Raw genomic sequence first — 46,142 nt, forward strand, 5'->3', positions numbered from 1 at the left:
GGTGTTGATGTCGGGCTGCGCGGCGATCCTGCTGTTGGGGGCTGTCGAGTCGATATGGCTCAGCCTGCCTTCGATTTTCCCCGAGGCAACCTTTGGCGCGCTCCTCACCGCCGTGCTGTGCCAGGGAGTGTATGCCGCAGGCTTGTTTGCCACCTGGCGGCGGCAGTGGCAAAGGAGGCGCCATGACCGCTGAATATCAACCCAACGATTTTGACGGCAAAAAAGCCATTCGCGTGATGGTGCTGCTGGCGGTGGCGGTAACTCTGAGCCTGGGCGGCGTGGGCTGGCTGTTGAGCGTCTATCGCCAACAGGTGCAACAACCGCCGATGAGCCCATTGGAACGCCACCGGCTGCTGCCCCCGGAGCCGCGCCTGCAAGCCGATCCCAGGCAAGCCGGTGAGCAGCAACTGGCCCGCCAGCGCCTGCATCTGGAAAGCTATGGGTGGGTCGACCGTAAGCATCAGATCGTGCACCTGCCACTGGCACAGGCGCGGCAATTGCTGCTGGAGCGGGGGTGGCCGGATGAGCATTGAGCGCTTGATGCTGGTCGTCGCGCTGTTGTGGTCTTGGCTGCCGCAAACGGGCGCCGCACAGCCATTCGACCCCTTTGCCGCCGCCGGAATTGACACGGCCCAAGTGGGCCGACCCTTGGCATTGAACAGTCGCTTTATCGACCAACGGGGCCGTCCCGTACGCCTGGGCGATCTACTCCAGGGCCAGCCCACGTTGGTGGTGCCGTTGTACTACCGCTGCCCCAACGTCTGTGGTGCTGCGCTCTCGACCCTGTTCAGTCAACTGGCCAACCAGCCTTATCGCCTGGGGCGTGACTTCCAAGTGATCGCCTTCAGTTTCGACCCCCGCGAAGACGTGGGCGCGGCCCAGGAAGAGTTGGCCAAGCTCACGCAGCACTGGCCAGCGCTGGCTGAGGAAGCTGGCGTGTACCTGCTGACTGGCGATGCGGTTGCCAGCCAGGCGCTGGCGGACTCGATCGGCTTCGGCTATCGCTTCGACCCGCAACAACAGCAATACGCCCACAGCTCGGCAGTCGCGGTGGTGACGGGCGACGGGCGCCTGTCGCGCTGGCTCTACGGCTTGGGCTACCAGGCCAGTGACCTGCGCCTGGCGCTGACCGAGGCCGGGCAGGGCAAGTTGGGGGAAATCAAGGAACAACTGTTGTTGCTGTGCTACCACTATGACCCGCAGAGTGGCACCTACAGCAGCCGGATCATTATTTTGCTGCAAGTGGCAGGCGTGGCGACGGTGCTGGTGCTTGGCCTGTTTATCGCCCGGGCCGTACGCCGTGAACACAAGGAGGCGCGATGAACGAACACTTCCTGCGCCTGTGGCCGGCACAAGCCTCGGACTACGCGGTGTCGGTCGATTGGCTGGTGATCGGCTTCACCGCCATGATGGCGCTGTTTGTGGTGCCGGTGTTCGTCGCGCTGTGGGTGTTTATCTGGCGCTATCGGCGGGGCCGTCCGGCCGACCGCGACCATCGCCCGCAAAGCAACCTGCCCATCGAGTTGGCCTGGATCATCCTGCCGTTCATCGGCTCGCTGGTGGTCTTCCTGTTTTCGGCGCGGCTGTTTTTCATCGCCCGCACGCCGCCGGATGATGCGCTGGAAGTGCAGGTCACTGCGCGCCAATGGATGTGGAAATTCCAGCACCAGGGCGGCCAGCGGGAGATCAATACCTTGCATGTACCGGCCCGGCGCCCGGTGAAGCTGACGATGATTTCCGAGGATGTGATCCACAGCCTGTTTTTCCCCAGCCTGAGGATCAAGCAAGACGTATTGCCGGGGCGCTACAGCATGTTGTGGTTCCAGGCCGAGGACAGCGGCACCTATGAGGTGTATTGCGCCGAATACTGCGGCACCGACCACGCGGCCATGCTGGCGCGGCTGGTGGTGCTCAACCCCGCTGACTACGAGCACTGGCTGGCAGAAAACGGCAGCAGCGCCGACCTCGCCCGCCAGGGCGAGATCCTGTATCGCCAATACGGTTGCGCCAGTTGTCACGACTCAGGCAATGCGCCGCCGCTGGCCGGTGTGTTCAACCGTTCGGTACAGCTGGCCGACGGCAGCCAAGTAAAGGCCGATGAAGCCTACCTGCGCGACAGCATCCTCTTGCCGCAAAAGCAGTTGGTAGCCGGCTACCTGCCGATCATGCCGACCTACAGCAATCTGTTGGATGAAGAGGCCGTGCAGCGCCTGGTTGCCTACCTGCGCGAACTTCCGGGGGAAAACAAATGAGCGAACCCAGCTATTTGCAAGCACAGGGCCTGCGGTCATGGTTCGTGACCAGCGATCACAAACGCATTGCGGTGCTGTATATGCTCACCGTGACCTTCTTTTTCTTCGCCGGCGGGCTGGCGGCGAGCCTGATCCGCATCGAACTGGTCACGCCGGAAGGGGATTTGCTCACCGCCGATGGCTACAACCGCGCGTTTACCTTGCACGGGGTGATCATGGTGTGGTTTTTCCTGATTCCGTCGATTCCGAGCGTGTTCGGCAACTTTCTGGTACCGATTATGATCGGCGCCAAAGACATGGCTTTTCCGCGCCTGAACCTGTTCAGCTGGTACCTATTGCTGGGCGGTGGCCTGTTCACTTTGTTTGCGCTGCTGCTCGGTGGAGTCGACACCGGCTGGACCTTCTACACACCTTTGTCGACGATGTTCAGCAATGGCCATGTGGTGGCAGTGATCTGCGGGGTATTCATTGCCGGGTTCTCGTCGATCTTCACCGGCGTCAATATCATCGCCACCGTGCATACCCTGCGCGCGCCGGGCATGACGTGGATGCGCTTGCCGCTGTTTATCTGGTCGATGTACGCCACCTCGGTCATCCTGGTGCTGGCCACGCCGGTGCTGGCGATTACCCTGATACTGGTGGCCGCCGAGCATCTGTTCAATATCGGCGTGTTCGACCCGAAACTGGGGGGCGACCCGCTGTTGTTCCAGCATCTGTTCTGGTTCTACAGCCACCCGGCGGTGTACATCATGATTCTGCCGGCCATGGGAGTGGTCAGCGAGTTGATCACGGCGGCAGGGCACAAACGGATTTTCGGCTACCGCTTTGTCGCTTGGTCCAGTGTAGCCATTGCGGTGATCGGCTTTCTGGTGTGGGGCCACCATATGTTCGTCGCCGGGCAGTCGATGTATGCGAGCCTGGTGTTCTCGTTGTTGAGCTTCCTGGTGGCGATTCCGTCCGCGATCAAAGCCTACAACTGGAGCGCGACGCTGTACAAAAGCGACCTGACGCTGCACGCGCCCTTTCTGTTTGCGTTGACGTTTATTGGGCTGTTCATCGTAGGCGGCGTCACCGGGCTGTTCCTCGCGCTGCTGGCCGCCGACCTGCATGCCCATGACACCTATTTTGTGGTCGCGCACTTCCACTACATCATGGTCGGCGCCGCCGTGGCCGGATATTTCGGTGCGTTGCATTTCTGGTGGCCGAAGATCACCGGCCGGCTCTACTCGCAACTGTGGGGCAAGATCACCGCGATCCTGATTTTCTGCGGCTTCAACCTGACATTTTTCCCGCAGTTCCTGCTCGGTTACCTGGGGATGCCACGCCGTTATCACAGTTATGATCCGGACTTTCAGTTCCTCAACGTGATGTCTTCGGCGGGCGCTTCGATCCTTGCACTGGCCTACGTGCTACCGTTTTTCTACCTGCTCGGCTCCCTGCGCTGGGGCGAGCGGGCGCCGAGCAATCCCTGGGAGGCTGCCGGGATGGAGTGGCGCGTGGCTTCTCCGCCGCCGCTGCATAACTTCGAAGCGCCGGTGACGGTGGATTTTGAAGCTTACGATTACTCCCCTGGTGCCCGCCGTGATCCGCTCTGACGAGACGCCAGCCGAGCCCTTTGTTGCCTGGGCCCAGCAACGCGAGGCTGCACGTCTGGGCATGTGGCTGTTCCTGGCCAGCGAAGCGATGATGTTCGGCAGCCTGATCATGGTGGCCTGGTTCTTTCGGCTGCGACATCCCGATGGCGTGGCGGAGGCAGTGGCGGGCCTGCATTACCTGTTGGCAACGGGCAATACCGTCCTGCTGTTGACCAGCAGCCTGTTGATGACGCTGGCCGCCAGCGAGCCGCACCGGGTGCGCCAGTACCTGCTCGGTGCGGCCGTGTTGGGCGTGTTGTTCCTGGGGTGCAAGGGCGTTGAATATGGCTTGGAGATCCACGAAGGCGTGCTTCCCGGCTTTGCCAACCAGGCGCCCTGGCAGGCGGCGTCGGCACAGTTGTTCATGAACCTCTACTTCATCGCCACGGCACTGCACGGGGTGCATGTGCTCATCGCCATCGGCTTGGCCCTGTGGCTGTATCGCGTGTTAAAACTCAATCGGTTGGCGCCGCACCAGGCGGCGACGCGCCTGGAAATGATCAGCCTGTATTGGCACCTGGTGGACGGGATCTGGATCCTGTTGTTTCCAACTCTCTACCTGGTTGGGCGTTGAGATGAGCAAGGCGGGTGCGTTGAAGGTCTATGGGGGGCTGCTGCTGTTACTGACCGTGCAGCTGCTCTGCGCCCTGAACCGACCAGGTCTCGACGGCGTGATCATGTTTGCCGCCGCCGGCCAGTTCCTGCTGCTGTTGCTGTTCTACCTGGGGCTTTACCGGCATCGCGGCTGGGTACGCCTGTTTGGCTGGGCGTACCTGTTGTGGTTGCTGGTGATGGTGGTGTTCATCCTGGGTGAATCGGCGACGCGCTGAGCCGCACTGGCACCGATTTGGCGGCAGGTACTTTGCTGCGTTCGGCGTGGCGCCAGAGCGGCACCAGGGGGTTGCATTCGGGGTAATACGCGGCCGCGCAGCCTTCGGGAATGTCGTATGCGATGATTTCGAATGGTCCGATCTGGCGCTTGACCTCCGATTCGATGGCGAGGGTCAACGTCACCTGCTCGCCGGCCGCGAAGCCCAGGCGCACGATGTCGTTGCAGTGCATGAGAATCACCTCGCGCCAGCCGGGCTCTTGCCGAAAGCAGACAGGATCGATACGCCTCCGGGTTGCGACGACCCATAGCTGAGGGTCGCTCCAAGTAAAACTCCGGACAGCTGCTCTCTTGGATGCCTCGTGGACTCCACTCGTCGCAATGCTTGAACACACACGCTTAACGACGTCTCTATTATTCGAACTTTGTGGAGATTGTCGTCGTGTATGAAGATAGGAACGTGCATGCAATCACAACTTGGCGCCGCCTTCTTGAGCATCCAGCGAGCGGAATGAGCGCTCCTGAGCAGTACGATGAATTGCTGCGCCTTGCTGAGGAGTACTTCGAAGAGGGGTTTATAACTCGGGAAGATCGCAAAGGGATGATAGAGAAAGCCACAGCGAACTACAGGCAAGCGGTAGAGGACCTTGGACAACGTACATAACGTCATACGCTTACCCAAGATCCTGATCTTTTCACGGGCAAAAATTTTGCAAATCGACGCTTACGGAACTAGGCCTGGTCACATACCTTCAGGTCAAGTTCGACGACTGGCGAGACATAACCATCTCCTCCAAAATCTCGCGCACTAGCCGGTTAGTCCCGGATTCACCGTGGTATTGGGTTCGGTCGATGTTAGCAATCATGAATTGTTGCTCGTCCGGACCGGTCACTTCGACAGATAAGCTACTATCAGCGTTTATCGAGCAAACGATAGAGCACTGAGGTAGGCGGCTCGAAAGTACTGCTTCGAGTTCACTTTTACTCATCGTATCCATGGCCCATTGCTCCTTCTCCTCGCTGAACGGTGATAAGCCTAGAACAATCTTGTGCGGTGCCAATGGTGGCAGATTAATGTTAGGGGTATCAGGCCGCGCGGATACAAGAAGGCCGCTGCTCGCTCAGGGAGAATCTCCTCCGGCCGGGGACAAGGTTCGTATCTGACATTGGGTCGTAGGGGGCCTTCGTACCGAATAGATACGGGGGCTTGGTACCAAGAAAGATCCAAAGCATTTCACGAGTGGTTAGATGGTCGCTGAACGCATAGTTCCCAGGCTTCGGTTGAGTTTGACCATTTGTCCGGCGTGACAGTTTTCGATGAAACCTTGGGCCGCACTCACTTTTCAACTCTGTTAGAGCCCTTGACTCAATGCGCAGAGGTGAACCATGAAAGCAGTCGTATTTCACGGCGTTGGCGATATCCGCTTGGACGAAGTGCCGGACCCGATCTTGCAGGCACCGACCGATGCAATCGTGCGGGTTACCGCGTCGGCAATTTGTGGAACAGACCTGCACTTCATCCGTGGCAGCGCGCCTGACATGCTGCCTGGGACGATTTTAGGCCATGAGGCCGTCGGCATTGTCGAAGCGCTTGGCGAGGACGTGCGCAATTTGCAGATTGGTGACCGCGTGCTGATACCATCGACCATCGCCTGCGGCAATTGCTCATACTGCCGTGCCGGTTATTTCGCTCAGTGCGACGTTGCCAATCCCAACGGTAAAACCGCTGGCACTTCTTTTTTTGGCGGGCCGAAATCCACCGGCCCGTTCGATGGGTTTGCAGGCTGAGAAAGCGCGCATCCCTTTTGCTCACATCGGCCTGATCAAACTGCCGCAGGAAATCACCGACGACCAGGCCATCGCCATGTCGGATATTTTCCCGACCGCGTGGTTCGGCGCCGAAATGGCGCAGATCAAAGATGGCGACACGGTGGCGGTATTCGGTTGCGGCCCGGTCGGGCTGTTCGCAATTTACAGCGCTCGATTGATGGGTGCCGGCAGAGTCTTTGCCATCGACAGCCTCGAAGACCGGCTCGCCCGGGCGCGAGAGCTGGGCGCCGAATGTATAAACTTCGAGAAGGAAGACCCGGTCGAAACGATCGCCCGGTTGACGTCAGACATCGGCACCGACTGCGCAATCGATGCCGTCGGTATCGATGCCGACCATGCGCATCACGGTGGGCACGAGCGCGGGCAATGGCAACCCGGTGATGAGCCTTCGCAAGCTTTGCGATGGGCGGTCGAGTGCGTCGCCAAGGCCGGCACGATTTCCATTATCGGCGTTTATCCGGCCGGCTTTGACAGCTTCCCGATTGGCGCCGCGATGAACAAGAACATTCGTCTCAACATGGGCAACTGTCACCATCGCAAATACATACCCAAGCTGATCGAAATGACGCTCGCCGGGCGAGTCGATCCGTCGCGAGTCCTGACTCAGCAAGAACCGCTGATCGATGCCATTTCGGCGTTCAAGGCGTTCGACAAACATCAGGCTGGCTGGATCAAGGTTAAGCTTGAACCGGGCACCAGCGGCTCGGCCACTGCGCGCTCGGGAAATTGAACAATGGCCAGAACGATCACCGCGCGAAACCTGCGAATCGAGCTTGGCCTCGGCGACGAGGCGGCGTTGTTCAATTGCTGCAAATGCCTATCGGGTAATCGTCGATAAAAATGAGCGAGGCTCTGCTGGTGACGTGAAAGATCCATTCATGAATGAATGATCGAGCTCACTGACTGCGCATCGATTCGCGGCGGTTCGATGGCCTGTATCAGCCCGCACTCAAGTGCTTGTTGGGGGTTGAGAATGCGCGACGCGGCGGTCAGATATTTTTCCGTTTCCAGTATTTCCCTGGCATCCACCGTGCGTTCGGCGACGATACGCGCGTATAGAACGAGATCGTAATCCAGGCTCATGGCGTATTCCGACATGCGCGAATGATCGACCGAACCTTGTACGTGCCAGTGAAACGGATGGAAAAGGAACTTGCTATGAGTGCAGGCCGAGCGATGCTCGCCGGCTAGGAACACGATATTGCCCATCGATTCGACAGTCCCTAGATTATGGGTGCACACGGGAATTGGCAGGGACAGTAGAAAGTTGTACATGGTAAAACCGTAACTGCATTCACCGCCCATGGTCGCGATATTGACGATCAATCTGCTGGCGCCTTGTTGCACTGCAGTCGACGCTTTTTCGATCAGTTGAGCGCAGGTTGCCGACGTGATCGGGGCAGTGAAATTGATGACGTGGATAGGCATGGGTCACCTCGTAAGTTGGATGGGGCCTCGCTTAGGATGGAATGGAGTTGCGGTTTGGTAAGGCTAGCTAAATGTAAGAGGTGCGCGAATTCGTCATCCGCCACGCTCGCAGACCGGGCGAGTATGCGACACTCCTGAACTGCGCTCCGTCTGAGCGACGCCTTGTCGGTGTTCGTAGCAGCGGCTGGCAGCGCCGTCGGCCTCGTGGCGGTCTCGCTCGGGGGCACGAATGCTGTGCTCGACGGGGCTGTCGCTGAGTGCAGTGCCCGGGAGGGACGTCGACTCGGTTTCGTGGGTCGGTTCTTCAGCTTTTTCCGGGTGCATTGCGCAGGATTGGTGTTCGACAATGTTTTTCATGTTCGACCTCTATCGCCTGGAAAAGGGCAGCGATGCCGTCCCCTCGAGATCTCGTCCTAAGATTTGCGTCCACCGCTATGGCCTGACTGCCCGCCTTTGCGACCGGCTTCCGAGGCTTTCTCGCGGTCATTGGCGAAGTGGCCGCCATTGCTGCGGTCCGTTTTACCGCTAGACGTACCCTTATCAGTGCCATGATTTTTATTACCGGCAGTCATGAGAATTCTCCAACATTTAATGAAGGTTCACTGGCGCCCATAAACGCAGCAGACACTTATTCGGATAATCGATACGCTTACATCGTTTTGATTGTTTTACAGTCGCCCGATAGGCGGTCAGATCGGGCGCCTCAGGAGGCGGGAGCCGTCATGTGCTCCCGCTGAAAGTTTGAGTTTCGCCTGTAGCGACTCGGCTTTTACCGCCTGTCTTTCAAGGTCCCCAAGCTTCAATGGGACAGGACGGTCACGGCTGCTGGTAGTGTCCCGGAATGTTGTCTTCCTCCTCGGGTTTGGTGCGTTTTTGCACTTGGATATCGCTGAGCTCGGCATCTTTGAATTCAGGAAATGTTGTCTTGACAAGGGTCGCCGCAAGCGCCGGTTCCAGCGTCTCCCGGTCATGCAGGAGCGTACGGCTCTGCGGCTGATTGTTGACGATGAAGCTGACGATGTAGCGGTGTTCAGTGGACATGGGGGAACTCCTTTTGTGAAACGGCTGCTGCCATTGGGCAAACGGCTGGTGACCTGTGGCAGACGGCTTAATGCATCATTGCCCATGAGTCCGAGCGCCACCGGATTTTCAGCTGAAACCGCGACAGGCGTGGTGATCATCAAACAGCTTGATGTCGACCAGCATGGGTGCCTCCAAGGTTGTAGGAAAGATCAGTTATGCGGTTCAGCGATGGGCTTCCCGTCAGCGTCGTCACAGGCCGAAGGGGAAGGTGTCTTCCTCGTGGCTGGTCGACGGCACCGTGCTCAGCGCCGTGATGGCATTGGTATTGGCGAACCAAAGCCACGCGTCAAATTGTTCGCCCAGGGTAGCGTCGAAGTAATGGCTTTGACGCTCGGTCTGCGGTCGGTAGATGACGCCGATGGCGCGCTCCAGCAAGCGCTGGAACAGCGCCTCACGCAGCACGGCGCGCTTGGCATCACGCCAGTCATAAAAGGCGCACGGCGTACCTGCTTCGATAAAGGCGCGCTCCCAACTGCGTGGCAGCGCCGGGTTGACGTCTTTGATGCGCATTGGTTGATCCCAGTCGTCGGCCGCCGCGACCGTGCCATGGTCGGTCCCCATGCCGATCAGTACCGCGTCTGCGCCGAACGCCTCGCGGCACAACTGGCCCAGCGTCAATTGACCGCTGTCACCCATCTCGGTCGCGCGGGCATCGCCGACGTGCGAGTTATGCGCCCAGACGATCACTTTCGCGTCGCGCTCCTGTCGCGAGCGCAGCGCTTGCAGCGTTTCGAACATGTGCTGGTCGCGCAGGTTCCAGGATTCGCGATTGCCGCGATACATCGCTCGATAATACTGCTCGGCGGCATGCACCACCCGTGCATTCTGGGTAGCGTTGAACAATGCCTCACCGTCATTTTCTATGAGGCCCAGGCGTCGGTTGAGCATGGCCTGCAGTTGCTCAAGCACAGCACTTTCACAGGTGGTCATGCCGCCGACTTCGGTGAAATGTCCGTACAGCGCCGGCTCGTCGTGCCAGGGCATCAGGCAGGCATACCGTTCACGCGCTTCTCGGGCCATCGCCGGATCGGTGTCTTGTAGATAGCCGAGCACCTCGCGGATCGAACTACGCAGGCTGTACACGTCGAGGCCGCGAAACTCCACACGCTGATTGGCTGCCCGGGTTTGGTTGAAGTCCAACAGCCAGCGCGCGAACGCCTGTACGTCGGTGTTGCGCCACATCCAAGTCGGAAACCGGGAGAACGCAGCATCATGCCAATGACCTTTGTCGCGCCCGCGGACGCAACGGTCGATCTGGTCGGCGTCCGGCCAGTCCGCCTCGACCGCAATAACGGTAAAACCGTGATGGGCGATCAGTTGCCGCGTGATCGCCGCACGCGCCTGATAGAACTCGTGAGTTCCATGGCTGGCCTCGCCGATCAACACGACCTGCGCATCGCCGTAGCGGTCAAACAGAGTGGCAAACCCGGTGCTGTCGAGGTCAGAAAATGCCTCGGCATGTTCCTTCAAAATCTCGATCAACCTGTCCATTGTTGTTTCTCCTGGCGAACTCCGGGTTGCCGATCAGTGGCTTCCCCGCGAGCGATTGACGGCTAGCAAGCAACCACCCACCAGCAACGCAGCGCCGGCCACTAGCAATGCGGAGGATTTCGGCGCAGGTTTGCGCCAGCCACCTTCAACCAGGCGCTCGCCATCGGGTGGCGCGAACAGATTGCCGCTGGATGTTGGCGCGGTGGGGCTGCGCTTGAGTGCCAAACGCGTCAACCAGCCAGACAATTGCGGGAAACCGGGTATGAGAAAATGCGCCACACGTGCGACAGTAGCGGCACTCCCCACGCTCGTGGTCGGTTTGGGATTGATGGCGCACGCGACCATGGCCTTGGCAACACGGCGCGGATCATACGTGGGGGCCGGTGGCTTAAGCGCGTGCCCGGTGAAATTGGCTCCGTCGCGAAACCCGGGGGTGTCGATGACGGCCGGGTAAATATCGCAGACATGAATATTCGGCGACCCTGCGAGTTCGCCGCGCAGTGCTTCGGTCAAACCGCGTAAACCATATTTGCTCGCCGAATAAGCGGCGGCATAGGGTTGTGCCACCCAACTGCCGAGGGACAGGGTATTAATCAAAATACCACTGCGTTGCGCCTTAAAGTATGGCCATACGACATAGGCGCCGCGCAGGTAACCGAGCAAATCCGTTTGCAGCACTTGCTCATGGATCTCGAGCGGTGTGTCTTCAAAACTGCCTACTGCGCCGACGCCGGCATTATTGATCCAGACGTCGATGCGTCCGTTACCGAAGCTGGCGGCCTGCTCGGCCAGCGCCTGCATCTGCTCACTGTCGGTGACATCGGTGCGCACCGCCATGGCAGCCGCACCGCGATCAGTGCATTCGTCGACGACCTCGGCCAGCGCAACGTCATCGCGCGCAGCCAGCACTAGCCGGGCACCCTCACTGGCGAACGCTTGTGCTGTCGCCCGACCGATACCGCTGGAGGCACCGGTAATCACAACGAGTTTGCCGGCTATCGATGACCGCGTCTGACGCTGCGCGAATGAAGAAGCGGATGAGGAGGACGTTGAGTTCGCCTCGCTGGCCATTGACTTGGGCGTGGCGTTATCAGGCGGGAAGGGCACCTCGGTCAGTTCGAGGCGCAAGCCGTCGGCGAGGATCAATTTCAGGTTTTCAATTTTGCCGACACGTCGATTGGGATAAGTCGGTTCGCCAGTCGGGTCGAGCTGGTCGTAAATGAAATCTTGCTCCTCGAGCCAGCCCACAGCAGTCTGCAATTCGGGGCCCAGGTAATATTTACCATCCAGAAAAAAGCCAAGGAACTGCGGGGCTCGCTCGACACTTTCAATGACGTAGCGCTCACCCGGTTTCATGCCGGTTGCTGGGGCGATCATGGTGAAGTCCTCCGCAATTGGTTCTGGGTAGAAAACAGCGCGCATACTGGGGTTCCATTTGAAGAAGAACGTCAGCATGCCCCTATCGAAGCGGCGATCAGGGCGATATCGGATCGCTGGCGGGGAACGTCTCTTCGACTGCTTCGTCCAGTTTCGAATCACTGACGCTGCGGTCTCCCAGCGTCATGCTGCGTTCGCAGTCACAATCGGAGGACGGGCAGGGTGTTCCGTTCGGGTGAAGGTCTGCGCAGGCGTGGCTACAATACTGTTTGCCGTCGCGCTCGACCGCCTTGTCGGCGGCGAAACTGCAGGTGCAATCCGGGCATGCGCAAGGGAAGTTCGGTTTGGCGTTCGTCATGGGTGTCTCCGGGAAAGACGTCGTCCGTTCGGAAGCGTCGTTTCGAAGGGGTGTTGAGATCGCGTTAAACAAACGTGAGGTTAAAAAAAGTTTGTCGCCGCGGGTGCGCAAACGGCAGGGGAGCAAGGCTCCCCTGCCTCTGGCGCGTCAGCTGTTGCTATCGCGCCCACCACCGTGGCTGCTTTCGCCACCCTTGCGACCAGCCTCAGAGGCCTTTTCCCGATCATTGGCGAAGTTACCGCCGCTGTTCTGGCCACCTTTGCTACCGGCGTCAGCGGCTCTTTGCGGATCGTTTTTGAAGTTACCGCCGCTGTTCTGACCGCCCTTGCTTCCGGCCTCTGCTGCACGTTCGGGATCATTTTTAAAGTTGCCACTACTGTTTTGGCCACCTTTGCTGCCAATGTCCTGATAGAACTCTTTATCATGGGAAGCCGAAGTGGCTTCACCACCTTTTTTACCCGCCTCGTTTACAGACATGCCACCTTGTTTGTCTTGTGCCATTTCAACTTACCTCGTGTTCACACAGGCGATCACGCAGGCAAACATATTTGTGTATTGAATATGCTTAAACCTCGCAATAGCCTTGGATTCATCTAGTATCGATTTACTTCTTCCATCGGTTGCTCACTTGTCAGCCAAGTAACACTCGCCGTTTGCAACTGCGAGACGCTTTCATGGATCGTCGGTGTCGGCCTTCAATGATCGCGTCCCGCCTGTTGCCTCTGGCGAATACATAGGGCCACGGGGCTGCCTTTGTGATCATTAGGATTTACGACCGCCACCGTGGCTGTTCTGGCCTCCTTTGCGTCCTGCTTCCGAGGCTTTTTCACGGTCGTTGGCGAAGTTCCCCCCTGATGCCTGCCCACCTTTTCTTCCGGCCTCGGCTGCTTTCTCACGATCGTTGGAAAAATTACCTGGGTTTTTACTACCTGCAGTCATGATAGCTCTCCAATATTCATTATTAAGGTTTCGTTAGTTGCCCATTTTCACAACGGACACTTACTCCGATATCGCGCTGCTGGAAAATGCTTGGAGAATTTTTTGCGTATCCGATGAACGGCGTCGAACCCAAAAAAAGTTATACAGATGGGCGCAGTGAGCGCCGCTTCGTATAAGTTTTTGATGTCGAGTTTGATTGCCATAACCGCGCGAATCGCTTCGCTTAGTTGTCCTTTCGTCGCCCTAGGAAGTGCGGGTAAAACTTTAGCTGTTAATGTTGATTCAGGAGTGTCTGCAGCTTATTAGGCATCTCTATTAAGATAAACATCACAATAGTGGAGAGCAGAACTATGACGGAGAAACATCGAAGCGACCATTCCTTTGCCGACGATCCACAGAAAATCAAGGACGCGGGTAAGAAGGGCAGTAACGCGGTCGACGTCAAACTCGATCGAGCGGAAAAGGCGCGGGTAGGAGGCCAGCACAGTCATGGCGGAACCCGCACCGGCAAGGAGGGCTGAAGCGGGTTTGCAACCTCGGCCGGTCTGCCGGTCGAGGTTGGCTGCAGCGACATATCCGCCACCAGAGACGAAGCCCGAACAGGCGCGCTGGTTTTGGTTCAGCGCTTGGTTATAAGCTGGCCGGTCGGCGCGGATACCGCTGTAATTATTGTCGGGCGCGTTCAAGCATCTATGGCATGTGCAGCTTGTGAGCCGTTTCGCCAGCGCTGCTCGGTGCGCGTCAGTCATTGTTATTTGGCGTATGCACCGCAGCCGGCCCCCCGCCAGCCTCGGCAGGGTGGCTGTTCGCGCCGATGCGCATAAGCAAAGCGACGTGTTCGTCCTAACGAGCCGGTCAACGAACAACGACGGCATGCCTATTGATGGTTCGTCGCACGCCGCCTGGCTATAATCCATGGATCCGCTGTTTGCGCCACCCCACATAGAGGATGGATCATAAGTGGACTCGCGAAGCAGGCAGACGGAATTAGGTCTATGCAACTTCGGGAGGCTTGGTCGGGCGCTGCAAGCTACTGATGCGCTGTGCGTGCTCGAATAGATTTGGCTCACTCTGAAGCGCCTCTTCAAGGGCCTCTAGATGCCTCTCCAAGATTTTTATTGAGCCGCTTATGTTCGCAGGATCGAAAGGGATTTTTCCGCTGGCGACAAGAACCATCGCCAGTTCCCAGGCTCGCTGTGAATTAGTCATCACGCCACCTCCTTATCAACGGTTGTGCTATTCGATACCCCGGTTGCGGAACGCGAGGAGGGTGGGGGAAAGTGTTCATTGAGGGCGCTGAGATGCTCAATTGCGTCACGAAACAGCGACTCGGCCTTGTGACGTATGTGCAGGTACTCTTCGAACATTTCGCAGTCGAAGTCGGGATGCTCCAAGAGATCGAACGCGCGTCGGCTGTATGCGTTCGCCTCATCAAAAAGCCTTTCATTCTGCTCAAGCGCCAAGCGACGGCAGGCCATCATTTTTTCAGGTGCGTTATTGAATTGCATCACGGCCATCCTTATCGAGTAGCTCCTTTGGATAAACAAGGGCTGCAGGGGAGCTGAACCTGATACCAGCAACGGGACCGAGCCCAATAAAGGTGGGACCCTTACTCTCGGCATGGGTATCAAACTTGTTATCTTTGAAATATCGATAATTTTCGAAGCGCGAGGGCTGCAAATTATCTCTTTCTTAGATGGGCGCTCGGACATGAAGTGGTGAGTCGTTTCAGCTTTCAAAATCTACTGGTGGTTTTTTGCTGTTTGCCAGTCTGGCGATATGTAGATGTCGGCGGTCCGCACACCGCTCCACAAACGGATGCGTCTGTGATAGAAAACGGACGCCGTTTGAGGGCCACTGCATTCAGAAGTAGGGACAGAAGGTCTGTATGAAATCTGTCGGCGGCAGCTGCCGGCAGGGAAGCGGACTATTCGGCGTTGCGGCCCTGGCGACAGTCCCGTATTGAAGTCACCCTCGAAACCAGAATCATCTTCTGCTCCGGCAGCGTCTCCCTTTGCCGCTGAGCCGATTCATCACCTGAATTAATAGGGTAGATGGGTGGACGCCTGCTCAAGCTGATTTGCGGCGTCTCATTTTTTGCACAAATGCGCTATTCGCTCGAGCGGCAAAGCCGCTTAATCAGTTCAATCAGGGCATCATGAGACACGGGCTTGCTTACATGGTGATTGAAGCCTGATTCGGCCGTTTCATTACGGTGACTTTCGGCCCCATAACCCGTCAGCGCAATGGCCGGGGTCTGTTGTAAATGCTCCATCTCACGAATTTTTTTAATCAGTTGGTGGCCATTCATTACTGGCATGCCGATGTCCGAGATGATCAGGTTATAGGCATTAGTGTGGGCGGCATCGAGCGCTTCTTGTGGATCGCCGAAGGCGTTAACTTCGGCGCCCTCCATCTCCAGCAGCATGTGCAACAGTTCAAGCACATCCCTGGAGTCATCCACCAGTAATACCTTCAGTCCGTTCAGGCGCTCATCTGCGACTATCGTCGAGTTGTCGGCCTCATTTTGTTTTTGGGGTTCACAAAGCGGCAGCAACACCGAAAACGTACATCCGTAACCCAAGCCCTTGGAGCGGACACTGACCGAACCACCGTGCGCCTCCACCAACTGGCGAACTAGGGACAATCCGATACCCAATCCTTCACGCTGATGGGGCTGGTGGTGGTTTTCCGCCTGCCCGAACAGATCGAAAATTTTCTCCATGTTTTCTTCGGTCAGTCCCGTGCCGCTGTCGATTACGTCAAATCGGGCATACCCGTCCACACGGCTGACAACCAACTGCACACACCCTCCGTCAGGGGTGAACTTCAGCGCGTTGTTAACGAGGTTCCAGATCACCTGTTCCAAGCGTGTGGGGTCGGCATCCACCATGACAGGCACGCGCTTTGGAATATCCAGTGTCACCTGGCAGTGGTGGCCGCCGGTAAGCACAACGTTGAAAATATCCTGCAGTGCATTGGACAGGTCGACTGGCTGTTTTTTCAGCTTAAGCTTGCCGGTACGCATACGCGCCACATCAAGCAGGTCGTCAATGATACGCGCCTGACTGGACACCGCGTCGCAGATGGTATTGACGGCCTTGATCGCCGGGGCTGTAGCCTTGGTTGCTGGCAAGCGACGCAGCAACTCGGCGTTCAGCTGGATCAGGTTCAACGGGTGTTTGAGTTCGTGCGACATCACCGCGAAAAACTCATCCTTGAGATTGCTGTTGGTTTGGGTTTCCATCAGACGCTGGTTTTGCTCATCCTGGGTGCGTTTGTGGCCAGTGAGGTCGCGGGCAATCTTGACGTAGCCTTGCAAACTGTTGCTCTTGAGTTGGGTGACTTCACCACTGCAGTAAAACTGGCTTCCATCCTTGCGTACGTGCCAGCGTTCATCCTCGCCACGACCATGCTCGCGGGCTGCGCGCAACTCGTTTTCAGGTACCCCACCGGCGCGGTCTTCCAGAGAGAAAATCAAATCGTAGTAAGCGCCGAGCACTTCTTGCTTGGTGTAGCCAAATATCAGTTCGGCCCCGGTGTTCCAGTCGGTGATTACACCATGCTCATCCAGAATAATAATCGCAAAGTCATGGGTGCTCTCGGCGACCAGACGCATGCGCTCTTCACCCAGGCGCAACTCTTCTTCGGCGTGGCGCCGCTTGGTGATGTCGATAAAGGTCAGCACGGTGCCATCAATGTGGTCTTCGCTAGAGCGATAGGGCAGCAAGCGCGCGATGTACCAGCGACCATCCTTACTGCTGATTTCACGTTCGATCATGTTGAGCGATTCAAATACCGTCGTGGCGTCTTCGGCCATTTCCGAGTAATTGAGGCGGTGTGTGATATCCATCAGCGAGCGCCCGGTATCAACCGGCAACATGCTGAAGATGTCCGTGGCGCGCGGGGTAAACCAGCGAATGCGCATATTGCGATCGACGAACACGGTGGCAATGTCGGTGGAGGCTATCAGGTTGGTCAGGTAGTCATTGACCTGGTCGGTTTCTTCAACCTTGGTTTTGAGTTCGAAATTGACTGTCAGCAGTTCTTCGTTGATCGACTGCAACTCTTCCTTGCTAGTCTCTAGCTCCTCGGTAGCGGAGCGCAGCTCTTCGTTGACCGCTTGCATTTCCTCGTTGGAGGCTTTGAGTTCTTCTCTGGAGAGTTCCGATTGCTCGATGGTTTCCTGCAGGTGCTGCTTGGTGCGGTGCAGTTCGCGCTCCAGATGGCTCATTATTTGGACTTCGGCGTGGCTGGTGTTTTCGTCATCAAGCGGTTGCGGGTCGATATGCCGCTCTTTGAAGATGATCAGTGCATAATCGCTTTCGGTCGCTTCGTCGTGGTAAGGAAGGGCCGTGATATCAACCAGGTAATGGCTTTCTTCGCGCGCGATGCGCACTTTGCGCGACGTCACGGCAGCCCCCGACTGCTGGGCCTGAAATAGTGTGGTACGGATATCGAGGCGCAAGTCGGGGTGCGCCAGGGCCAACAAGTTTCGAGTCATTTCTCCTGCTACATAACGCAGAAAGCTGCCCGCGCCTTCGCTTATGTGCAAGATGTCACCATGGCCATCGACAATCACGCTGGGCGGCGCGGCTTTTTCCAAGGCACGAAGATGAATATCCGAGAACGAAATCTTGTTTGATGTCTTGGTTTCAGCCACAACGGTTAGGGCGTTAGATCGCACGTAGCCGCTACGGGGCATGGAGGGCGCTCGGCGCATGGCGCTCGAACCGGCCCGTACACGAAAAATGCGGTTGCGCTTGTCCACCGGCACAAATAAATCCAGGCAGCCGTCCGCTGATTCCGATGACCCCAGAAACAAATAGCCGCCAGGTCGCAGCGCGAAATGGAACATCTGAAGAATATCGCGCTGCACCTCGCGATCCAGGTAGATCAACAGGTTCCGGCACACGATCAGGTCGATTTGCGAGAATGGCGGGTCGGCCAACAAACTGTGTTTAGCGAACAGAACTTTTTCGCGTAGCTCCTTGCGCACCCGATAGTGCTGATTTTTTTCCTTAGCGAAGTACTGGCGCAAGCGAGACGGTGGCACATCTGTGATGATCGCTTCGGGATATACACCATTGCGAGCATGGGAAATCGCGCGTTCATCGATGTCGGTGGCAAACACCTGCATCTTTGCGCTGCTGTCATCCTGTGCCAATTGATCCGTCACCAGCATCGCGACGCTGTAGGCCTCTTCCCCAGTGGAGCAACCAGCCGACCATATGCGTACCTCTTCGCGATGTGGAACGGCGTCTTCCAGTGACTTTATCAAGTTTGGAACAACGTCACGCTCAAGCGCTTCGAAGGCCTCGCGGTCACGGAAGAAGTTAGTCACCCCGATCAGCATATCGCCGAGCAAGGCCTTGGTTTCTTCCGGGTGGCCTTGAAGGTAATTGTAGTAGGCCGTGAGGTCCTGCTGGGCGGTGACTTGCAGGCGTCGCTCAATGCGGCGTAATACGGTGGCGCGTTTGTAATGCTTGAAGTCGTGTCCAGTACTGGCACGCAGTTGGGTCAAAATATCAAGCAGTACTTGTTCCGCCACGGCCGCATCGCGTTCGGTGGCGGGGGAAAGGGTATTGATCTCGGGGTCATTGGCCGTGGGCAGGATAATCGACTGAGCGTTGCGCCACAGATCCAAAAGCTTCTGTGGCATCTCCACCACCGGCAGCACCAGATCGACCATCTGGGTTTCGATCGCAGCGAGCGGCATGCCATCGAACTCGGCATCTTCCGGCGTTTGTACCAGGGTGATGCCGCCTTGTTCCTTGATGCGCGATAGCCCCACAGCACCATCAGTGCCGGTACCAGACAAAATCAGGCAGAACGCGCGATCTTTGTGGGTGTCCGCCAGGTCCCGGAAAAAGAGATCAATGGCGATATGCGAGCCGCCTTGGCGTACTGAGGGTGAGACGGACAGATAGCCATCATTCATCGTCAAGTGCTGGGCGGGTGAGATTACATAGACCCGATTCTTTTCGATGGACGTGGTGGCGTTGACCTGGAGCACCGGCATGCGAGTCGACTGCTGGATGATCTTGTCCGCCACGCTCTCGTGATCGGGCGACAGGTGCAGTATCACCACAAAAGCCATGCCGCTGTCTTGGGGCATGTGTTCGAAAAACGACCTCACCGCCTGCAGCCCGCCCGCTGATGCACCAATGCCGACCACCGGAAAAGCGAGGTGGCTGGGGATCAGATCTTTGCGTTGCGGAACATTGGGGGACCGCTGAGGTGCAAACTTCATAAATACTAACCTTGGTTAACATCGCAAGACGAATAAAGCACGATTTCGAGTGAAGAAGAGGGCAAAACGGATGGCGGAATATAGCTGAAAAGGCGCCCGCGATAGAACGCTTCGACACGACGTGGCAAATCCAGCGACCCTGTACCCTTCGGTTGAGGCATGAAACCTCGCTTAGGTTTGTTCGAACTGACGAGTGGCGGGGCATTTGACGGCTGTTGTATTTCCGCCGGTTGGTCTGACTCCTTGCAGCCCGCCCTCGCAAGACTCAAGCGTAGAAGCACCACTCAAATGGCCAATGACAGAGTATTAATCAAAACCCGCTTTTTGCACTTTCAAGTAGGCCCAGACCACATTGGCATCACGCAGATAACCCGACAGATCCGATGTTTCGTCATGCTGCATTCTGGTTGCTGAGTCGATCAGCATGACATCCTTCCATCCCGTGTCTTGCGATAAAGGGCTTTGCGAAAATGGTCGTTCAATCCAAATAATCGACGCACTGTCAGTGTCGGTGCGGTGTTTGGGTTGGATCGACGATCTGAATGATGTTGCCCTGCTGCCATGCATCCGCGCCCGGTGCAATTGCCGGAGCAGCTATTTCAGCGCGCGCTTTCTTTTTCTGGGCACTGTCGATTTCCAGCCGTTGATCCCGTTGCGTAATCATGTGTGGGTCCGCCTGACCTTCTGCGGTGAACCCCATCATGAGCTGAGGTACCCCCAGCGGTAAGTGTTTATTGAGATCGGTATGCCAGGTGTGCCAGGTCTTGCCATAGGTATGCACCAGTTTTTTCATCAGTGCATGTTCGGCCACTTCAGGGATGCCTGGGGCAATCAGTTGCCCTGATTTCACTTCATGCACATGGCTGTGCCATAAGGCTTTCTCAGCCGGCGGTAGGGTGTTGAACAGGTGCTCGCTGACGATGTATTCGACGCCCATGAGCTTGGCATCCTTGCGGGTGCCGTCGTAAATCACGCACTGGATCACTTCTTCATTGAGAATCGCACAGTAGTGATGAGCTTCCATTTGCATTTCGAGGCGACCGTTATAGAAGTGGAATCCATCCAGGTACGCATTCAGGGCCTCCACCGGGGGGCGCGACTGGAGCAGGGCCGCGCCGGCATCTAACGTTTGAGTCGTGGGCGTTTTAGGCTTTCCGGGTGCCTCGACGTTTGAGGAGGAGGTGGTGCCCGCGCAGGCGCTGAGCAGAGTAAAGGAAGCTACCAAAAAGAGTGATTTGGCTGCCTTACCGGTTTCGATGTCTGTCATCGTAGATTCCACCTGTCCTTACTTTAAGAATGAATGATTCCAGCCAGGCTTGACCTTGTAGTGGTTGGAAAGTTGGAGGGGGGACGCGTTCAAAACTTTGGATATTGCATTTGAACGCCCAATGATTCAGCCAGTCCTTGTGAAGGGCGGCGTTGGGCAACTGCTTTCAACACGGTCCCTCTTTTGGATAGGAGTATCAGCCAAATGAAAATCACCGAAGGGCAGGATTCAGCGCTACTTTCGCAGTTATTGCTCGCGCGCGGACCGGGAGGTCAAGAGGATGAAGTGCGCGCTATTTGTCATGAATATTTGCGGCCTTTGTGCGTCGACGTATGGGTTGATCCGGCGGGAAATATCGTTGGTCTGATTCAATTTTGGTGAAGCGTTTTTACACACTCTGGGCCGAATGCAGACTTTGACGAACGTCTGCACATCGCCATTCTCTGCCGTTCATAGCCGGTCAAATCTGATGTAAATAGCAGGTAAGGTCGAATGCATGCCGCGGGGGAGTCCATGCAGAACTCATCGGCCAGCTAAGCAGAAACGGGCGCTTTAAGCGCCCGAAGCTCTGTCAATTTTCAACCTGCGCCTGAAGCCGTCGACCAATCACCTCCAGCAAATCACACCCATCTCGCAACGGGATCACCAAAAGCTGTGCAAAGTCCGAAAGCACCACCGTATCGCTGGTGATTTCAGAGCGAAATGCAATGCTCTCCAGTACCTGGGTCACCACACGGATGCGGTAATCGGCTGTGGCGTGTAGGACGTCCAGCGGGGCTTGAGTATCAATGAGGATGGACGCGGGGGTGCAGTCAATACCGGTGATGGGGATGTATCTTTCCATGGGATTTCTCCGATCAGGTTAAAAGGCTGATCCGATCCTCAGGTCGCCAAACCTGATCGCCATTGAGCGATGGGCATCACTATAGGGTTTGTCGGATTGGGCGGGGAAGGTGATGGGGTCCGAAAGCCTCGTAGGCGTTGCGATCGTTTTTTGCCGGAGGGATCTGACATTGTCAGCTCGGTTGATTCAAAACCATCGACAGACTGAGGCGCTAGCCTCAGGTCTGCTTCACGCCCAGCGGGAGCAAGCTCCCTCGCCACAGGGAAGGGTGGCGCGGCTAGCCTTCGAACTCTGTTTTCAGCATCGTCAAGAACGCCTCTCTGGCAGGATGCCGACCGGCGTTTTCGTGCCAGTAAAAAAGGTTATCGATCCCCGTCAGCTCGGGGAATTCATATCCTGTCCAGCCAGCGCCCTGGTGGTATTGCTCATAGATTCCCCGAGGCACCAGCGAGACACCTGCACCCGCACTGACGCAGCCGACGATGGCGCCATAGCTGGCGATGCTGATGATCGGCTGGATTTGCTCATGGCGTAGCAGCCATTGCTCCAGCGCCAAGCGGTACGGACAGCCCGTGGGCCACATGAAGATCGCCTTGCCTTGCAAATCGGCGGCGCTACGCAAAGGGCCGTGAGACTCGGAGGCAATGAGCACCAGGTCTTCGCGGTACATCACGGCTCGCTTGAGTCCAGGCCGTTCCATGTCCACCGCTACGACCACGCCATCGAGCCGATGATGCTGGACATCGTCCAGCAGCTGAGCCCAAGTGCCCGTGCTCAGTTCCAGGGATACTTGCGGGTACTGCGCGTGGTATTTGGCCAACAACTGGGGCAGACGCCCCGTGGCGCTGGACTCGATCGCGCCGATGCGCAACGGGCCGCTCGGTGCGCTGTCAGGTGCGATTGCGCGGCGAGCTTCTTCCGTCAAGCTGAGTATTTTTGTCGCGTACTCCAGAAACACTTCGCCCGCTGGGCTGACCCGCAGCCCGCGACCTTCGCGGAAGAACAACGGCGTGCCGAGTTCCCGTTCCAGGGACTTGAGGCGCGCAGTGATGTTGGACGGCACACAGTGCAGCACTTCGGCAGCGCGGGCGATGCTACCGGTGTCGCAGACCGTCTTGAGCATGCGCAGTTGGGACAGTTCCATAGCTCACCCAAAGTGAATAGTTGGTTGAGTTTAAGTCACTTGTGCTGAGGTTGGGTGGTTTCGATACTTCGAGGCAAATCGGCCAGACGCTCAGTGAGCAGGAAACTCTAGATGGAAACGCGTTTTGCACTGGTTGAAGGTTCCTCCAGCAAACCCGGTGCGAGAATTATCCTCGCGACGACGTTCGTGATTTTTTGCTGGGCCTATTCTCCGATTGGCATTCGCATTGGCTTGCAGGCTTACGAGCCGGGTCACTTGGCGCTGATGCGGTTTCTCATCGCTTCAGTGTTCATGGCCCTTGTGGCGATGGTGAAGGGGATTTCCTGGCCGCGTTTCAGGGATTTGCCGTTGCTGGCGGTGTTGGGGTTCTTTGCCGTCAGCCTGCACCACATCGCCCTCAATTACGGTCAGCGTGGCGTCAGTGCCGGGGCGGCCAGTGTGCTGGCCCAGTCCACGCCTTTGTTCAGCGCTTTACTCGCACATTTTTTCTTCAAGGTCAGAGTCAGTGGTTGGCAGTGGGGGTGCGTAGTGTGCGGCTTGTTTGGCGCTGGCGTGGTGGTCGCGGGGGATCGTGGCTTGGGTGACATGGACGCGCATTGGCTATTGATCCTGTTGGCGGCGCTGTCCTGGAGTCTGTATTTCTCTCTCCAGAAACGTCATTCCCATCGATACGATGGATTGACCATGGTTTGTTACACCGTCTGGTCGGGCACAGTCCTGCTATTTATTTTCGCGCCTGGACTTCTAATTGACGCACAACACGCCTCTGTTTCGGTGAACCTGGCGGTGCTGATATTGGGTGTTTTTCCCAGCGCGCTGGCGTACCTCACATGGGCTTACGTGCTGGGGCATAGCAACGTGAGCCGAGCATCCATGGCGCTTTACCTGATACCGCCCACCGCGATGTTGATGGCTTCTTGGGTGCTGGCCGAACGCCCGTCAGTGATAGTCATTATTGGGGCTGTTATCGTGTTGGTGAGTGTGCTTGTGTTAAATCTTGAACCGGCAAAAGTTGCCGTCCCGGTTGCAAGCTCTAAATCCGGGTCATAACCGAGCGATGAATAATCCAGCAAATTTTACTGACGATGTCGCCGAGCCAGCCAGGGGGCAGTTGGCTAATCCACCCCCTTTTTTGCCATAGCCGCTTAAACCCCGGCAACGGCCTCGCGCACGAAGTCTTCATAGGTGCGCAGCGGGTGGCCAATGACGGTCTGGAGCCGTTCCACCGTCCCTTCGGCTGCCTGCATACCGAATGCCTGGATCCCCGCCATCATCAAGCGCATGTCATACGCCAGCCAGGCGGGACCGTACGAAGCCAGTTGGCCTTCGAAAGCGGCTACGTCATCACCCCCGTAGGCAATCTCGCGACCCAGGGCTGCGCTCCAGATCTTCGCCACGGACACACCGGTGAGCGCTTGCGGCCCGATCAACTCCAGCGTGACCCGATCCAGCGCGCAAGAGGCCCTGTCGCGTCGCAACAACTCGGCCACGGCGATGTCAGCGATGTCGCGTGCATCGATCATCGAGACGCCCGCCGAACCGATTGGCATCGGGTAGACCGAGTAGTCCTGGATCGTCTGTTGGACCATGCGGTCGTTCTGCATGAAGTACGCCGGGCGCAGGATGGTGGCGGGGATGTCGAGGCTTTCGATCATGCGCTCGACCGTATGCTTGCCGGTGAAGTGCGGAACATGGGTGAACGTGTCGGCATGGATCACCGACAGGTAAACGATGCGCTCGATACCGGCCTCGCGAGCGAGGTTCAAGGTGATGAGGGCCTGGGTGACCTCATCGGGCGTCACGGCATTGAGCAGGAACAGCGTACGCACCGACGACAGCGCAGCGCGCATCGACGCGACATCGGTGAGGTCCGCGACGACTTCAGTGACGCCCGCCGGAAACTCCCGCTTGCCCGCCTGGCGCACGAGGGCTTTGACCTCGGCGGCCGCGTCAGCCAGGCCTTGGGTGACGAGTGAACCAATAGTGCCCGTGGCACCGATGACGAGAATACTCATGTTTGAAACTCCTGCATGGGAACTTAAAGTGGACCAGCGGTTGAGGTTCGCAACGACCTGCGTCAGCGCCGCCATGGGGCCGAGTCAGTACAGCGTGTTGAAGGTGTTCATCGAATCAAGTTTCGATGACGAGACAGTATTCCGTTGCACTTGAAAAACGAAGACGACAGAATCCAGACACATCGTTTCAAAAATGGAACACTATGAATCTGAACGCGCTGATCGATTTCCTCCTTGTCGCAACCAATGAGGGGCTGGGGAAGGCAAGCCGCGCCAGCGGTATTTCCAAAGCCACCCTGTCACGCCGAATTTCCGATCTGGAAGAGCAACTGGGTGTGAGGCTGATCGAGCGCAGCGCCCGCGGCCTGAAACTCACCGAAGCTGGCCAGAGGCTGATGTCTCGAACTGAAGGCCCGCTGAGTGAAGTTGCCGAAGCCATGACGGCGGCCCGCGAGGGCGTTTCGACTCCACGTGGCCGCTTGCGAGTGGCTGCCCCGGTCCTGTTCTCCCAACTCGCGATGGGTCGCATCGGGGCCGAATTCTGCGCGGCCTACCCGGAGGTCGAAATTGAAGTCGTGGCGGAAGATCGCATGGTGGATCTGGTGGAGGAACAATTCGACGTCGCCATCCGGATCAACCCGAGCCCGGACAGCAATCTGGTCGGCCGGTGCTTCGCCAAGGACCGGTTGGTCGTCGTGGCGGCGCCTCAAATACCCAAGCCCATGCCTGGCGCGATCAGTGCCGTGCCCGGCATCGTGACGTTGACGTTCCAGCCGACCCAATGGCATCTCGATGATGGGCAACTGGTTCTGGAGCCGATCCCGAAACTGCGATTTTCCTCGTTGCTGATGGTTCGCGATGCCGCCGTCGCCGGTGGCGGTGCGGCCCTGATTCCACAATCCATCGCCGGCAATCAGCTTGCCCGTGGTGAATTGGTTCAGTGGGGCACGGTGTCGGGCGCGGAACCTGCTCTTTGGGTTTTGCATACGTCCAGGCGCCTTGCGCCTCCAAAGGTTCGTGCATTCGTGGACTTCATATGCGCCAGATACCCGGACTTGTCTCTGGTTTTGAGTGGATAGAGCAGCCTTCAGAGGTTTCAGGATCGAAGCAGGCTGCCAGGTTGCACACTGTCGTTGGGGTGTCTTGCTGTTTGGTATCCTTGTCGGGTGTATCAAGCATCGTCATGACTCCCTCACTTAAAGACAGTAGTCCCCCGAGCTTCGCCATCAACACATGCTTTGCGAAAGATCAGATACCGGCCGAGTCTTGAACGCCTCCCGCAACCGTTCAATCACATGGCTGATCGAAGGCCCTTGGATTGCCGGCGGCGTAGGGCTCTCGCCGAATTCACGCCAAACGAACAACGTCAACTCTGCGCCATCGGTCAATGTTTGGGCATTCTCTTGGGTACCAAACGTCTCCAGCAGCCTGTATCGCGCGTCTTTCCAAAACAGTTCCTCGACCCAGTCGTAAACCGGGATGAAATGGAAGTGGATGGGGTAGCGGGGATCGTGGCCAAATCGGCTGATGTAAAGCCATTTGGGGTTCAGTTGTGTTTCGAGAGTGCGCTGGATGTTTGCCATCAGGCCACCCAGCTCTGCGAGCGCAGCGTCCGGCAATTGTGCCAATGAGTTTACGTGAACCTTGGAACCGAGCATGAGGTAGCCGGGCAGGGCGGATGCCAAGTGATGGTTGACGATCCAATGGTTAGTTTCATGGAGGGCGAATTGTGGTGCTAATTCCAAAGCTGACTCCCTGTCGGTAATCGCGGTAAGGCGCGGTCCTCAACTATGCGGCATTTTTCATCAAAGAACCTGTGGCAAGGGGGTTTATCCCCGCTGTGTTGAAGCAGCCCTAACGCTCGCACCTCGGTTTATCAGTTGATCGCCTACAACCATCTTGGGACTGCTTCGCAGTCCAGCGGGGATAAATCCCCTCGCCACAGGAGGTTGGCCATGTCCCTTGTGTTGAATCTTGAGCCGGCGAACAGGGCAAAAGCCAGCTGATTCTGTAGTGGTTGTAGGCAATGACCTCGGATGTTGTCGCCAGGATTGAGCTTGGGGTTTATCAATGAATCCTTTGTTCTGCTGCGCGTTTTTTGGGGCTGCTGCGCAGCCCAGCGGGAGCAAGCTCCCTCGCCACGGGGTGTGTTATGGCTACAATTTTTTCCATCCTCGTCCATCGGTCGTGCGGTAGGTTCCCCCAGTGGCACAGCATCCACCGGCTCCAAATGCCATACGCCCCAGCTCAACCGTGACAGTTTCCTTTCCCTTACTCAGCGACTGCCGCGAGCAACTGGTGAAAAAAGCGTAGGGTTCCGTTTCCAGCACCACGGTCCAGGTCATGTCTTTCGCTGACTGGCCCTTGATCTTGTAAACCGCACAATCGTGAACAACCAGTTGAGCAAATTGCCCTGCAAGCAGTCCCTTGAAAACGAGCTCAGGTGGAGCGTCTAGCAGGGCGGTTTTTAGCGGGTCCGGTTCTGACCCGTACTCGCAAGCCGTCATCAAGCCCATGGCGAGAACCAGGTACGCTAGCCGGACACGCTGCCGCACTACTTCTTGACCGGGTAATCCTGCCCCCACACCCGTACCGAACTGGTCGCCTCGTTCATGCCTTCGAACACGAACTTCTGCCGTACGGCGGTCTTTGGTGGAACGGTGACTTCGTCGGGGTTTTCCAGGCCGGTGAGGCGGTTGGAGTAACCCGCCTGGTCAATGGCCAGCAGCACGCCGGTCTGGCCGAGGTTCACAAGGCGCAGTTGGGTGTCGGTGCTGTTTTTGAAACCGAGGGTAATGCTGACGTTGTCGTCGCTGGGTTCGAGCTTCAACACTTCAACGGCGATGCGATCCTTCATTTGCTCGCCAGACGAAATGATCGCCGCACCATCGGTGCCCTGGGCCGACTCGCGGCCATCGAGCACGCCTTCGCTGACGCCGCCCAGCAGGTTCTTGCCGGCGGTGATGAACGTTGAAACGGCGGCCTTGGTCGAGTCCTTGATGAGACTGCCGTCGGTTGGCTCGCCTTCGGCGAAGCACAGCGAGCTGAGCAGGAGGCTGGAAACGAAGAGGGTGGAACGTGACGGCAGAAAAGTCATACCTGGATCCTTGAGGGTGGCCTGCGACATCGCCTGTCAGAAGGGCGAACGGCAATGATAGCCGTGATCGAGGACCGTTAGCGATTTACCTCATTGAGTTTCCGGCCTTGCGCCGTTCCTGGTCGCAGCCAGGCAAGGTTGATGCATTGAGCGAGTCCTGTGCCGGTCTGGGATGCTCTCGTCTGATCCGTATTTTCCAGCGTCAGGTGCCTCTGTCATGACTCCAGGCCCAGCCCCAGAATAACCACGCGGTTGGCCTGTCAGACCGCCCATGTGCTGCAATTTTTTGGTCCAGGAGTGCTCATGACGAAGATGGCGATTTTTTTGGGTGGTTTTTTGGTACTGACCCTTTTGATTGGCGTACTGGCAACGATTTCGCCGGTGTAGACACCCGTTGCTAAGGCCGGTGTGGTTTCGGTTTCTTTTGTGGCGAGGGAGCTTGCTCCCGCTGGGGCGCGAAGCGGCCCTGAAGCTCGCCCCGGTTCTACCGCTCCATCCCCTGCAAGCATCCTAGGGCTGCTACGCAGCCCAGCGGGAGCAAGCTCCCTCGCCACGGGGGTTGTGTGGGGGCAGGTGGATGTGATCGGTCCTCACTATCTATGCAAAATCACCTGCGCAATCTCATGCAACCCCATCACCCGCTGCGCGGCGTTGAGTTTGATCGCTTCCTTGGGCATGCCGAAGACCACGCAGCTGGCTTCGTCCTGGGCCACGGTGCTGCTGCCGGCGTCGAGCATTTCCTTGAGGCCGCGGGCGCCGTCGTCGCCCATGCCGGTCATGATGATGCCGGTGGCGTTGCGGCCGGCGAATTTGGCCACTGAGCGAAACAGCACGTCCACCGATGGGCGGTGGCGGTTGACCAGGGGGCCGTCCACCACTTGGACGTGATAGAACGCGCCGCTGCGGGTCACCATCATGTGTTTGCCGCCCGGGGCGATGAGGGCCAGGCCCGGGTGGATGCGGTCGTTGTTGCGGGCTTCGCGCACTTCGATCTGGCACAGGCTGTCGAGCCGGGCGGCAAACGAGGCGGTGAATTTTTCCGGCATGTGCTGGACGATGACGATCCCTGGGCACACCCGTGGCAAGGCGGTCAGCACTGCTTCCAGGGCCTGGGTGCCGCCGGTGGACGTGCCGAGGGCGACGATGCGTTCGGTGGTCTGGGCCATGGCATGGCCGTTGGCGGCCGGCAGCATCGCGTCGGCGGTGAGTTTGGTGGCTGGGGTCAGTGGCGCCGGGGCAGGGCGCCGGCCCAGGTTTCTGACGTTGACCTGGGCGGCGGCGCGGATGGCCGATATCAACTCCGGTGCCGATTCCAGCAGGAAATTCTTCAGGCCGCTGGTGGGCTTGGTGATGATTTCCACCGCGCCGGCGGCCATGGCTTGCAAGGTGGTTTCGGCGCCCCTGGGCGTCAGGGACGAGCAGATCACCACCGGCGTGGGACGCTCGCTCATGATTTTTTTCAGGAAGGTGATGCCGTCCATGCGCGGCATTTCCACGTCCAGCACGATCACGTCGGGCCATTCCTTAGCCAGTTTGTCCATGGCGAAAATCGGATCGGACGCCGCGCCCATCACATGAATGTCCGGCGTGTCACTGAGGATCGCCAGCAGTACCTGGCGAACCACGGCAGAGTCATCCACCAGCAGTACATTTATCTTTTTTGACATGGTTAATGTCGGGTCCTTATCGGTTGGTGCCTGACCCACACGTCGCCGCTGCACAGGTCAAAGATGATGCTTCGGTAACCGGTGCTGCCCATGTCCTGGGCGATCAGGTCCAGGCGGTAGAGCGCGGCCATTTCCAGCGCTGCGTTGACGTTCATGCGCGCCACGTCGCCGAACGGCACCTGGCGTTGCAGCTCCGGGAACATTTCGCCGCCGCCGAACAGCTTAAGCTGGTAATCCTCGGGTTCGGTGCAATGGGCTTTTGCCTGGCGGACGAACAGTTCGATGGCTTCGTCGGCGTACATGCCGTTCAGCGCCGTCGAGCAGCGCGCCCGGCTGGGCAACATGTAATGGCACATACCGCCGATCTTGCGCTCCGGGTGCCACAGGGTGACGGCCACGCAAGAGCCGAGAATGGTGCGCAGGCGAGCCGGACTCGTGGCGAAACGAAACTCGCCTGGTGCCAGATACACCTCGGGCACTTGCATCAGCGCGGCGCTCATGGCTTGCGATAGATCGAAGGTGCCACCAGTTTCAACGCATCGGATACGCCGTTGAGGCTTTCGGAGTGGCTCACGATGAAATACCCGCCGGACTTGAGCCGCGGGAGCAATCGGGCGACCACTTTGCTTTTGGTGGGTTGGTCGAAATAGATCATCACGTTGCGCAGGAAGATGACATCGAACTCCCCCAGCTCCGGCAAGGTGTCGTTGAGGTTGACCTGGATGAAGTTGACCCGGCTGCGCAACGCCCGATCGATGAGGAAGGTGCCTTGCTGGCTGCCGGTACCCTTTAGGCAATATTTCACCAGCAACGGTTGGGGCAGGGTACGGGCGCGTTCCATGGGGTAATGTCCGGAACGGGCCTTGGCCAGTACCTGGCTGCTGATGTCTGAACCGATGATTTCCCAGGGTGTGGTGCCCAGTCCTTCGGCCAGGGTCATGGCCAGGCTGTAGGGCTCTTCACCGGAGGAGCTGGCCGCGCTCCACAGACGAAAGGTTTTGCCTGGCGTTGCATGGGGCAGTACATGCTGGCGCAGGAAATCAAAGTGCTTGGGCTCGCGAAAAAAGTAGGTTTCATTGGTGGTGAGCAGGTCCAGCGCCACCTGCAATTCCTCGGTGCGCTGGCCGCTCATGATCAGCTTGAAATACTCACCATAACTGCCCAGTTCATAGTGCTTGAGGCGCTTGAACAACCGTCCGGCCACCAGGGCCTTCTTGGCCGGTGACAGGTTGATGCCCGCGGCCTGGTACAGCCAGGCTTGAAACTGGCTGAACTCACGGTCATTGAGCGCCAATGAGCCTACGGTGCGTTCCTTGCAGGTGTCCGTGTTCATTGGCTTTCAGCTTCCAGCGCGGCAGGGCTGGCCTGGGCCAGTTGCGACATTTCATCGATGGACAGCACCCGGTCCACCTCCAGTACGATCACGAACTTGCCGTCGACCTTGGCCATGCCGCTGATGAAATCGGCGCGGATCTTCGCCCCGAAACTCGGTGGCGGTTCGATCTGCGAAGCCGGAATCTCCAGCACCGCCGACACGGTGTCCACCAGCAAGCCGATGTCCTGGGCGGGCCCGTCCTCGGTGTTGGCCTCGATGATCACCACGCACGAACGCCGGGTGATCGCCGAATTCTGTCGGCCGAACCGGGCCGACAGGTCCACCACCGGCACGACCGCGCCGCGCAGGTTGATCACCCCGCGTACGAAGGTCGGCATCATCGGCACCACCGTCAGGTTGCCGTACTCGATGATCTCCTTGATGCACAGGATGCCGATGGCAAACATCTCTGTGCCGAGCATAAACGTCAGGTATTGCGCTTCTTCCTCAACCGCGATGGCGGTTTGACGTGTGGTCGCGATGGCGCCCATGCCTTTTCTCCTTTTAAGCAAGCCTGTAGGGCCGGACCGTCAGAACCGGGTGAATTCGGATTCGTCTGGCGCGCTGGCCATGTTGTAGGCAAACGCCTTGGGCATCGTCGCCGCAGGCGCGCGGACGGTCTTGCGACTGGCCGGGCCGGGCGTGTTGTCCACTTTTAGTGGCTGGTTGGCCGATTTGGCCGGCGCGTCCAGGGTGAAGAAGCTCATGGCCTGTTGCAGCTGTTCGGCCTGGCTGCTCATCTCTTCTGCGGTGGCGGCCAATTCTTCGCTGCTGGAGGCGTTCTGCTGGGTCACCTGGTTGAGCTGGGTCATGGCGGTGTTGATCTGCGCCACACCGGCAGCCTGCTCTTCGGAGGCAGCGCTGATTTCCTGCACCAGGTCCGAGGTCTTGTTGATGGACGGGACCATTTCGTTGAGCAGATGCCCGGCCTTCTCGGCCATGTCGACGCTGCTGGACGACAGCTCGCCGATCTCCTGGGCCGCCACCTGGCTGCGTTCAGCCAGTTTGCGCACCTCGGCGGCGACGACGGCGAAGCCTTTGCCATGCTCACCGGCGCGGGCCGCTTCGATTGCAGCGTTGAGCGCCAGCAGGTTGGTCTGGTAGGCGATGTCGTCGATGATGCTGATGCGCTGGGCGATTTTCTTCATCGCCACCACGGTCTGCTGCACCGATTCACCGCCGTCGGTGGCTTCCTTGGCGGCCTTGCTGGCCATACCGTCGGTGACCTTGGCGTTCTCGGTGTTCTGGTTGATGCTGGCGCTCATCTGCTCGATGGAGGCGCTGGTTTCTTCGACGCTGGCCGCCTGCTCGCTGGTGGCCTGGCTCATGGATTGCGCGGTGGCGCTGACTTCTTCGGAGGCGCTGGCCAGGTTGTCGGCGGCGTTGCGCACTTCGCCGATGATGTGGGACAGCTTGCCCACCATGTTTTGCATGGCGTTGAGCACCATGCCGGTTTCGTCCTTGGAACCGCTGTCGATTTTCGCGTTCAGGTTGCCTTCGGCCAGTTGCCCGGCCACCAAGGCCGCCTGTTTCAGGGGACGGGAAATGATCCGGGAAATGAACAGTGCCAGGCCCAGGCCCACCAGCAGGGCGGCGATCAGCACGGCAATGATCGACAGACGCGCATTCTCATACAGTTCCGTACCATGGGCGCTGGCCACGTCGGCCCCGGCGGCATTGAGCTCGACCAGTTTCTGCAGGTCGGCGGTCACCAGGTCGAAATGACGTTTGGACTCACCCTTGAGCAGTTCCTGGGCTTGGCCGGTCAGGTTCTGCCGCGACAGCGCGAACAGGTCCTTGCTAACAGTCAGGTACGCGGCCCAGTCACTGCGGGTGGTGTCGAACAGTTGGCGATCTTCGGCACTGGAGATCAGTTTTTCATAGGTTGCCAGGCGCGTTTCGAAACCCTGTCTGGCTTCGTCCGCTTCTTGCTCGATGGCCGTGCGCTCCTGCTCGGCGTCGGCGGAAATGTGGCGATTTTCCTTGAGGCGATAGTTCGCCGCATAGAAGCGCATGCCCGAGGCGGCGCGCATCGAAGACATCCAGTTCTCGCGGATATCGACGGTTGTGCCGTTGACCTCGTTGAGTTGGATAATCGAGAACACCCCCATGACGGCGGTCAACGCGAGCACCACCAAAAACGAGGTGATCAGTTTGGTGGCGATTCTAAGATCGTAGAACCATTTCATCGGGAAGTACCTCTCCATGGAATTGCTAAAGCGTCAGCGAGCAGTGGCTTGTTGTGATTGAGTTGAGGTGTAGCGGTTGTCTATTTGCGCGATCTGGGTGAGCAGCGCCGGCACGTCGAGAATCAATGCCACGGCGCCGCTGCCCAGGATCGTCGAGCCGCTGATCCCGCGCAGCGCGCCGAACAGCTTGCCCAGGGGTTTGATCACGGTCTGGAATTCACCGAGCAGGTCATCCACCACCAGTCCGGCCTTGAGCTCGGCGTAGCGCACCACCACCACGTTCTGCCGACGCGAGGCCGGGCCTTCGTGGTTGAAGTGATCGCGCAGGTACACCAGCGGCAGCACTTCGCCGCGCAGGTCGAGGTAGCCTTGTTCGCGGCTGCAAACCCCGTCGTCCTCGCTCAGCTCGATGCATTCCTGGACCATGTCCAGGGGGATGACATACGTGGACTGGCCGATGCCCACCAGAAAGCCATTGATGATCGCCAGCGTCAGCGGCAGGCGAATACGCACCACGGTGCCCTGGCCCGGCTGGCTGTCCAGGTCGACGGTGCCGCGCAGCAGGGTTATGTTGCGCTTGACCACATCCATGCCCACGCCACGCCCGGAAAGGTTGGTGACGGCCTGGGCGGTGGAGAAACCGGGCTCGAAGATCAGGTTGTAGATTTCCTGGTCGGTGGGGCTGGCGCCAGGGGCGACCAGGCCGCGTTCCTGGGCTTTTTCCAGGATCCGGTCACGGTTCAGGCCGGCGCCGTCGTCGGCGATTTCCAGCACGATGCTGCCCGAGTCGTGGTAGGCATTGAGGTGCAGATGACCTTTGGCCGGTTTACCGGCCGCCAGCCGCGCCTCGGCGGTTTCGATGCCGTGGTCCATGGCGTTGCGTAACAGGTGCATGAGCGGGTCGCCGATTTTTTCCACCACGGTTTTATCCAGCTCGGTTTCCGCACCGCTGATGATCAGGTCGATGTCCTTGCCCAGTTCCTGGCTGACATCGCGCACCACCCGGCGGAACCGATTGAAGGTTTCACCGATGGGGATCATGCGCAGACGCAAGGCGCCGTCGAGAATTTCTTCCACCAGCCCGGACACCGTTGACGTCGATTCCTGCAACGAGTCGTCGTTGCAGTTGCGAGCCAGCAGGCTGGCGCCGGCACTGGCGATGACCAGCTCGCCCACCAGGTTGATCAACTCGTCGAGCTTGTCGGCGTTGACCCGCACATAGGTGCCGTCCTTGGCCTTGCCGTCGCTGGTCGCCGGTTGCTTGTCGGCCGTGACCTGAGCGGGCATGCGCGGTGCTGAACGCTGGTCTGGCATCAGTTCACCGGTGGTGACCATTGCCGTGTTGGGGTCAGCCTGCTCTTGGGTTGTTGCAACCAACCCGGTGTTCATCGGCGGCGCAGGGTCATCCATGGCGACGATCTGGATCTGGCAATCTTCGCGCACGAAATCGAAGACTTCATTGATTGCGCCGTGGCCGGCGGCCGAACGAAACTCAATGTCGAACCCCAGGTAGCAGGACTCGGCATCCCAGGTTTCGGCCGAGGGCATTGCGTCTGTCAGCGTGGCGATGTGGATGATCTCACCAAGGGTCTGCAGGTAACGCAGGAATGACAGCGGGTCCATGCCGTTGCGGAACACTTCTGGACCGAAGTGCAGGGCAATGTGCCAGAGGCCTGCATCGGCGGGCGCCTGTGTTTCGCTGGCTTCGACGGGTTTCGGAGCTTCGGCAGGCGAGGGCGCCTGGTATTCCTGAAGGATCTGACACAGCTCCATTTCCCGGGCCAGCGCCGGGGGCGCCAGTGTCGCGCCCTGGTTGGCCACCACATTGATCAGCTCCAGCATGTGATCACTGGACTTGAGCAACACGGCGATCAGGCCGGCGTCCACTTCGACGCTGCCGTTGCGTAACCGATCGAGCACGTCTTCGACGATGTGGGTGAAACTGACGATGGGTTCCAGGCCGAACAGCCCGGCCGAGCCCTTGATCGTATGGGCCGCCCGGAAGATCGCGCCGATGGCATCATCGTCGTCCGGGTCGCTTTCCAGTTGCAGCAGGGACTCTTCCATCGCCTGCAACTGTTCCCGTGCCTCGACGATGAACGTTTGTTGTGCCTGATCGAGATTGATGCTCACGCTCATATCCTTTGTCGTGTCCGACGTGTTGCGGGGCCGCTATACAACCAGGTTGCACAGGGCGAGTGTTTCCGTGACGGCTTTGCTGTGGCCCGTTATCTCCAGCCGGGTACCGGCCTTGGGCGCCTCGCGCTGGACCATCATCAGCAGTTGCAGGCCGGCGCCGTCCATTTCTGTGATCTGCGACAGATCCAGCGCCATGCGCGGCGTCGCCCCCAGGCGCGGCAGCAACTGCGCGGCGAGGTCGGCGGCGGTGTAGATCGTCAGCTCGCCGTCGATCTGCACCTGCGCGGTGTCATCCTGTGTTTCGTACAGCAACGGCATTTCACTCTCCGCGAATCAAGGAAGAATCAGCTTGGACACCGCCGCCAGCATCTGCGCCGGCTGGAACGGCTTGACCACCCAGGCCTTGGCACCCGCTGCCTGGCCCTCGAGTTTTTTCGACTCCTGGGATTCGGTGGTGAGCATGATGATCGGCGTGAACTTGTAGCTGGCCAGCTTCTTGACCTCCTTGACGAAGGTGATGCCGTCCATGTTCGGCATGTTCACGTCACTGATGATCAGGTGCACCTTCTGGCCATTGAGCTTGCCCAATGCATCCTTGCCATCGCTGGCCTCGATCACGTCGTAGCCGGCACTTTTCAACGCGATGCCGACGACCTGCCGAACGCTCGCGGAGTCGTCGACAACCAATACACTTTTAGCCATGAACGGCGCTCCTAGAAGAAGGTTATTTCCTGTGAATTCTGTTGCGCGCCCGATCCGCCGTGGTGGTTGCGGCGTTGCTCTTCGGTGGCGTAGGTGGTTTCCATGCGTGCCAGCCATTGGCGGGCATCGATGGAAACGGCCTGGTCGGGCGACTGACTGGCCTGCTGCATATGCACATGCAGGTCCTCGATGTTGTCGCGCACGTGGCTGAGGATCTGGCTGACCCGATCCTGAAATTGCAGGTTGACCAGCACTTCGGTGAGCTCGTCGCGAATACCAAAGCTTTCCTGTTGCAGCAGGTCGGCCGATTCGGCCAACCGCCCGGTGACGCTCTTGAAGCGTTCCAGCACGCGCTGGATGCTGTCCTCGGAGACGGTAACCGACTGACTGTCCTGATCCGCGCCGCTGGAGGCGGCCTGGACCAGTTGGGTGATGGCGTTATTGATGATGTCGACCTTGGCCGACATCTGCTGGCCGGTCTCGCTGGACTTGCTCGACAGACTGCGCACGGCATCGGCCACCACCGCAAAACCGCGTCCGGCTTCGCCGGCACGGGCGGCTTCGATCGCGGCATTGAGCGCCAGCAGGTTGGTCTGGGCGGCAATGGCCGCGACATCGGCGGCCATGGTCCGCAGCTCACCGGTGTAGGCGGTGAGGTTACGCACCTGGGCCAGGGTTTCGTCGCGGCTGGTCTGGGTGGCTTTCAGGGAGTTGATGACCTGGACCAGCTCACCTTCACTTTGGGCCAGCACCTGTACGGCGCCGCCACTGCTGTTGCCGGCCAGCTCACCGGCAGCCAGTTGCGAGGCTTGCACGGTATCTTCCAGACGTGAAGAAATGCCGGTGAAGCGACTGGTCAGCGAGACGATCGCGGTTTCGGTCTGCTGCCGGGAGCTTTCCACTTGCTTGGCCCAGATCGGCATGGCGCCGAGGATGACTTCGTTGAGTTGCGCGCTGGCCTTATGGTTCAAGTGGTCGGCGGCGTGTAGCGAGTGATGGGCAATGGCGGCGGCGACTGCTTTGTCGATCTGCTGGTGTTGGGCACGAGCACCCCACACGCCGGCACCGGCGCCAATGGCCAGGAGCACGGCGCACAACGCCAGGTTTTGTGTACTCGGGTCGTTGAGAACCAGCAGGCCGACGCTCGCGATCAGGGCCACAAGCAAGCTGGGCCAAAGGATGCGCGGCGGAGTTTTGGATTGGGAATGACCGTGTGAATACGACGTCATGGTTCGGTCCTTGAACAGTGTTGCTAACAGGTTATTTGCGAATAACTGGTTATCTGCGACCCCACCGCGGACTTTAAGACCGGTCGTCCGATTCCGGTTTGGTTGAGGCATTGGCCTGCCCAGTAAGTGGCACTGTGCTACTTCAGGTTAGACGCAGTCGCTGAAATGTCGAGGCGCACTGACGAACAGATGAGTCGCACACAACCCCCCCTACGTAGAGGGACTCTGTGGGAGCAAGGCTTGCCCGCGAAGCAGGCGACTCGGTTCCAGATCGAGCGCGTGACCTTCCTCGCGGGCAAGCCTTGCTCCCACAGATTCCCTCGCCATAGGGTGGGAATAAGCTAAATTACCCCGCATCGGATTTTCGAACCTGCCATCACGAGCCCTCATGCCCACCCAGCCTCTCTGGAAAATCTACCTACTGTTCCTGGCCCCCATGGTCCTGTCCAATTTCCTGCAATCGATGTCCGGCACGCTCAATAGCATCTACATCGGCCAGATGCTCGGCACTCAGGCGTTGGCGGCGGTGTCGGGCATGTTTCCCATCCTGTTTTTCTTCATCGCGCTGGTGATCGGCCTGGGCGCTGGAGCAGGGGTGTTGATCGGGCAGGCCTACGGCGCCGGGGAAACCGGCACGGTGAAGGCGATTGCCGGCACCACGCTGTTGCTGGGGGCGATCATCGGGTTGGTGGCGGCGGTGCTCGGCAGTGTGTTTGCACGCCAGGCGCTCCAGGGGCTGGGGACCCCGGCCGATGTGCTCGAGGACGCGGTGTCCTATGCCCGGGTGATGATGTGGATCCTGCCGATATTGTTGGTGTTCGTGGTGTTTACCCAATTGCTGCGCGGGGTGAGCGATACGCTGTCACCCATGCTGGCGCTGCTGGTGTCCACCAGTGTCGGGCTGTTGCTGACGCCAGCGCTGATTCGCGGTTGGCTGGGGCTGCCGCAAATGGGCATCGAGAGTGCGGCGCTGGCAGGGCTGGTGGGTACAGCATCGGCCATGGTCATGCTGGCGTGGCGCCTGAACCGTCGTGAGCACGCCCTGGCGCCGGACCGGGCGTTGTTCGCGGCGATGCGCCTGGACCTGGACATCCTCGGCAAGGTGCTGCGCATTGGCCTGCCCACTGGCTTGCAGATGGTGGTGATCTCGCTGTCGGAGCTGGTGATCCTGGCGCTGGTCAACCGCCACGGTTCCCAGGCCACGGCCGCCTATGGTGCGGTGACGCAAATCGTCAATTACGTGCAGTTCCCGGCGTTGTCGATTGCCATCACCGCCTCGATCCTCGGTGCCCAGGCCATCGGCGCCGGGCGTCTGGAGCGGCTGGGGCCGATCCTGCGCACGGGGCTGTTGATCAACGTCTGGCTCACTGGTGGACTGGTGGTGTCGGGGTATCTGTTGTCTCACTGGCTGCTGGGGTTGTTCATCACCGACCCGGCGGCGCGAATCCAGGCTGAACACCTGCTGCACATCATGCTCTGGAGCCTGCTGGTATTCGGCTTCCAGGCGGTGGTCGGCGGCATCATGCGCGCCAGCGGCGCGGTGCTGATGCCGGTGGCGATTTCGATCTTCTGCATCGTCGGCGTTCAGGTGCCAGTGGCCTACCTGCTGGACGCGCAGTTCGGCCTGCAAGGGGTATGGATGGCGTTTCCGGTGGCTTACTTGGGCATGCTGGTGTTGCAGACGCTGTACTACAAACTGGTCTGGCAGCATCAGCGGATTGAGCGCCTTGTGTAGACCAGAGCTTTCTGGCACAACACACATCCTCTGCGGGTGAGCCTGTGGTTGAACCTGTGGAAGCAAAGCCTGTGGGAGCAAAGCTTGCTCGCGATAGCGGTTTTAAAGCCAACAGGGGTGTTGTAGATGATGACGTCATCGCGAGCAAGCTTTGCTCCCACAGGCTTTGCTTCCACAGGCTCGCTCCCACAGGCTTTGCTTTGCTCCCACAGGCTTGCTCCCACAGGGATTCAGTGCCTGGCGATGTTACAGTAGCCGGCATTCTCCTACTGCCATCACCGAGGATCTCGATGTCTGCCAGCCCGCCATCCAGTGTTTCCTACCGCGCCTTCCTCTTCGACATGGACGGCACGCTGCTCAACTCCATCGCCGCTGCCGAGCGGATCTGGACGCGCTGGGCCCTTCGTCATGGCGTGGATGTGGCGAGCTTTCTGCCGACTATCCACGGCGTGCGTGCTGTCGACACCATCGCCCGCCAACGCCTGCCGGGGGTGGATGCCCTGGCCGAGGCCGAGCAGATTACCCGCGAGGAAATTGAAGACGTGGAGGGAGTGGTGCCCGTGCCCGGTGCTGCGGCATTTCTGAACAGCCTGCCGCCCCTGCAATGGGCCATCGTCACCTCGGCGCCCATGGCGCTGGCCTTGCGGCGTATGGAAGCGGCCGGCATTCCACGTCCCGCGGTGATGGTCACCGCCGAGGATGTGAGCGACGGCAAACCCAACCCTGCCTGTTATCGCCTGGCTGCAGAGCGCTTGCAAGTTGCCCCCCAGGATTGCCTGGTGTTCGAGGATGCCGAAGCGGGGATCAAAGCCGGCGAGGCGGCGGGAGCGGATGTGTGGGTGGTGACGGCAACGCATACGCACCCGGTAGTCACCCTTCATCCGCAGATCAGGGATTACCGTGGGCTTGGCGTTGAGGTGAATGAAGCCGGCCGGATGCGGCTGAACCCGGTTCTGTGACCGCAGCAGAACCCCTGTGGGAGCGAGCCTGTGGGAGCAAAGCTTGCTCGCGATAGCGTCGTCACAGACAACACTTCTGTTGGCTTTAAAACCGCTATCGCGAGCAAGCTTTGCTCCCACATTGGACAAGCTTTGCTCCCACAGTGGGATCTTTGGTGATCGTTGAATCGGTCAGGTCACCACGCGATAGCACGGTTCATACGCCGCGCCGCCTGGCAGTTTCATCCGGTGCTGGGCGACGAAGGCCTGGAGCAACCGGTCGAGGGGTTCCATGATGGCGGCGTCGCCGTGGATTTCGTAAGGGCCGTGTTCTTCGATCAGGCGGATGCCCTTGTCCTTGACGTTACCGGCCACGATCCCCGAGAACGCCCGGCGCAAGTTGGCGGCCAGTTCGTGGGGAGGCAGGTCGCGGCTCAGGCCCAGGCTGGCCATGTTGGCGTGGGTCGGGTCGAACGGGCGTTGGAAGCCTTCGTCGATTTTCAGCAGCCAGTTGAAGTGGAAGGCGTCGTTGCGCTCGCGGCGGAACTGTTTGACCGCCTTGAGTCCCTGGGTCATATGCCGGGCCACTTCGGCCGGGTCGTCGATGATGATCTGGTAGTGCTTCTGCGCAGCCTCGCCCAGGGTTGCGCCGACAAAGGCGTGCAGTTGATCGAGGTACGGCGCGGCACTCTTCGGCCCGGTAAGGACGACCGGGAAGGGCAGGTCCTGGTTGGCCGGGTGCATCAGGATACCCAGCAAATAAAGGAACTCTTCCGCCGTACCGGCGCCGCCAGGGAAGATGATGATGCCGTGGCCCACGCGCACGAAGGCTTCCAGGCGTTTCTCGATGTCCGGCAGGATCACCAGCTCGTTGACGATAGGGTTCGGTGCTTCGGCGGCGATGATGCCCGGCTCCGTCAGGCCCAGGTAACGGCCGCCGTGGATGCGTTGTTTGGCGTGGGCGATGGTGGCGCCTTTCATCGGGCCTTTCATCACGCCCGGGCCGCAGCCGGTGCAGATGTCCAGGCTGCGCAGGCCCAGTTCGTGGCCGACTTTCTTGGTGTATTTGTATTCTTCGGTGTTGATCGAGTGGCCGCCCCAGCACACGACGATTTTTGGCTCCACGCCAGGGCGCAATGTGCGGGCGTTGCGCAGCAGGTGGAACACGTAGTCGCTGATGCCTTGTGAGGAGCTGAGGTCGATGCGCTGGCTGTCCAGTTCGTTCTCGGTGTAGACGATGTCGCGCAAGGCGCTGAACAGCATTTCCCGGGTGCTGGCGATCATTTCGCCGTCGACGAAGGCATCAGCCGGCGCGTTCAGTAGCTCCAGGCGAACACCCCGGTCCTGCTGGTGAATACGGATCTCGAAGTCCTTGTAGGCTTCCAGGATGGTCTTGGCGTTGTCGACATGGGCGCCGGTGTTGAGAATGGCCAGGGCGCACTGGCGGAAGAGGGTATAGATACTGCCGGAACCGGCTTCGCTCAGTTGCTGGACTTCGCGCTGGGACAAAGTCTCCAGGCTGCCCTTCGGGCTGACCGAGGCGTTGATTACATGTCTTTGATTCATTCAGCTTTCCTTGAAAACGATGCCGTACGCACAACGACGGCATCTTGAAAAAAACGTCCACGCAGAAAGATCGCACGATCCTTGCGGTATCGCCATGGACTTTGATCCGGATCCTTCGGGTCGGTTGCAACACAAAATGAGCCCCAGCATAGCTAAATCCACCGGGCAGGCGATAATGCGGGACTTTTTTTACGCCGCACAAGGAAATTGCACCGCGATGTTCGAGCTCAAACCGTGGGACGCCGAAGTCTACCGACGCCAGACCCGACGCAGTACCCTCATCGTCGCCGTGACATTCCTGGCACTGGCGATGCTGTTGTCCAGTCTGGCCGTGATGCTGTTCGGCACGCCTGGGGGCGATAATTTTCGCTTCAACGTGGGCGGGGTGTTTGCGGCGGTGCTGATGATGGTCGCACTGATGCGGCTGTATTTCTGGTCGCAGCCCTGGATGGCCGCGGCGGTGTACGGTTGGCGACTCAAGCGCAGCCTGATGAGCATCACCAATGTGATGCATCAGGTGACGGCCGGTGTGCAAGCCCAGGACCCGGCGGCGATGAAGTTGTTGCGCTTCTATCACCTGGGCCTGACGCAGATGCATCAACTCGACGCCAACTCCAGCGCCCAGGGTTCACTGAGCCGGGAGGCCGACGAGCATTTGGCCAGAATGCAGGCGCTGAATCTCGACACCGATCAGCCAAGCCTGGACCCGACCTGGATTGAGACGGTGAAACGGGCGTACAGCGAGCGCTGACGGGCTCGCCTTAACGTTCGACCATGCGTTGCAAAAACATCGCCAATCCGGCTTCTTCCGCACTGAGGCCTTTGCGTACCCGAGGCCTGGGCAATTGCCACAGGGCGCCGAGCAGGAAACCCTCCACCACCGCCGGATGAATGTAGCATTTACGACAGACGGTTGGCGTATTGCCCAGTTGCCGGGCGACCTGCCTGACCATCTCGACAACGTGCTTTTTCGCTTCGGTCTCGGTTTCCCAGCGCAGCGTTCGCAGCCCGGCCAGCGCCGCCGCGCTGCCGGCCCAGGTGCGGTAATCCTTGGCGGTGAAATCGGCGCCGGTCAGGCTCTTGAGGTAGGCGTTGATGTCCGAGGAGGTGATGGCGTGACGCTCACCCTGTTCATCCAGGTACTGGAACAGATTCTGCCCGGGAATCTCCTGGCAGCGTTTGATGATCCGCGCCAGGCGCCGGTCTTTCACGGTGATCTGGTGTTCGACACCGCTCTTGCCGCGGAACTGGAAGGCGATGGCGCTGCCGTTGACCTCGACGTGCTTGCTGCGCAGGGTGGTCAGGCCGTAGGAGCGGTTGTCCCGGGCATACTGGGGGTTGCCGACCCGGATCAGGGTGACGTCCAGCAACGTGATCACCGTGGCCATGACCTTATCGCGGCTGAATCCGGGCGTGGCCAGGGTTTGCTCCAGGCGTTTGCGCAGGCGGGGCAGGGTCAGGCCGAACTCCAGCATTCGTGAGTATTTGTCGGCATCGCGCACTTCGCGCCAGCGTGGGTGGTAGCGGTACTGCTTGCGCCCGCGAGCGTCCCGGCCGGTGGCCTGGAGATGACCGCGCGGGTCGGTGCAGATCCATACCTCGGTGTAGGCCGGCGGCACGGCCAGGGCGTTGATGCGCTGGATTTCGGCCGCATCGGTGATCCGCTGGCCCTGAGGGTCGAAATAACAGAACTTGCCCCGCAACTTTTTGCGGGAGATGCCAGGGGCGGTGTCATCGACATAATGCAGATCGGCCGGCAGTGCGTCCGGCAGCAGGGTGTCTGGCATGAAAGAATCCTTGGCAGCAAATCCGGGGAGCCTGTGATTGATTGACCGCAGCCTGTGGCGGTCGTGCCAAGTTTCTGAGGTGGCCCGCAACACTCGCGAATCACGGTTGGACCGCCGGACCTGTGGGAGCGAGCCTGCTCGCGATAGCGTCAGATCAGTTCACACCCATGTTGACTGAACCACCGCGATCGCGAGCAGGCTCGCTCCCACAAGGGCAGACTTATGCCAACACCGCCACCGCCTTGATCTGCGCCCACAGCAACTGCCCCGGATGAAGCTTGAGCTGATCCCGGGAGTAACGGGTGATGCGCGCGAGTAGCGGTGTGCCGGCAGCCTCCAGCCGAATCAGCACATGGGCGGCGTTGTCGGCGGCCAGTTCGCTGACCACGGTGACGGGCAAACGGTTGAGGATGCTGGTCTGGGCATCGTTTGTCAGGCTGAGGCTGACGTCACGGGCCTGGACCTTGAAGCGCAGCGGCTGTCCGATGGCCAGAGGCGTGTGGGCGACACGCACGTTCAAGAGGCTGTCGGGCAGGGTCAGGGACAGCAATTGATAGGCAGCGTCATAACCGCTGACCTTGCCCTGGACCACCACACCCGCGTCATCCCCCAACGCCAGCGGCAGATCAAGTCGCGCCAGTGTTTCGCCGATCGGCCCGCTGGCCAGCACGCGCCCGGCGTCCAGCAGCACGATGTGGTCGGCCAGGCGCGCCACTTCGTCCTGTGAGTGACTGACGTACAGCACCGGGATGTCCAGTTCATCGTGCAGGCGTTGCAGGTAGGGCAGGATTTCGTTCTTGCGCCGGGTATCCAGGGCGGCCAGCGGCTCGTCCATCAGCAGCAGTCGCGGGCTGGTCAACAGGGCTCGGGCGATGCCGACCCGCTGGCGTTCGCCGCCGGACAGGTTGTGTGGCTGTCGATCCAGCAAGTGACCGATGCCCAGCAGCTCGGTCGCTTGGTTCATGTCCACCCGTCGTTGTGCCGGTGCGATGCGCTTGAGGCCAAACGCCAGGTTGGCCCGCACCGACAGATGCGCGAACAGGCTCGCCTCTTGGAACACGTATCCCAGCGCCCGTTGATGGGGTGGCACGAACACGCCGCGCTCGCTGTCCTGCCAGACTTCGCCGTTGACCTCGATGAAACCCCGGGCCGGCCGCTCCAGCCCGGCGATGCAGCGCAGGCAGGTGGTTTTGCCGGAACCGGACTGACCATACAGCGCGGTCACGCCACGGCCTGGCAGTTGCACATCCAGGTCCAGGGAGAAGTCCCCATGGTCGAGCTGAAAACGCGCTTGAATCATCGATCAGCTCCAGCCGGCCCGGGTTCGGCGGCTGGAATACAGCGCCAGCAGCACAAGAAATGAAAACACCAGCATTGCCGCCGCCAGCCAATGAGCCTGGGCATATTCCAGGGCTTCGACATGGTCGTAAATCTGCACCGATACCACCCGGGTTTTTTCGGGGATGTTGCCGCCGATCATCAGCACCACGCCGAATTCGCCGACGGTGTGGGCGAAGCCGAGGATCGCGGCGGTGATGAAGCCAGGTCGGGCCAACGGCAGGATGACACTGAAAAAAGTATCCCAGGGGCCAGCCCGCAAGGTGGCGGCCACTTCCAGGGGGCGACTGCCGATGGCGGAGAATGCGTTTTGCAACGGCTGGACCACAAACGGCATGGAATAGATCACTGAGCCGATCACCAGCCCGGTGAAACTGAAGGTGAGGGTGCCCAGCCCGACGGCTTGGGTGAATTGGCCGATCCAGCCGTTGGGGCCCAGGGCGAGCAACAGGTAAAAGCCGATCACCGTGGGCGGCAGCACCAACGGCAGGGCCACCACCGCGCCCACCGGCCCGCGCAGCCAGGACTGGGTCCGTGACAACCACAGGGCGATGGGGGTGCCGATAAGCAACAGGATCACCATGGTCAGCGATGCCAGTTTCAGGGTCAGCCAGATGGCGGCGTAGTCGGCACTGGTCAGTGGCATTTAGCGTTGATAACCGTAGGCTTGGATGATGGCGGTGGCTTTCGGGCCCTTGAGGTAATCCATGAACGCCGAGGCTGCGGCGTTGTTTCGCCCTTTGTCGAGGATCACCGCGTCCTGTTTGATCGGCTCATGCAGTTCGGCGGGGACGATCCAGGCCGACCCGCTGGCCACCTTGCCGTCCTTGTAGACCTGGGACAAGGCCACGAAACCGAGTTCTGCGTTGCCGGTAGAAACGAACTGATAGGCCTGGGTGATGTTCTGGCCTTCGACGATCTTGCCTTTGACGTGCCCGGTCAACCCCAGCTTATCCAGCACCTGGGTCGCGGCCAAACCATAGGGCGCGGTTTTCGGGTTGGCGATGGAGAGATGCTGGAAGCCGTTGCCCTTGAGCACTTGGCCCTGACTGTCGACATAGCCGTCCTTGGCCGACCACAGCGCCAGCGTGCCGACCGCATAGGTGAAGCGCGAACCCTTTACCGTGTCGCCTTCGCGTTCGAGCCTGGCCGGGGTGGTGTCGTCGGCGGCGAGGAAGACTTCGAACGGTGCGCCGTTCTTGATCTGGGTATAAAACTGCCCGGTGGCGCCATAGGCCGCCACCAGTGTGTGGCCGGTGTCTTTCTCGAAACCGGCGGCGATTGCCTGGATCGGCGCGGTGAAATTGGACGCCACGGCCACCTGCACCTCATCGGCCTGGACGGCGCCAACGGTAAAGAGTGTGGTCAGCAGCAGCGGCGCGAGGCGGGTGAGGTGCATTAAAGGCTCCGTAAGGTCGGTTTCGCTATATACGGAAATATATAGCGAATGGCGGACAAACGGAATGTGAGTTTTGCAGAGGGCAGTGGCGGCGATGTTGAATGTGCCGCCGCCATCGCGAGCAAGCTTTGCTCCCACAGGGATCTGTGGCGAACACACATCTTGCTCCCACAGGGGGGCTGTGGCGAACACACATCTTGCTCCCACAGGGGGGCTGTGGCGAACACACATCTTGCT

General features: G+C 59.3%; 44 protein-coding genes and 6 pseudogenes (1 of these 50 only partly in view). 14 read left to right on the forward strand and 36 right to left on the reverse strand.

Annotation, left to right across the window (positions count from 1 at the left end):
* The 7 genes in view from MA884_RS03410 to MA884_RS03440 are tightly spaced (at most 1 nt apart) and all read left to right on the forward strand, a layout consistent with a single transcriptional unit that may run on beyond the window.
* Window positions 1–193 carry the 3' portion of a hypothetical protein gene (locus tag MA884_RS03410; protein ID WP_256229036.1) on the forward strand. It extends 797 nt beyond the left edge of the window, so only the last 193 of its 990 coding nucleotides appear in the window; its start codon lies beyond the left edge, outside the window; its stop codon occupies window positions 191–193.
* On the forward strand, window positions 183–533 hold the full coding sequence (locus MA884_RS03415) for a hypothetical protein (protein ID WP_256229037.1): 351 nt from the start codon (window positions 183–185) through the stop codon (window positions 531–533). Before MA884_RS03410 ends, MA884_RS03415 begins: the two co-directional genes overlap by 11 nt.
* Window positions 523–1,323, forward strand: coding sequence for an SCO family protein (locus MA884_RS03420; protein WP_256229038.1), 801 nt, complete (start codon window positions 523–525; stop codon window positions 1,321–1,323). The genes MA884_RS03415 and MA884_RS03420 overlap by 11 nt, the downstream gene beginning before the upstream one ends.
* On the forward strand, window positions 1,320–2,252 hold the full coding sequence (gene coxB, locus MA884_RS03425; RefSeq protein ID WP_256229039.1) for a cytochrome c oxidase subunit II: 933 nt from the start codon (window positions 1,320–1,322) through the stop codon (window positions 2,250–2,252). Before MA884_RS03420 ends, coxB begins: the two co-directional genes overlap by 4 nt.
* Window positions 2,249–3,847, forward strand: coding sequence for a cbb3-type cytochrome c oxidase subunit I (locus MA884_RS03430; protein WP_256229040.1), 1,599 nt, complete (start codon window positions 2,249–2,251; stop codon window positions 3,845–3,847). The genes coxB and MA884_RS03430 overlap by 4 nt, the downstream gene beginning before the upstream one ends.
* The gene (locus MA884_RS03435; RefSeq protein WP_256229041.1) at window positions 3,834–4,460 is read left to right on the forward strand and encodes a cytochrome c oxidase subunit 3; all 627 of its coding nucleotides are present in this window, start codon (window positions 3,834–3,836) and stop codon (window positions 4,458–4,460) included. Before MA884_RS03430 ends, MA884_RS03435 begins: the two co-directional genes overlap by 14 nt.
* Window position 4,461: 1 nt before the next feature.
* A complete protein-coding gene (locus MA884_RS03440) occupies window positions 4,462–4,716 on the forward strand; it encodes a hypothetical protein (protein WP_256229042.1) in 255 nt (84 codons plus the stop codon).
* On the opposite strand, the pseudogene MA884_RS03445 reads toward MA884_RS03440, so the two are convergent.
* A pseudogene (locus MA884_RS03445) lies at window positions 4,688–4,984 on the reverse strand (formate dehydrogenase); the annotation flags it as partial. The gene MA884_RS03440 and the pseudogene MA884_RS03445 sit on opposite strands and share 29 nt — an antisense overlap.
* A 483-nt stretch (window positions 4,985–5,467) precedes the next feature.
* The gene (locus MA884_RS03450) at window positions 5,468–5,713 is read right to left on the reverse strand and encodes a hypothetical protein (RefSeq protein ID WP_256229044.1); all 246 of its coding nucleotides are present in this window, start codon (window positions 5,711–5,713) and stop codon (window positions 5,468–5,470) included.
* Between the two features lie 388 nt (window positions 5,714–6,101).
* Between MA884_RS03450 and MA884_RS03455 the strand changes: the two are divergent.
* A pseudogene (locus MA884_RS03455) lies at window positions 6,102–7,275 on the forward strand (zinc-dependent alcohol dehydrogenase).
* Window positions 7,276–7,421: 146 nt separating this feature from the next.
* Here MA884_RS03455 and MA884_RS03460 read toward each other — a convergent pair.
* The 14 genes and pseudogenes from MA884_RS03460 to MA884_RS03525 form a co-directional block, all read right to left on the reverse strand.
* Window positions 7,422–7,973 carry an ATP-dependent Clp protease proteolytic subunit gene (locus tag MA884_RS03460; RefSeq protein WP_256229045.1) on the reverse strand — a complete coding sequence of 184 codons (552 nt, stop codon included), beginning with the start codon at window positions 7,971–7,973 and terminating at the stop codon, window positions 7,422–7,424.
* Window positions 7,974–8,066: 93 nt separating this feature from the next.
* Window positions 8,067–8,330, reverse strand: a complete 264-nt coding sequence (locus tag MA884_RS03465; protein WP_256229046.1) for a hypothetical protein — start codon at window positions 8,328–8,330, stop codon at window positions 8,067–8,069.
* Window positions 8,331–8,386: 56 nt separating this feature from the next.
* Window positions 8,387–8,476 (reverse strand): annotated as a pseudogene (locus MA884_RS27960) (general stress protein); the annotation flags it as partial.
* A 313-nt stretch (window positions 8,477–8,789) separates the two neighbouring features.
* Window positions 8,790–9,014, reverse strand: a complete 225-nt coding sequence (locus MA884_RS03475) for a hypothetical protein (protein ID WP_256229048.1) — start codon at window positions 9,012–9,014, stop codon at window positions 8,790–8,792.
* A gap of 231 nt (window positions 9,015–9,245) precedes the next feature.
* Entirely contained in the window at window positions 9,246–10,547 is a 1,302-nt protein-coding gene (locus tag MA884_RS03480; RefSeq protein WP_256229049.1) for an erythromycin esterase family protein, read from the reverse strand.
* A gap of 33 nt (window positions 10,548–10,580) precedes the next feature.
* Window positions 10,581–11,924, reverse strand: a complete 1,344-nt coding sequence (locus tag MA884_RS03485) for an SDR family oxidoreductase (RefSeq protein WP_256229189.1) — start codon at window positions 11,922–11,924, stop codon at window positions 10,581–10,583.
* A gap of 97 nt (window positions 11,925–12,021) precedes the next feature.
* The gene (locus MA884_RS03490) at window positions 12,022–12,282 is read right to left on the reverse strand and encodes a metallothionein (RefSeq protein ID WP_256229050.1); all 261 of its coding nucleotides are present in this window, start codon (window positions 12,280–12,282) and stop codon (window positions 12,022–12,024) included.
* Between the two features lie 147 nt (window positions 12,283–12,429).
* Window positions 12,430–12,783: a general stress protein gene (locus MA884_RS03495; RefSeq protein ID WP_256229051.1), complete on the reverse strand. Its 354-nt coding sequence runs from the start codon at window positions 12,781–12,783 to the stop codon at window positions 12,430–12,432.
* Between the two features lie 261 nt (window positions 12,784–13,044).
* Window positions 13,045–13,212 (reverse strand): annotated as a pseudogene (locus MA884_RS03500) (general stress protein); the annotation flags it as partial.
* A 311-nt stretch (window positions 13,213–13,523) separates the two neighbouring features.
* Entirely contained in the window at window positions 13,524–13,907 is a 384-nt protein-coding gene (locus MA884_RS03505) for a hypothetical protein (protein WP_256229052.1), read from the reverse strand.
* A gap of 307 nt (window positions 13,908–14,214) precedes the next feature.
* Window positions 14,215–14,430, reverse strand: a complete 216-nt coding sequence (locus MA884_RS03510; RefSeq protein WP_256229053.1) for a hypothetical protein — start codon at window positions 14,428–14,430, stop codon at window positions 14,215–14,217.
* Window positions 14,430–14,729, reverse strand: a complete 300-nt coding sequence (locus tag MA884_RS03515) for a hypothetical protein (protein WP_256229054.1) — start codon at window positions 14,727–14,729, stop codon at window positions 14,430–14,432. Before MA884_RS03515 ends, MA884_RS03510 begins: the two co-directional genes overlap by 1 nt.
* Window positions 14,730–15,331: 602 nt before the next feature.
* Window positions 15,332–19,474 carry a CheR family methyltransferase gene (locus MA884_RS03520; RefSeq protein WP_256229055.1) on the reverse strand — a complete coding sequence of 1,381 codons (4,143 nt, stop codon included), beginning with the start codon at window positions 19,472–19,474 and terminating at the stop codon, window positions 15,332–15,334.
* 502 nt (window positions 19,475–19,976) lie between these two features.
* A complete protein-coding gene (locus MA884_RS03525; RefSeq protein WP_256229056.1) occupies window positions 19,977–20,741 on the reverse strand; it encodes an OBAP family protein in 765 nt (254 codons plus the stop codon).
* Window positions 20,742–20,945: 204 nt separating this feature from the next.
* On the opposite strand from MA884_RS03525, the pseudogene MA884_RS03530 reads away from it, so the two are divergent.
* Window positions 20,946–21,110: pseudogene (locus MA884_RS03530) on the forward strand (M42 family peptidase); the annotation flags it as partial.
* Window positions 21,111–21,312: 202 nt separating this feature from the next.
* Here the strand turns inward: MA884_RS03530 and MA884_RS03535 are convergent.
* Both MA884_RS03535 and MA884_RS03540 read right to left on the reverse strand, forming a co-directional pair.
* Window positions 21,313–21,585: a hypothetical protein gene (locus MA884_RS03535; RefSeq protein ID WP_256229057.1), complete on the reverse strand. Its 273-nt coding sequence runs from the start codon at window positions 21,583–21,585 to the stop codon at window positions 21,313–21,315.
* 277 nt (window positions 21,586–21,862) lie between these two features.
* Entirely contained in the window at window positions 21,863–22,729 is an 867-nt protein-coding gene (locus MA884_RS03540) for a LysR family transcriptional regulator (RefSeq protein WP_256229058.1), read from the reverse strand.
* 111 nt (window positions 22,730–22,840) lie between these two features.
* Here MA884_RS03540 and MA884_RS03545 point away from each other — a divergent pair, with 111 nt between their 5' ends.
* On the forward strand, window positions 22,841–23,779 hold the full coding sequence (locus tag MA884_RS03545; protein WP_256229059.1) for a DMT family transporter: 939 nt from the start codon (window positions 22,841–22,843) through the stop codon (window positions 23,777–23,779).
* A gap of 95 nt (window positions 23,780–23,874) precedes the next feature.
* On the opposite strand, the gene MA884_RS03550 is transcribed toward MA884_RS03545, so the two are convergent.
* Window positions 23,875–24,744 carry an NmrA/HSCARG family protein gene (locus MA884_RS03550; protein WP_256229060.1) on the reverse strand — a complete coding sequence of 290 codons (870 nt, stop codon included), beginning with the start codon at window positions 24,742–24,744 and terminating at the stop codon, window positions 23,875–23,877.
* Window positions 24,745–24,947: 203 nt separating this feature from the next.
* Between MA884_RS03550 and MA884_RS03555 the strand changes: the two genes are divergently transcribed.
* Window positions 24,948–25,823 carry a LysR family transcriptional regulator gene (locus MA884_RS03555; protein WP_256229061.1) on the forward strand — a complete coding sequence of 292 codons (876 nt, stop codon included), beginning with the start codon at window positions 24,948–24,950 and terminating at the stop codon, window positions 25,821–25,823.
* Between the two features lie 147 nt (window positions 25,824–25,970).
* Here the strand turns inward: MA884_RS03555 and MA884_RS03560 are convergent, their stop codons facing one another.
* The 12 genes and pseudogenes from MA884_RS03560 to MA884_RS03615 form a co-directional block, all read right to left on the reverse strand.
* The gene (locus MA884_RS03560; RefSeq protein ID WP_256229062.1) at window positions 25,971–26,489 is read right to left on the reverse strand and encodes an HIT family protein; all 519 of its coding nucleotides are present in this window, start codon (window positions 26,487–26,489) and stop codon (window positions 25,971–25,973) included.
* Between the two features lie 411 nt (window positions 26,490–26,900).
* On the reverse strand, window positions 26,901–27,260 hold the full coding sequence (locus MA884_RS03565; RefSeq protein ID WP_256229063.1) for a hypothetical protein: 360 nt from the start codon (window positions 27,258–27,260) through the stop codon (window positions 26,901–26,903).
* A 38-nt stretch (window positions 27,261–27,298) separates the two neighbouring features.
* On the reverse strand, window positions 27,299–27,841 hold the full coding sequence (locus MA884_RS03570) for a hypothetical protein (RefSeq protein ID WP_256229064.1): 543 nt from the start codon (window positions 27,839–27,841) through the stop codon (window positions 27,299–27,301).
* Window positions 27,842–28,434: 593 nt separating this feature from the next.
* The gene (locus MA884_RS03575) at window positions 28,435–29,508 is read right to left on the reverse strand and encodes a chemotaxis response regulator protein-glutamate methylesterase (protein WP_256229065.1); all 1,074 of its coding nucleotides are present in this window, start codon (window positions 29,506–29,508) and stop codon (window positions 28,435–28,437) included.
* 2 nt (window positions 29,509–29,510) lie between these two features.
* Window positions 29,511–30,008: a chemoreceptor glutamine deamidase CheD gene (gene cheD, locus MA884_RS03580; protein ID WP_256229066.1), complete on the reverse strand. Its 498-nt coding sequence runs from the start codon at window positions 30,006–30,008 to the stop codon at window positions 29,511–29,513.
* Window positions 30,005–30,841, reverse strand: a complete 837-nt coding sequence (locus MA884_RS03585; RefSeq protein ID WP_256229068.1) for a protein-glutamate O-methyltransferase CheR — start codon at window positions 30,839–30,841, stop codon at window positions 30,005–30,007. Before MA884_RS03585 ends, cheD begins: the two co-directional genes overlap by 4 nt.
* Complete coding sequence (locus tag MA884_RS03590) at window positions 30,838–31,374, reverse strand: chemotaxis protein CheW (RefSeq protein ID WP_256229069.1); 537 nt, start codon at window positions 31,372–31,374, stop codon at window positions 30,838–30,840. The genes MA884_RS03585 and MA884_RS03590 overlap by 4 nt, the downstream gene beginning before the upstream one ends.
* 39 nt (window positions 31,375–31,413) lie before the next feature.
* On the reverse strand, window positions 31,414–33,072 hold the full coding sequence (locus tag MA884_RS03595) for a methyl-accepting chemotaxis protein (protein ID WP_256229070.1): 1,659 nt from the start codon (window positions 33,070–33,072) through the stop codon (window positions 31,414–31,416).
* Window positions 33,073–33,105: 33 nt separating this feature from the next.
* A complete protein-coding gene (locus MA884_RS03600) occupies window positions 33,106–35,205 on the reverse strand; it encodes a chemotaxis protein CheA (protein WP_256229071.1) in 2,100 nt (699 codons plus the stop codon).
* Window positions 35,206–35,244: 39 nt separating this feature from the next.
* On the reverse strand, window positions 35,245–35,529 hold the full coding sequence (locus MA884_RS03605) for a lipid asymmetry maintenance protein MlaB (protein ID WP_047227659.1): 285 nt from the start codon (window positions 35,527–35,529) through the stop codon (window positions 35,245–35,247).
* Between the two features lie 15 nt (window positions 35,530–35,544).
* Window positions 35,545–35,913, reverse strand: a complete 369-nt coding sequence (locus MA884_RS03610; RefSeq protein WP_047227658.1) for a response regulator — start codon at window positions 35,911–35,913, stop codon at window positions 35,545–35,547.
* 11 nt (window positions 35,914–35,924) lie between these two features.
* Window positions 35,925–36,869: pseudogene (locus MA884_RS03615) on the reverse strand (methyl-accepting chemotaxis protein); the annotation flags it as partial.
* A gap of 661 nt (window positions 36,870–37,530) precedes the next feature.
* Between MA884_RS03615 and MA884_RS03620 the strand changes: the two are divergent.
* Window positions 37,531–38,877: an MATE family efflux transporter gene (locus MA884_RS03620; RefSeq protein ID WP_256229073.1), complete on the forward strand. Its 1,347-nt coding sequence runs from the start codon at window positions 37,531–37,533 to the stop codon at window positions 38,875–38,877.
* A gap of 290 nt (window positions 38,878–39,167) precedes the next feature.
* Entirely contained in the window at window positions 39,168–39,836 is a 669-nt protein-coding gene (locus MA884_RS03625) for an HAD family hydrolase (protein ID WP_256229074.1), read from the forward strand.
* Window positions 39,837–40,007: 171 nt separating this feature from the next.
* Here the strand turns inward: MA884_RS03625 and ppnN are convergent, their stop codons facing one another.
* Complete coding sequence (gene ppnN / locus MA884_RS03630; RefSeq protein ID WP_256229075.1) at window positions 40,008–41,381, reverse strand: nucleotide 5'-monophosphate nucleosidase PpnN; 1,374 nt, start codon at window positions 41,379–41,381, stop codon at window positions 40,008–40,010.
* A 217-nt stretch (window positions 41,382–41,598) separates the two neighbouring features.
* Here ppnN and MA884_RS03635 point away from each other — a divergent pair, with 217 nt between their 5' ends.
* Window positions 41,599–42,132: a DUF3087 family protein gene (locus MA884_RS03635; RefSeq protein WP_256229076.1), complete on the forward strand. Its 534-nt coding sequence runs from the start codon at window positions 41,599–41,601 to the stop codon at window positions 42,130–42,132.
* A 10-nt stretch (window positions 42,133–42,142) separates the two neighbouring features.
* Here MA884_RS03635 and MA884_RS03640 read toward each other — a convergent pair whose 3' ends face one another.
* The 4 genes from MA884_RS03640 to modA form a co-directional block, all read right to left on the reverse strand.
* Window positions 42,143–43,168 (reverse strand): DNA topoisomerase IB, encoded by a 1,026-nt coding sequence (locus MA884_RS03640; RefSeq protein WP_256229077.1) that lies wholly within the window; start codon window positions 43,166–43,168, stop codon window positions 42,143–42,145.
* A gap of 220 nt (window positions 43,169–43,388) precedes the next feature.
* Entirely contained in the window at window positions 43,389–44,468 is a 1,080-nt protein-coding gene (gene modC / locus MA884_RS03645) for a molybdenum ABC transporter ATP-binding protein (protein ID WP_256229078.1), read from the reverse strand.
* A 3-nt stretch (window positions 44,469–44,471) separates the two neighbouring features.
* Entirely contained in the window at window positions 44,472–45,152 is a 681-nt protein-coding gene (modB, locus tag MA884_RS03650) for a molybdate ABC transporter permease subunit (protein WP_256229079.1), read from the reverse strand.
* The gene (gene modA / locus MA884_RS03655) at window positions 45,153–45,905 is read right to left on the reverse strand and encodes a molybdate ABC transporter substrate-binding protein (RefSeq protein ID WP_256229080.1); all 753 of its coding nucleotides are present in this window, start codon (window positions 45,903–45,905) and stop codon (window positions 45,153–45,155) included.
* Window positions 45,906–46,142: the final 237 nt, after the last annotated feature.

The sequence above is a fragment of the Pseudomonas sp. Q11 genome (assembly GCF_024494355.1).
Lineage (GTDB): Bacteria > Pseudomonadota > Gammaproteobacteria > Pseudomonadales > Pseudomonadaceae > Aquipseudomonas > Aquipseudomonas hefeiensis.

Coding starts and splice junctions, on each gene's coding strand:
- MA884_RS03515 (WP_256229054.1), bottom strand. CDS start 14,729: ATGCAATTCAATAACGCACCTGAAAAAATGATGGCCTGCCGTCGCTTG.
- ppnN (WP_256229075.1), bottom strand. CDS start 41,381: ATGAATCAAAGACATGTAATCAACGCCTCGGTCAGCCCGAAGGGCAGC.
- MA884_RS03520 (WP_256229055.1), bottom strand. CDS start 19,474: ATGAAGTTTGCACCTCAGCGGTCCCCCAATGTTCCGCAACGCAAAGAT.
- MA884_RS03610 (WP_047227658.1), bottom strand. CDS start 35,913: ATGGCTAAAAGTGTATTGGTTGTCGACGACTCCGCGAGCGTTCGGCAG.
- MA884_RS03485 (WP_256229189.1), bottom strand. CDS start 11,924: ATGATCGCCCCAGCAACCGGCATGAAACCGGGTGAGCGCTACGTCATT.
- MA884_RS03475 (WP_256229048.1), bottom strand. CDS start 9,014: ATGTCCACTGAACACCGCTACATCGTCAGCTTCATCGTCAACAATCAG.
- MA884_RS03595 (WP_256229070.1), bottom strand. CDS start 33,072: ATGAAATGGTTCTACGATCTTAGAATCGCCACCAAACTGATCACCTCG.
- MA884_RS03495 (WP_256229051.1), bottom strand. CDS start 12,783: ATGGCACAAGACAAACAAGGTGGCATGTCTGTAAACGAGGCGGGTAAA.
- coxB (WP_256229039.1), top strand. CDS start 1,320: ATGAACGAACACTTCCTGCGCCTGTGGCCGGCACAAGCCTCGGACTAC.
- MA884_RS03620 (WP_256229073.1), top strand. CDS start 37,531: ATGCCCACCCAGCCTCTCTGGAAAATCTACCTACTGTTCCTGGCCCCC.
- MA884_RS03440 (WP_256229042.1), top strand. CDS start 4,462: ATGAGCAAGGCGGGTGCGTTGAAGGTCTATGGGGGGCTGCTGCTGTTA.
- MA884_RS03540 (WP_256229058.1), bottom strand. CDS start 22,729: ATGGAACTGTCCCAACTGCGCATGCTCAAGACGGTCTGCGACACCGGT.
- modC (WP_256229078.1), bottom strand. CDS start 44,468: ATGATTCAAGCGCGTTTTCAGCTCGACCATGGGGACTTCTCCCTGGAC.
- MA884_RS03570 (WP_256229064.1), bottom strand. CDS start 27,841: ATGACTTTTCTGCCGTCACGTTCCACCCTCTTCGTTTCCAGCCTCCTG.
- MA884_RS03420 (WP_256229038.1), top strand. CDS start 523: ATGAGCATTGAGCGCTTGATGCTGGTCGTCGCGCTGTTGTGGTCTTGG.
- MA884_RS03430 (WP_256229040.1), top strand. CDS start 2,249: ATGAGCGAACCCAGCTATTTGCAAGCACAGGGCCTGCGGTCATGGTTC.
- MA884_RS03555 (WP_256229061.1), top strand. CDS start 24,948: ATGAATCTGAACGCGCTGATCGATTTCCTCCTTGTCGCAACCAATGAG.
- MA884_RS03605 (WP_047227659.1), bottom strand. CDS start 35,529: ATGCCGTTGCTGTACGAAACACAGGATGACACCGCGCAGGTGCAGATC.
- MA884_RS03565 (WP_256229063.1), bottom strand. CDS start 27,260: ATGGGCTTGATGACGGCTTGCGAGTACGGGTCAGAACCGGACCCGCTA.
- MA884_RS03450 (WP_256229044.1), bottom strand. CDS start 5,713: ATGGATACGATGAGTAAAAGTGAACTCGAAGCAGTACTTTCGAGCCGC.
- MA884_RS03640 (WP_256229077.1), bottom strand. CDS start 43,168: ATGCCAGACACCCTGCTGCCGGACGCACTGCCGGCCGATCTGCATTAT.
- MA884_RS03535 (WP_256229057.1), bottom strand. CDS start 21,585: ATGGAAAGATACATCCCCATCACCGGTATTGACTGCACCCCCGCGTCC.
- MA884_RS03585 (WP_256229068.1), bottom strand. CDS start 30,841: ATGAACACGGACACCTGCAAGGAACGCACCGTAGGCTCATTGGCGCTC.
- MA884_RS03575 (WP_256229065.1), bottom strand. CDS start 29,508: ATGTCAAAAAAGATAAATGTACTGCTGGTGGATGACTCTGCCGTGGTT.
- MA884_RS03490 (WP_256229050.1), bottom strand. CDS start 12,282: ATGACGAACGCCAAACCGAACTTCCCTTGCGCATGCCCGGATTGCACC.
- MA884_RS03625 (WP_256229074.1), top strand. CDS start 39,168: ATGTCTGCCAGCCCGCCATCCAGTGTTTCCTACCGCGCCTTCCTCTTC.
- MA884_RS03550 (WP_256229060.1), bottom strand. CDS start 24,744: ATGAGTATTCTCGTCATCGGTGCCACGGGCACTATTGGTTCACTCGTC.
- MA884_RS03465 (WP_256229046.1), bottom strand. CDS start 8,330: ATGAAAAACATTGTCGAACACCAATCCTGCGCAATGCACCCGGAAAAA.
- MA884_RS03415 (WP_256229037.1), top strand. CDS start 183: ATGACCGCTGAATATCAACCCAACGATTTTGACGGCAAAAAAGCCATT.
- cheD (WP_256229066.1), bottom strand. CDS start 30,008: ATGAGCGCCGCGCTGATGCAAGTGCCCGAGGTGTATCTGGCACCAGGC.
- modB (WP_256229079.1), bottom strand. CDS start 45,152: ATGCCACTGACCAGTGCCGACTACGCCGCCATCTGGCTGACCCTGAAA.
- MA884_RS03545 (WP_256229059.1), top strand. CDS start 22,841: ATGGAAACGCGTTTTGCACTGGTTGAAGGTTCCTCCAGCAAACCCGGT.
- MA884_RS03480 (WP_256229049.1), bottom strand. CDS start 10,547: ATGGACAGGTTGATCGAGATTTTGAAGGAACATGCCGAGGCATTTTCT.
- MA884_RS03510 (WP_256229053.1), bottom strand. CDS start 14,430: ATGACTAATTCACAGCGAGCCTGGGAACTGGCGATGGTTCTTGTCGCC.
- MA884_RS03525 (WP_256229056.1), bottom strand. CDS start 20,741: ATGACAGACATCGAAACCGGTAAGGCAGCCAAATCACTCTTTTTGGTA.
- MA884_RS03635 (WP_256229076.1), top strand. CDS start 41,599: ATGTTCGAGCTCAAACCGTGGGACGCCGAAGTCTACCGACGCCAGACC.
- MA884_RS03590 (WP_256229069.1), bottom strand. CDS start 31,374: ATGGGCGCCATCGCGACCACACGTCAAACCGCCATCGCGGTTGAGGAA.
- MA884_RS03460 (WP_256229045.1), bottom strand. CDS start 7,973: ATGCCTATCCACGTCATCAATTTCACTGCCCCGATCACGTCGGCAACC.
- modA (WP_256229080.1), bottom strand. CDS start 45,905: ATGCACCTCACCCGCCTCGCGCCGCTGCTGCTGACCACACTCTTTACC.